Consider the following 57,671-nt stretch of genomic DNA (forward strand, 5'->3'; position numbering starts at 1 on the left):
TAGGGGGACTCATTGCTTTGGGAATTTTTGTGGGGCTTCAATGGGCGGGGTTGTTTTCTTCTCCTTTTGTGAATAATTTTGTTGAAGAGAAAAAAGTTTTACAGATTGCTGAAGCTGCAAAAGACACAAGTGAAGAAACAAGAGAACAATTGGAGCAGATACTTCAAGAGATCGATGCATTAAAAACAGCATTTTCTTCTGAGGAAAATTCTGTTGGAAGGGAAAAAGTTTTACAGATTGCTGAAGCTGCAAAAGACACAAGTGAAGAAACAAGAGAACAATTGGAGCAGATGCTTCAAGAGATTGATGCGTTAAAAACAGCGTTTTCTTCTTTTTCATCACAACAGTTTCAAACGATAAAAAACGATGAACTCTTGCAAAAAGAAAGTAGAAAAGCTTTTGCGAATTTAGAGGAAAAAGTAAAAGCTCTTGAAGAGGTTGTACAAACTTTTGTTGGAGAGTCAAAAGAAATAGAAATGGCTTTGTCTGTCGGGCAGAGCAATGCGAATGATCTTGCTTCGTTAAAAAAACAGTTGGAAGCACTACAGCAAGAAATTATTGTTAAAAATAATGAAAAAAAAGAAATAGATACAGCACTTTTTACAGCGATCAGTTCGTTAAAAAATGCTGTAGAGCGAGGTGGATCGTATAATAATGAATTAAAACTGTTAGAGCAATTATCACCTTCGATTGATGGACTTGATATCTTGCAAAAGACAGCTACTATAGGTCTTCCAAGTTCAGCACAACTCTCTGTTGATTTTGCGCGTGTTGCTGATGCAATTGTTGGTACACAAAATATTGTTACGTCAGATGCTGGTTTTTTTGATCGAATCTTAGCGTGGATAAAAGGGCTTGTTGTGTCGCGACCAATTGGAAATGTTGAAGGGATGACGTTAGGGGCTATTACAGCACGCATGGAAGTTGCCATTCAAGCAGGTGATTACGAAAAGGCTTTAAGCGAATGGCAATCATTACCTCAAAATGCAAAAGATGTTTCAAAGGATTTTGTTCAGCAGCTTGAAAGACATATTGCTGTTCAACAGTTGCTGCAGCAATTGCTGTTTTCTGTGCAACAGGGGTCTTTTAAGGCAACAAAGATGTAAATAGGCTCCAGATGATACGTGTTTTTATTTATATTTTTGTTGTTTGTGTCCTTGGATTAGCTTTTGGGTGGGTTGCTAATCACAATGGTGTTTTTGTCCTCACATTTTTGAATTTCAGGTTTTCTGCTTCATTGCTTACAGTGTTAAGCGTGCTGACTTTGTTTTTTGTAATACTGATGCTTTTGTGGTGGTTATTCTCTTTCTTTTTTTCCATACCGGGTGCTTTTTCCAATTATTTTTATAAACGCCACCGAAAGCGCGGTTATGAAGCTCTCTCAAAGGGGATTCTTGCAACCTTTGCTGGTGATGGTATGGTTGCGCAAAAAATGGAAGCACAGGTTGCTAAATATCTTGCAGGAAAACAAGAGCCATTGGTAAAGCTTTTACAAGCACAAACCTTGTCTTTACAAAATAACTCTGTTCGGGCTATCGGTCTTTTTGAGGAGATGAGAAAGGAAGATTCGACAAAACTGGTTGGACTTTACGGTTTGTTTCGTGAGGCGATGAAGAGTAAAGCTTATGAGGCAGCGCAACAATATGCAGAAGAGGCGCTGACTTTATCGCCAGCACTTGTATGGGCACATCAGGCGGTGCTTGATCGGTTGGGTGCTGAGGGTAAATGGGATCGGGCACTTACTGTTTTTGAAAAAGCCCAAAAAGCTCTCTCGCGTTCTATTCGCGCGACTCCAGAGCGCCAGCATATACAGGTTTTACTGTTAAGTGGGCAGGCTCTTCATCTATTTGATACACATCCAGTACAAGCACGTGAAGCCATTTTGAAAGCTCATAAATTAGCGCCTGATTTTGTTCCAATAACAATTATAGCTGCTGATATTCTCTATAAATTAAATGAAACGCGTAAAGCGGATAAAATGATTATAGCCGCTTGGCAGAAAGAACCTCATCCTGATTTGGGAACCCTTTATCTTGAAAGAGAAGAAGGAGCCATTGGGCGATTGAAAAGAGCCAAAACACTTGCTTCTTATAATAAAGATACATTTGAGTCAGCTTTTCTTATTGCCAAAGCTGCTTTAGATGCTGGTGAAACGACATTAGCAAGAGAGCAGGCACAAAAAGCATTGCAATATCATCCACGGGAAAGTGTTTATTTATTATTGGCAGATATTGAAGAAGCACAGGGGAACAATCAAGGTGATGTGCGTCAATGGCTTTCTTTAGCTCTTCGTGCTGAACGTGATCCAGTATGGATGTGTGAGGGGTCTATTTTTTCTTCTTGGTCAGCCGTTTCTCCAATCAGTGGACGTTTGGGTTGTTTTGAATGGAAGGCACCTCCCCGTGTATCTTCTCTTACATTAGAGGCGGTCAATATTGTGCCAAACAGCCAAGATAAAAAGGACATGGTAGAAAAAGCTGAAGGGATTGAGGATAAGAAGCTTGAAGAATCAACACCTATAGATGATTCTTTTTTGCATAATATGCAGGTGGAAAAACAAGATATAAAAGAACAAGATACAAAAACATTCAGCCAAATTCATTTAAATGTTGATGATCCAGGAGTTAAAACAGAAGAAGAAGGCACGTCTTTATCGAGAAAAAAATTCCGTTTATTTTAAATCGCCTCAATAGGGGTAATTGGAATGTTTTCTCAGAAGAAACAATGAATGTAGAAGAAAAAAATTTATCGTCAATCTTGTCCAATAAAATTATTCTCTTATGCTTTAAAAATGAAGTTTTGCTCGGTTGCAGAGGTGGTTAGTTAAAAATGTTTTTAAATCAGAGATGTCTTGATAAAAAGCAAAAAAATAGCAAACCAAGGATTGCTGTCGTTATTCATCGGCGCTCTCCCTATACTGGTCGTTTAGGAAAATTTTTACAACAAAATGGTTTTGTTCTTGATGTTTATCGTCCTATTTTTGGACAAAAACTCCCTGATACATTAGAGCATTATGCCGGTGTTGTTATTTTAGGGGGACCAATGAGTGTGAATGACAGCGAAGCCTATATTGGTGAGGAAATTGATTGGATTTCGTTATCGTTAAAAGAAAATAAGCCTTTTTTGGGTATTTGTCTTGGAGCACAAATGTTAGCGCGAAATTTAGGGGCACGCGTTGGTACAAGAAGTGATGGGACTGTTGAAGTGGGCTGGTACCCACTTGAAGTGACTCCACAAGGAAAGGAATTGATGAATTGGCCAGAAATGGTCTATCATTTTCATGATGAAGGTATTTATGATTTACCAAAAGAGGCAAAGCTTTTGGCAACAGGGCATACATATCCTACACAAGCTTTCCGTTATGGAAACAATGCATGGGGCTTGCAATTTCATGCTGAATTTACGCGCGCTATGATGCGGCGTTTGTTGGTGCGTTCGGCTCATAAATTGACTGAAAAAGGTGCTCAACCTGCTAGTGCACATTTAAAAGGGCGTTTAATCTATGATCGAGCTTTAAGCCAATGGTTTGAAGGTGCATTACGGCAGATCTTTTGTACATCGTCCGCATTTGTGTGAGGATGTACTTATTTTTAAGTAGGCTCATGACCTTCATGTAAAATAGAGCATCATTTGGTTGCAGAGTTAAAGGCTTGGTTTAAAGAGATATCTCTCAAAGTGTACTCAAGCACATTTTACGGTGCTGACCATGAATAAGTATAATGATAAAGCTCCCATGGAATAATATAAAATCTATAGAGCATTTCAATTTTTACACTTGTGAAGGAGTAAGGTAGCTATCACGTACTTTTTCAGCGCCTAATATTGCGACAAGCTCTTGGTATTTTTCGACAATTCATAAAAATGCATTTTTATTCTTTCTTGTACCGTTTTTACCTCTACGTTAGTTCCGTTTTAACGTGTAAGAAAATGGTTTCTGATTAATTCAATCTGAAATAGGTTTGAAATGAGAGAATCTTACGATATTTTGGACTCTCAATTCAATATGTAAAACAGTAAATTATCATTGTAAATCAATACATTACCATTGTCATTCTTGTTGTTCTGTAAAGGAATGTTGTTTAAGGCTAAAGATAGACAGCGCATGTAAAACTTTACATATAAGGTATTTTTTGTTAGAAGGTGTAAAGGTTTTTTTTAAGAAATTTTGCTTCTTAAGCGTGTGGGATGCTGTATTTTAGGATGGTAATTATGACCTCCATAACGTGATTAGCAGATAAAGCCAGCGAGATTAAGAAGCGGGGTTGTTTGTAAACTTGGTGAATGTTTAAGAAACTTTATCCTTTTAGGGTGGGGTGAAAATCAAAAGATAAAGAAAGTTTTAAAGTTGTCTACGTCCTCTCAAATACCATCATCACAAAAAAGTTTTTCTTTGCGCTATTTATTATGTGGGCTGTTTTGTCTTGCTCTGATCCTTGCTTATAGCGCTTTCTGGTTTTTTTTTCACGTAAAATAGAAAATTATGTTTCTGATATATCCGCAAAAGCATCTTCCGGTAATATGGCGGCGGTGTGTGAGAATGTGCGCAAGAATGGTTATCCTTTGCGTATCGGTGTTGTTTGTGACAAGTTTCAATTTTCTTGGCCTTTATACGGGGTTTCTTTATCGACGGGGCGCTTGACAGCTGGTGCACCAATTTATGCTCCTTATTTGGTCGAATTTAATGTTGATTCTCCTGCATCAATTGTTTTCTCTGGGAAAACTTCCATCGTATCCCATTGGCGTAAGTTGGTGATTGAAACAGAGCCTTATTGGAAAACAAGTCAGACATTGAAGTTGATCGCTGAAGGGCTTGAATTCTCTCCTCTTGAGGATCAAAAATTTCAAGAAGCATTGGAATCAAAAGCGACAGATAAAAAGGCGACACAACAAAATGTTGAAGATTCGGCATTGTTGCAAGATAGTCCTGATGGAGTTTCCCAGCGATTAGATCCCAAAAATGTCTCTCAAAAAATAACGACAGAATTTTTGCGTCTTGATTTTAAACGAGAAAAGAATCATTTCTCAGGAAATATGACTTTTGATGGTTTTGATGTTTCTCCAATTTTTATATCCTCTTCTGTTGAAATTCCGAAAATTGATGGCAATTTGGAATGGATTTTAAATGATGCTTCTCTTCTGTCTGAAAATGAAGGAAAAAATTGGAAACAGCGTCTGTATGGAAAAAGTGGTATTTTAAAGCATGGTAAATTGACTTTTCATACAGGTGGTGGGGTACATATTAGTGGACCTTTTTCTTTTGATGATGAAGGATATTTGTCAGCAACATTTGAACTTGTTTGTATACAGCACGTGAAGTTTCTTGAGGCTTTGCAACATCTGTTTCCTGAAGAAACGGATAATTTTCAAGCGTTACTTTTTATGTTGAGTACATTGCCTAAAAATGCAGATGGCTCTCCCATTCTGTCCTTAACGATTAGTCATGGGTGGGTTAAATTAGGATTTTTAGAACTTGGTCGTCTTGCTCCACTTTAGGTTTGAGAAGATATTAGTAAGAGCGTTTGTATGGAAAGGTGTTGTTTTATAACAAGTGTTCACATGTTTTACACGTTGAATGAGAATCTTGAAAATCGTAAGGTTTTCTCATTTCAATCTTGTTCATATTGAATCAAACAAAACTATTCCTTTGCATGTCTCAAATGGGAAAACCATATAGATGACTGACCAAGAAATGGCTAAAATGCCTCTTATGAACCGTTTCAATAGTTTAAAGGTATTGATACATTAGGGGCTGAAAAAGTGTGTGAGGGCGCTGGCTTACTTCTTCATGAATATAAAAGATAATGGTGTTTAGTGGATTTACGATTATATCATTCACGAGCGCTGGCACAAAATGGACTTGGGTGCTTTGAGAGATATCTTTTTAAAACAAGCTTATAAACATGTAATGTAGCGGATTTTGTTTGGGGCGCTTTGTTTTATGTGAAAGTCGTGATTCTCTTAAAGAAAGTGATAAACAAAAGCGTGAGGCACTCAAAAGTCTTCATTATTTAAAAAATATTGCTCTCGATATTTTTTATTAAATCCGTAAAGCTGAATTAAAAAATGATGGTAAGGATGGGAATAGATTTATACCTCGACTTCGTGTTCTCTCTAAATTAGCTTCTTTACCTGTTTTAGAGATTACGCAAATAGAGATACGCAATTTCTCCGCTCCGGTTTAGTGTATAAAAGCTGATACAGATCGTAAAGAACTAAAATCTTCTAATATTTGTTTAAAACATGCTGCTGCATTAGGATTGAATGTTGGTTTGCAAGCAACAAAAAAGTACGCACTCTCTTAGAAAAAAGTAGACTTTTAAAACAAGGTAAATTGTTTTTTTACATAGGTGCTAGGGTGCGTATTAGTGGACTTTTTTATGAGGAAAAAAGCATATTGCATATATCTTTTTAATCTCTGAAATTAAGTAAAAAGTCTCATTGGAGGAAAATATGAAGTTATAAAGGTGAAAATAATAGACGTTCATTTTTACGGTTATTTTTATACATTTTCCAAAATTATTTACAGCCATGTCTTTTAAATAATAGATGACGCGTACTCTCTTGTTTTCCTGTTCTTTAATGGGATCATGTTTTCTACGTAAAATATATTTGATTACATATTTCTGCATTTGTTAAAAAATATTTCTAGTGCTTCTTATTTTATAATGCTCCGTAAATGGTATAATGATAAGGTTATTAAGCACTACCATCTTTATACCTATGGAGTCACAAGCCAGCATCATCACGCTATTACTATTTGTCAGCTCGTGTGGGGGTTGTGATAAGTTCTTGAGCCATTGAAACGGTTCATAAGAGGCATTTTAGCTTTTTCTTGATCAGTAATCTATATGGTTTTCCCCATGCGCAACATACAAGGGGGGAGAGGTTTTTGATTGTTTTAATATAAACAGATTTGAAATAAGAAAAACTTGGGATACTGCAGCTTTCTTTTAATAGGTAAAATGATAAAGTTATGATTATAAATCAAGGCATTATATTTTAATGATGAAGAATATTTAATAGCAGAATTTGAATTTATTTTTGGTTCAATCTATAGGGATTTTTGATATTCGCTAGCGTTTATTGTCTGCGCAAGCTTAATGATCTTTAAACCTTGTTTTAGGGGATGATCTGTCTAAAAAAATGCGGAAGAGTGCTTCTGTTCTTTCCTTATTGATTATAACTCACTAGCAAATTTTATATATTTTGACTTAATTTTTGTACTAATTCATTTTATTTTTAAATGATTTTTTAGGGGCTATCCAAGGGGCTTGAAAGACTTTCAAAGTCCATCATCCTTTTTGCTATTAAATTTCGATTTTTGCCATTTTTATCATTTTTTGAAATGTATATTTAATAGTAAAAAATAGTAAAAAAAACAATAAGTTCTTACATATTGCTATCTAATTTCACGTGGTATAAAATCTACTATCAAGATACATTGGTATTGGTTATGGATGGATAGAACAGGGATAAAATCTTAGCCGTTTTGTCCTACTTCTAAATCTGAAAGTTGATGTTTTTACGTTGAGAAATCAATTGTTAAAATCTATTCTTGTTGTCGTTTTGAAATTGTTACAAGTAATTCTGTTGTGATAATGAGCGGGATTTTTATTTTGGGTGCCTTATCTTCAAAAGGAATACTCCCGCTCCATCTTTGCTGGTTTGTTCTGGTGGGATGGAACGGAAGTTTTTAACTAGATCGTTTTATATTCACGTTAAGTTTGAAAGCCAGTATTTTGCAGTTGAGAAATCAACCCTGCTGCAAAAGTAAAACGAGAAATATTGAGATCATTTTCAATAAGGGCGCTAATACGGTTTGTGACATCGTGAATATGATCTTCTTCTGTTTTTTTCCAAGTGGTAAAAGGATCCTCTTTTTTTCCATAATTTTTAAGAATTTTAGTGACGATCTGTCGTAAGCTTTCGGAAATACTTTCTTTGGCTTGGCTTAAAGCCATACTGTCATAATAATCTACTACAGGAATGATACGACTTGCTTCGTTAATTCGGTTTATACGAATGATTTGCGCAAGTGAGAAATAGATCCCGGCGGTTTTGATAAGATCACTATTACTTTGTTTTGCAATTAAAGAAATATCACAGATGATTGGAGCGGCTTCCAAGAGAGCCAGTTGTTTTGCTAATGCTTTTGGAGCTCCTTCTTCACTGTAGTGTCGTGTTTTTTCTTCAATCTTTTGCTTAATATCGTTATCGTGAGAATGCATAAGCTCTTTTTCAATAACATTACGGGCTTGTTTTATTGTTTTTACAATTTCTTCTAATGGACGTGAGAGATCCATGTTGTGTAACCCCCAATTTGTTGTTTCACAGAGCATTGGGGTCATTACTGCATAGAGTTTGTTTTGGACAAGACCGGGTATTTTATTATCAAGCTTATCAATTTGATCAGACAGGTGAGGAATTTCAAAACCATCACGGATGGCAATGAAAACACGAATAATATTTTCAGTTTTTTGTTCTGTTGCATCGTGGAGTTGCTTAACAAAAGTGGGACCTCCACGATTGACAATATCGTTGGCAATCAGCGTTGCAATAATATTACGACGCAATTGGTGGTTAATGGCTTCCTTTTCAAAATTTTCTTGAATTTGGGTTGGAAAATAATTCAGTAAGGCTGCGTTGAAATAGGGATCATCAACAATGGGGCTGTGAGCAATTTCTTCTTTGAGCGTTAATTTAGCATAGGCAAAAATAACGGCGAGTTCTGGACGGATAAGACCTTTACCTTGTGTTATTCTTTGCCGTAAAACTTGCTCATCAGGGAGTACTTCAACTCTGCGATCTAAAAGCTTTTTTTGTTCCAAATCATGCATAAAGCGTATTTGATAGGGTAAATCAGCGGTACTTTGGCTTTCTGCTAAAGAAAGAGCAAGGGGTTGTAGATAATTGTTGCGTAAGACGAGCTGTTCGACTTGAGGAGTCATTTTTTTCAAGAGTTTATTGCGTTCTTCGCGGGTGAGTGTTTTAGCACGAAGTGCTGATGCAAGAACAATTTTGAGATTGACTTCAATATCAGAACAATTCACACCAGCAGAATTGTCAATAGCATCCGTATTGCAGCGACCGCCATTTGAGATATATTCAATCCGTCCACGCTGTGTAACACCAAGATTAGCCCCTTCGCCAATAATTTTTGCACGCACTTGTTCTCCGGTAATGCGTATGACATCATTTGCACGATCACCTACTTGGGCATCACTTTCTGTTGTGGCGCGGATGTAAGTCCCAATGCCACCAAACCATAAAAGATCAACAGGGGCTTTGAGAAGAGCAGAGATAATTTCAAAGGGGGTTCCTGTTTGTTTTTCGAAACCAATGGCCTCTGCTGCTTCAGGGGAGAGCGTAATGGTTTTTTCTTTTCGTGAGAAAATACCGCCGCCCTTTGATAATTTGCTTTGGTCGTAATCCTGCCAGCTTGAGCGCGGTAGTTTGAAAAGACGTGCACGCTCTGCATAGCTTTCCTCTATATTCGGATCTGGATCAATAAAGATATCGCGGTGATCAAAAGCAGCAATCAATTTTGTTTGTTTGGAAAGGAGCATTCCATTGCCAAAGACATCACCAGACATGTCGCCAACACCGACACAGGTGAAGGGCGTTGTTTGAATATCCTGATTAAATGATTCTCGGAAATGTCTTTTGACGGCTTCCCATGCACCTTTTGCTGTAATTCCAATTTCTTTGTGGTCATAACCAGCTGAGCCACCAGAGGCAAAAGCATCATCGAGCCAAAAATGGTTTGCTTGGCTGATGGCGTTGGCTGTGTCAGAAAAGGTTGCTGTTCCTTTGTCGGCGGCGACAACAAAATAGGGGTCAGGGTCATCATGACAGATGACATTGTGGGGCGCACTTATTTTGCCGTGAATGAGATTGTCTGTGATGGAGAGCAAAGCTGTTATAAAGTTCGTATAAGCTTGTCGTGCTGCCTCTATGATAACAGCACGATCACTTGTTTGAGGAAGGCGATGGGGATAAAATCCACCTTTTGCCCCTGCAGGAACGATAACTGCATTTTTAACTTGTTGGGCTTTGACTAAGCTAAGCACTTCAGTGCGATAATCAAGTGCGCGGTCAGACCACCGAATTCCGCCACGAGCGATAGGTCCAAAACGCAAATGGACTCCTTCAACTTCTGGTCCATAAACAAAAATTTCTCGATAAGGACGTGGTTCAGGCAAACCTTCAATTTGGCGCGGATTTAATTTGGTAGCTAAAATACGCCGTGGATTGCCATTGCTAAGAGGTGTAAAGGCGTTTGTTCGTAAACTCGCATCAATAAGGTTACAATATCGGCGCAAGATAAGATCATCATCTAAACCAGTTACTTTCCGCAATTTTTCTTCAATGCGCTTTTGAATAATCTGCTGGTTTTTTTCCCGTTCTTTTTCTGTATGGCTTTGATGAAATTTTAAATGAAATAAAGCATAAAGCTCTTTGGTAATGTCAGGATAAGCATTTAAAGTTTGGGCAACACGGTCTTGCGAGTAAGGAATTCCAGCTTGTTGAAGATAGCGCCCGTAATGGCGCAGAATAACAATCTCATGCCAATCAAGCTCAGCCGTTTGAGTGAGCGCGTTAAAGGCATCATTATCAGCATTTTGTGCCCAAATGGCTTCAAAAGTTTCGGCAAGCTTTTGACCGTCTTTTTCAAAATCTAGACAGATTTGGAAAGTACTCTCTAGTTGCATATCATGAAGATATACAGATTGTCCGTTGCCATCTGGTAATTCAAGGGTTTGTTCAGCGATAACACGAAACCCCATATTTTCAAGCAGTGGGACGCGTTTGGAAAGAGCAAGGGCTTCATGGCGGTGAAAAAGCCGAAGAGAAATGTTCTGTTTTTCTTTGTTTTTCGCGTGATAAAAGGTCACAAAAAGGGGGTTATCATCATGAAGACTGAGAATATGTCCGGCGTCTTTAATGGCATCTTCTGTTGAGAATAAATCACGATAGCTGTTGGGAAATTGACTGGCTAGGCGGGTTTGTGCTTCTGTTGTTTTGTGGGTAAGAGCGATGGCCTGAACGCTATCTTCCCAACTTCGTGCGATTGAACGGACATGTTGCTCAAGTGTGGCGCGCTCGTGAACTGGGACAGTTTCGCTTACTTTGCGATGGATAATGTAATAGACACGGATGAGAGTGCTTTCCAAAAATAGCGGATAGGATTCAAAAAAGTCGCCTTTGTAAAGTTCAACAAAATGTTCGCCAACTTTTTCACGGAGGCTGCTGCTGTAATGGTCACGGGGTACATAGACAAGGATAGAAACAAAGCGTCCAAAAGAATCAGTGTGGACGAGCACCCGCAAACGTGGACGTTCGTCTAATTGCAAGATAAGTTTAGCATTTTCTGTTAGTGTATCAACATCAACACGAAACATTTCATCTCTTGGATAGGTTTCTAAAACACTGATAAGAGCTTTTCCTGAATAATCAGCGTGATTATGTCCAAGGCGTTGAATGATGGTTTGGGCTTTTTCTTTTAAAAAAGGAATTTGCAAAATAGAGCGCGTATAAGCTGAAGAGGTAAAAAGCCCTACAATGCGTAATTCTCCACAGAGCTGGTCTTCTTTATCAAATATTTTAAGACCAATATAATCGAGCCAAACAGAACGGTGAATTTTGGAGCGGCTGTTTGCTTTTGTCACAATAAACAGGTCGTCACTTTCCATAAAGGATAAGACTTCCTGGGGTGGTTCTTTCATACTTTCATCGTCAACAATATGAATGGAAGTATCCGCGAGTATACCAAGTTCAACGTTACTTGTTGTGAAAGATTTTATAGGTTTCTGATCTTTGATGAAGTTGTAGGTGCGCATGCCAAGAAAGATGAAATTATCATCTGTGAGCCAGTGAAGAAATTCAATAGCCTTTTCGCCTTCTTGTTTGTAACGTGAGGGAAGGCTGGTTTGATAGGCATGAATATGTTTTTCAACTTCTTCAAGCATAGGTTTCCAGTCTTGTACAGCAGCATTAACTTGCTTAAGAACTAAGGTGAGTTCATTTTCAAGTTTTTGTATCTGCTGTTTGTTTAAAGACTCGATATGAATTTGCATTAGACTGATGCGTCTTCCAGAAGCACTATCAAGAATAGGGTGTGCAATCAAATAAATATGGTTTTTGTGTTGATTGACGAGATTTAAAATAGAATCGAGAAGAAAGGGTTTGTTATCATTGACAAGAGTGATAACAGTTATAGGTCTGTTATTGCGGGTTAAATTTTGTTCAAAGCAGATAGTATTTTCTCCTGCCTTATGGAGATTAAAAGCTTTTACTGCGATGGCTGCGGCTTTTTGAAGCTCTTTATTTTCGTAATAAGCAATATCTTCTTTATCGGTTTGAGCAAAAAGGATTTTTTCTATTTTGTCTGGTGTGTTTTTTGTTTCTATTGTTTTTTGTTGTAACACATTTATTCTCCCTTTTGCTCTTAGAGGTCTTTTCTTGTCTTCATATTATAAGAAGACCATTATAATTTTCTGTACTGTAACACTTTCCTCCTAAAGAAAATAGCTCTTTATTTGAAAAGAATGACTTTGTTTTTGCTCTTTTTTAGTAATAATTTGCATTTTAAAGCAATATTTTGCATCAACAAAAGGAACTTTTTAGTATTTTTGTATGGTAATAGTTTATTTTTTTAAATATACGAAATGAAAGTAAAGAAAAAATTAGAAGTAAAGAGAATATGACTCGTTTACCAGAAAGACTTTTAAGTGGTTACCAAAACTTTATAAATAATCATTTTTTATATAAAACAGCACGTTATCAGCAATTGGCAATTGAGGGACAGAAACCTGAAGTTTTGGTTATTGCTTGTTGTGATTCGCGTGCTGTTCCAGAAGTGATTTTTGATGCTAAACCAGGGGAAATTTTTACCCTGCGCAACGTAGCAAATGTGGTTCCCCCTTTTTCTCCTGATAACCAATATCATGCAACATCAGCGGCTCTTGAATATGCTGTACAATTGCTTGAGGTGAAACATATTGTTGTTTTTGGGCATGCCCATTGTGGAGGCGTTCTTACAGCTCTTAAGGAGACGTGTAAATCTTTATCGTCAAATGATTTTATCGGTCAATGGATTAGTCTTTTAGCGCCAGCCGCAGAAATCGTTTTGAATAATAAGTCGCTGTCTTGGCCAGAAAAACAAATGGCTTTAGAGCAGCTTTCTATTCGACATTCGTTGAGAAATTTAGAGACATTTCCATGGATAAAGTTCCGAAAAGATCAAGGTATTTTAACATTGCATGGGGTTTGGTTTGATATCTCTAGCGGGGAATTATGGAATATGGAACAAGAAACAGGGTGCTTTATGCGTGTTGAAGTTGAAAGTTTTGAAGTGTAATATTTGCTGTTTTTATTTCTTCGTATAAAAAGACATTTTATGATAAAACTTGACAAAGCTGGGGTTTTATTGTTTGAAGGAGCAAGCTTTCAGTGACAAAATTAACTTGGAGCCACCGACTGAGACCCCAATGCAAGGGTATGAAGAGATCTCAGAGGTCAACATTCGACGGCGCGATGCGTTCTCGGATGCTCTTTTGGTTTGTTTGTTATGCAACTTTGTTCGGAAACAATGAGGTAAATAATGTTTGAATCCTTGCAAGAGCGACTTGGTTCTATCCTGTCTCATTTGACGGGGCGCGGCGCTTTGTCAGATCAGGATGTTGCAGAGGCGCTGCGTGAAATTCGGCGCGCTTTATTGGAAGCTGATGTTGCTCTTGATGTTGTGCGTTCTTTTACCGATAGGGTGCGGGAAAAAGCTGTTGGAGCTGAGATTGTTAAATCAATTAAACCCGGCCAAATGGTGGTTAAAATTGTTCATGATGAGTTGGTTCGTATTCTTGGAAATGAAAGCGTTCTGAGTGATTTGAATGCACCAGCGCCCGTTGTTATCATGATGATTGGTTTGCAAGGTTCGGGAAAAACCACCACAACAGCAAAGCTTGCAAAACGTTTTACTGATAAGCACAATAAAAAAGTTCTTATGGCGTCGTTAGATACACGTCGTCCCGCTGCGCAGGAGCAATTGCGCCAATTGGGAGAACAAGCAAAACTTGCAACTTTGCCTATTATTGCGGGACAATTGCCCGTTGATATTGCATCACGTGCTGTGCAAGCTGCTAAATTGGGTGGTTATGATGTGCTTCTTCTTGATACTGCAGGACGTAATCATATTGATGAAGCTCTGATGCTTGAATTGGCTGAAGTTAAAGCATGTTCTCTTCCTCACGAGATTATGTTGGTAGCGGATAGTTTGACGGGGCAAGATGCTGTTCATCTTGCGCGTTCTTTTGATGAGCGTGTAGGGATTACAGGGATTATTTTAACACGGATGGATAGTGATGGGCGTGGGGGTGCAGCTCTTTCCATGCGTGCTGTGACAGGCAAGCCCATTAAAGCCATTGGAACTGGTGAAAAAATAGAGGCTTTGGAAGAGTTTCATCCCAGTCGTATTGCTGATCGTATTCTCGGAATGGGGGATATTGTTTCTTTGGTTGAAAAAGCTGCTGAAACAATGGATCATGAAAAGGCAGCTGCTTTTGCAAAAAAAATGCAGGCCGGAAAATTTGATTTGAATGATCTTGCAGAACAGTTGCAGAAAATGAAAAAACTCGGTGGAATGGGCGGTATTATGGGCATGTTGCCAGGATTGGGTAAGATGAAAGAGCAGATTGCGGCTGCCGGCCTTGATGATCGTTTGTTTAATCGTCAATTGGCTATTATTTCATCCATGACACCCCAAGAGCGTGCGAATCCAGAGCTTTTAAAACATAGCCGCAAACAACGAATTGCGAAGGGATCGGGGACAACGGCAGCTGATATTAATAAACTTTTGAAGATGTATCGCCAAATGGCTGATATGATGAAAGCCATGGGTGGTAAAGGAAAAAGTGGTTTGATGGGAAAAATGTTAGGAGGACTTGGCTCCAAAATGGGTTTTGGAGGGATGGGAGGTGCAGATTCTTCAGCTGTGCCTGATTTATCGGGATTGGATCTAAAGCAACTTTCAACGTTTCAAAAACAGATTGAAAATGGGCATGGAGGGAAGGTCTTGCCCGGACTTCCCGGACGTGATCCTACATTTCCTGGTCTTTCTAATGGCATTGCCGATAGGGGAAAACTTCCTCAGCATTTTAAGAAAAAATAAGATGCAAAGAGGGAAAGGAATATGATGCAGGAAACAGTATTAAACGAATTAGCACATTTACGAGCATCTATTGATAATTTTGATGCAACTTTAATTCATATTTTAGCAGAGCGTTTTCGTTGTACAAGGGCTGTTGGACGCTTAAAAGCCCGTTATGACTTGCCTAAAGTAGATCCTCTGCGTGAGCAACATCAGATCACACGTTTGCGACAATTGGCTCAGGAAAGTCATCTTGATCCTGATTTTGCTGAAAGATTTTTAAAGTTTATTATTAAAGAAGTTGTGCGTCATCATGAAGTTATTGCTGAAGAGCAAAAAACAAAAAAAGTCAATTTAAACGAAAGCCAGAGCTGACAATAGGAGAAAAATATGGCATTGAAAATTCGTTTGTCCCGTGGAGGTTCAAAGAAACGTCCTTATTATCATATCGTTGTTGCGGATGTTCGTAGTCCGCGTGATGGGCGATTTCTTGAACGTGTTGGTGCATGGGATCCAATGTTGCCTAAAGATGGACCGAGGGTGAAACTTAATGAAGAACGTATCCAATATTGGCTTGGGCAAGGGGCTCAACCAACAGATCGCGTTTTACGGTTCTTAGATGCGGCTGGTTTAAAAAAGCGCCCAACTCGCAATAACCCACATAAAGGTGAACCGGGTAAAAAAGCACAAGAGCGTATAGCAGCAGCAAAGCAGGCAGCAGAAGAAGCAGCAGCTGCGGCTGATGCAGAATCTGCTTCAGAATAAGAAGTATGATTGCTTAATTAACGCCTTTAAAAAACTTCTAGAAGAATAAATATTATCCGTTTTTGCTAATCAAAAACGGATCTTCTTTAAAGGGGTGTTTATTTAAAACGGTGTTGGTTTTTTTTTAAGTTCAATTTTGAAAATCAATAGCTTTAAAAGTCGATGGCGCGGCCTTTAATTTCCCAGTCTCCATAGCGTGAAGGGTCTTTGCCGCCGCGTCCACCATTTTCCAACGGTTGTTCTTTTTTTGCTTCGTCTTTTCGCCTTTCTTCAGCTTCTTTAAGGGCGCGTTGCGCTGCGGGAGGAAGAGATTGCTGTTGAACGATAGTTGAATTTTTTGGGCTTGTTTTTTCATCTTTTTTATTCATTTTACACCTATTCCATTGAAGAAGCAGAAAGAAAACACCATCATATAGTATTGGTAGACTTTTATCATGGAGTTTTTTGAGTAATGAACATAATGCGTACAGCCATGCTTTTGGCTTTTTTAACGGCTCTCTTTATGGGGGTTGGTTATCTTGTTGGAGGGGGCAGTGGCATGATCATTGCTCTTTTAATGGCGGGTGGTTTAAACTTTTTTTCTTATTGGAATTCAGATAAAATCGTTTTACGTATGTATGGGGCGCGTGAGGTTGATCAGCATTCCGCACCTGTTTATTATAAAATCGTAAGCGATTTAGCTAAAAAAGCTTCTCTTCCTCAACCAAAGGTTTATGTGCTTGATAGTGCGCAGCCGAATGCTTTTGCAACAGGACGTAATCCTCAAAATGCCGCTGTGGCTGCGAGCCGCGGCTTGTTAGAGCGGTTAAGTGCAGAAGAAATTGCTGGCGTTATGGCGCATGAGCTCGCACATATTGAGCATCGTGATACCTTAACCATGACTCTAACAGCAACGGTTGCTGGGGCAATTTCAATGCTTGGTAATTTTGCTTTCTTTATGGGAGGACAGCGTAGTTCTTCGGAAGATTCTCATGGTGGGGGGGCAATTGGAGGATTGATTGCACTCATCATAGCACCTTTTGCTGCAATGCTCGTACAAATGGCTATTAGTCGTACGCGTGAATATGCTGCGGATCGTAGAGGCGCTGAAATATGTGGTAATCCTTTATGGTTGGCTTCGGCATTGCATAAAATTGCTGATGGGGGACATAGAGTTTACAATGAAGAAGCAGAGCATAATCCAGCAACAGCGCATCTATTTATTATCAATCCTTTGAGCGGTAAGGGAGCGGATAGTCTTTTTTCAACACATCCCGCAACGGCAAATCGTATTGCTGCTCTTTATCGGCAAGCAGAAGAGATGAAAGGGGTACTTGCTGAAAGTGGCGGATGGAATAAAGAAGACGCTATAAATAAAAAAAGCAACGGGATGAATTATGAAGATTTTCGTAGCGGTCAGGCTTATACATTAGGTGAGAAAGAAGTTGATACTTTTCAGCGGGTTACAAAACGTCCTTCTTGGCTTCGCTATGAAAATTCAAAAAGTTCTCGTTCATAGAGTTTTTGAGGAGATTTTTAGGGGAATCTCTTGAGGAGGCAGGGATATAAAGGTGTTATTTTGAAACACAAAAAAGTGGGGCATGTGTCTGAAAAAGATGTTCCAGGATTGGCTGTTCGACAGGTGTGTGTACGTCTTTTAGGGGCGGTTGTTGATAAGTATACGCCTCTTTCTGGTCTGACGGATAATGAACATGGACACCCACAATATTTAAAACTTTCACAACGAGATCGTTTATTGTGTCGGGCTATTTTGACAACGTCATTGCGTCATCGAGGGTCGATTGCGGAGGCTCTCTCACGCTTTTTAGCGCGTCCTTTACCTTCACAAGCACTTTCACTTCAGCATCTTTTGCATATCAGTGTGGCGCAAATTCTTTATCTTGATATTCCTGATCATGCGGCTATTGATTTAGCTGTGCGTGCAGCAAAACTTGATCCTCGTATGCGCCGTTTTTCAGGGGTGGTAAATGCTCTTTTGCGCAATGTTGCGCGTGAGGCGGCGTCTTTACGCCAACAAATTCCGACCATTGAAGGTGTTCCAGTGTGGTTTGGAGAGCTTTTAGTCTCAGCTTATGGAATAGAGAAAGCGCGTCAAATTATAGAAATTCAAAGTGTGGAGCCTCCGCTTGATTTGAGCGTAAAATCTGATTGTATTGGATGGGCTGAGAAGCTTGGCGGTGTGGTGTTGCCCAATGGTTCTGTTCGATTGAATCGTTTGGTGTGTTCTGTTTCTGATTTACCGGGCTATCGTGAGGGGGCGTGGTGGGTTCAGGATTTTGCCGCAGCGTTGCCTGCTTGTTTACTAGGAGAGCTTCGGGGTAAAAATGTTGCTGATCTTTGTGCGAGTCCTGGGGGGAAAACAGCACAATTGGCTTTGCAGGGAGCAGAGGTGACCGCCATTGAGCTTTCTGCTAATCGCGTCAAGCGTTTAAAAGAAAATATGGAACGGCTCCATTTTTCTATTCATACTTGGCAGGGGGATGTAAGAAATTTCCACCCCAAACAGCTTTTTGATGCGGTTCTTCTTGATGCTCCTTGTTCTTCTACAGGAACGATCCGTCGTCATCCAGATATTTTATGGACAAAATCGATGGATGATGTCGTCAAGTTAGCAGCGTTGCAATATGATTTGCTTATCGCCGCCATTGCCTTGGTAAAGGCGGGCGGGCGGATTGTTTTTTCCAATTGTTCATTGGCTCGAGAAGAAGGTGAAGATCTTATTGAGAAAATTTTATCAACACGCAATGATATTGTTTTAGACCCTATTGATTCAGAAGAAATGGGAGCACTGGCGCATTTGCTTGGTGAGGGGATGTTGCGCACGACGCCGGCCGATTTTTGTCATAAAAATTTTGATGCTGAGAAAACTGCATTTTTAGGAATGGATGGTTTTTTTGCCGCGCGCTTGCGAAAAATTGCTTAATTAACGCTTCATTTACAAAAATGGTCGAAATTGTATTTGATTCAGCATAGATGGAGATGGAATTTTGGCGGTTGCGGTAAAAGCTCCTCAGGTAAAAATAGCAGCCTGTATCGATACGCTACAGCATGTTGTGCGGCGTTTATGGATTGGCCCATTGTTTCGTTGGCGGTTTTCAGGGTTTCGTCCTCATAAAATTTTAGCTCATCCCATTGATTTGCATGTGGCTGATCCGATGATGGCGCATGAATTTTATCACGGTCGTTTTGCTTTTGCGGGTCATACTGTTCATTCTGGTGCTGTTTCACCTTTTTCATTGGTTGCGCCAACGCCTGAATGGGAAGCGGCTCTGCATGATTTTCATTGGTTGCGCCATATGCAAGCAGCAGAAAGTGATTTAGCTGCGGCGCATGCGCGCTCTCTTTTAGAAGATTGGCTGAACCACGCTGGAAAAAAGGTAAAAGGGCTTGCTTGGAGCGGTCCTGTTGTCGCACGGCGTTTGATCTCGTGGATTTGTCACTCAAAAATGTTGTTAGAAGGGGCAAGCGAGCGATTTGAAAAACGCTTTTTACGTGCGCTTGGTTTGCAATTTCGTTATTTACGCGCAATAATTTGCGGTATGGAGCACAATGATCAACGGTTACAAGCAGCAACAGCTTTGACGTTCGCATCTCTTGCTTTGCCTGTTTCGCTGGCCGTGAAAAAAAAGGTACAAAACACGCTTATAGAAGAGCTTTCGCTTCAGATTTTGATTGATGGTGGGCATATTTCCCGTAGCCCTATCATTTTGCTTAATTTATTATCGGATTTATTATCTTTACGTTACTTTTTTATGCGGAGCAATGAAACAGCACCCCGTGTTTTGATTGATTCTGTTGAGCGTATGTTGCCAGCTTTGCGATTCTTTATCCATGAGGATCAAACATTGGCGCATTTTAATGGGGTTGGTCCCCTCGTTTCAGAACGGTTATCGACACTTTTGGAGCTTGATGAAACAGGAGGTCATCCTTTTAGTTATGCGCGTTATTCAGGGTTTCAGCGCTTAAGAGCCAATCAAACAACAATTATTGCCGATACGGGAAAATTTCCACCACGCTTTGTAGCACAGCAAGCTTGTGCAGGATGTTTGTCTTTTGAAATGTCTTCACAAGGACACCGTTTTATTATCAATACTGGCATTAACCCTAATGGGCGGGAAGACTATCGACATTTAGGCCGTGTTACTGCTGCCCATTCAACAGCGACGCTTAATGATTGTTCGGTGGGCGTTTTTTACAAAAAAAAGAAAAATGGCGCTTCCCTTTTGTTTGATGGACCCAGGGAAGTTCAAGTGCACCGTATAGAGGATTCTGAGAAAACAGGTTTTATTGCGAGCCATAATGGTTATGTGCGCCCCTTTAATCTTATTCATGAGCGTGGTCTTATTTTGGCGACGAATGGGGATATGATCGAAGGATTTGATCGCTTTTTTATGCCCAATAAAGAGGGAAAGAGACATAAAAGGACGCAAAGTGAACAAGATCATGTTGCTGTTCGGTTTCATCTTCATCCACAAGTTGATGTTAACTATGATGGTGAGCGTGTGTGTTTAGCGGTAAAGAGCGAACACGTAGCGGGCGAGCAAGTATGGTATTTTATTTCGCCTGATGCGGATATTTGTCTTGAAGATTCGATTGATTTTGCGGAATTAGCAGGTCCACAGCGGACACAGCAGATCGTTTTATATTTTCGCCCTGCATTTCAGGAAAAGGTTCGCTGGCGTTTTATTCGTAAAGCCGTTTGATAAAAAATCAAAACATTGTTTTTATCGTCTATTGCGTTTTATTTTCATGTCCTAAAACATCATCGTTTATTGGGGGCATATCCTCTTGAAGGATTGTATAAATTTTTTTACACGGAAGTATTTTTTGTAAGTGTGTGGAATGAATATTTTGAGGCAAAGTTTGCTTATAGAATCTCATGTGCTAGTGCTAAAAAGAGGGGATACTCTAGTGGAAATGGAGGTGTTGAAAGACCATTATTGACAGATCGGTACTGATTTTAAGAATCTATATTCTTTAAAGGTGTTAAGAGAAAATTAAACGATTGCTTATCTTCAAAAAGTTCTGGAGAGTGTTATCGTGATCAATATTCTTGGTTTTGGTCCCATTATGGCCGCTTATAGAGTAATACGCTGGCATCATTACACCCCTAGAGCTGCTTTTAATGTTGCAATAGTCTTCTTGACGTTTGACACGGTTCATTATAGGTATTTTTAGTTTCTTTTTACAATTTCATTCCACGCAGATTCTTTTTGCTTGTCATGTACAAGAGGACAGAGTTTTAGTTGATCCAATATAAATAGATTTGGAATAAGATACTCATACAGTAGAATCCTCCATAAAACACGCAAAATAATGAACATTTTTGATAACTTAAAAGCCGTTCGTCATAGAAACATTGAGAATTTAAGAAACGATATTACAGCAGGACACCCCCAAAAAAACCTTCTGCTTTATGTTATTATACCTTGTGTTATTATACTAAAGTATTATCACACTAAAAACGAAGTTATAATAACAAGCCTTAAAGTTTTCGTTTCTTTATAGTAAAGTACTCTCTCAAATATTCTTCAAACAACTCTTAGAAAGATTTACGCGAATAGCGCCGCGCAACGGAATCAATATCACCTCGACAAATGCCAAGATCATTAAGTTCATATGTTGAAAGACGGCTCAACGCATTAATGGTTCGGCGATAACGGCGCCAATTACTATAAGAACGTAGAATATTCATGTCCTGTACTCAAACTTTGTTACACTCCTTGATTTAAGATAGAGCATATTATTAAAAATAGTTTGTGCTATAATGTCATAGCAGGTATGCATCTACGTATAAGAACAAAACCTCTTTAATATGGGTTTCATGTAAAAGGGAAATGTATTAAATCTATTAATAACGGTGATATCTTATTCCTAAAACAATAGCTAAATATATGCATTTTTTGTGGTGATAACTTCTTTATTACGCGTAGACTCCCTCGATTGAATAACTGCTCCTATTTTAACAGTTATCAACCGATATATGATCTATGAAAAATTTCTTGAAATGTTTGTCTTATATGAAGAGGAGATCATCCCAATTATATTAATGACGGAAATGTCGTATTCCTGTAAAAACCATGGCTAACCCTTGAGCATCCGCAGCAGTGATAACTTCTTCATCTCGCATGGAGCCTCCTGGTTGAATGACTGCCGTTGCACCGGCTTCAGCAGCTGCTAATAAACCATCTGCAAAAGGAAAAAATGCATCGGATGCAACCACTGATCCTTTTGTGAGAGTTTCTGTTAAGCCTGCCCTCCTTGCACTTTCTGCGGCTTTACTTGCAGCAATTTTTGCTGAATCGATACGGCTCATTTGTCCAGCGCCAATACCAACTGTTGCACTATTTTTTGCGTATACAATAGCATTTGATTTAACATGTTTTGCTACACGAAAAGCAAATTGAAGATCACGCATTTCATCTTGAGTTGGTGCTCGCTTTGTCACCACTTGCAATTTAAGATCATCAACCACCACATTATCACGTGATTGCACTAAAATGCCTCCTGCAAGTGTTTTTGCAAGAAGTCCTCCACAATGGGGATTAGGGACGCCACCTGTAATGAGCAAGCGAAGATTTTTTTTCTTGGAAATAATTTCACGTGCCGCCATTGTTGCATCAGGCGCAATAATCACTTCCGTGAAAATTTTAACAATCTCTTCTGCACATTCCTCATCAAGGGTTTGATTTAAAGCGACAATGCCACCAAATGCTGATACATTATCACACATAAGAGCTTTTAAATAAGCTTCTTTCAAATTTTTTCCTTCCGCAACACCACAAGGATTGGCATGCTTAATAAGAGCAACAGCAGCGGTTTTTTGCGGATCAAATTCTGCCACAAGCTCAAAGGCTGCATCTGTGTCATTCAGATTGTTATAAGAGAGTGCTTTACCTTGTAAAAGTTTTGCTGTTGCAACGCCAAAACGTTTTTCATTATTGCGATAGAATGCTGCCTGTTGATGTGGATTTTCACCATAGCGCATAACACTTTCAAGATGACCAGAAAAACTCTGCCATGATGGTGTTTCAATTTTTAAATCCCGTGCAAACCATGCTGCTATTGCCGTGTCATAAGCAGCAGTGTGCGCGTAAGCGCGCATTGCTAATTGATGGCGCATGGATAAGCTTAAACATCCATTATGCTGTTTTAATTCCTCTAGAATCGAATCATAATCATCTATCGCTGTTACAACACCGGTATAAGCATAATTTTTTGCCGCAGCGCGAATCATCGCCGGTCCACCGATATCAATATTTTCAAGAATCGTTTGTGAATCAGCTCCCGATTGGAGTGTCTCTTCAAAAGGATAAAGATTTACCACCAAGAGATCAATTCCATGAATGTTGTTCTTTTCCATAGCTTCCCTATGGTTAGGATCTTCTCTTACCCCTAACAAAGCACCATGAATCAAAGGGTGGAGTGTTTTTACACGCCCATCCATTATTTCAGGAAATCCAGTAACTTCAGCAACATCTTTTACAGGTAAACCAGCAGCTATGAGAGTTTTGGCTGTTCCTCCAGTTGAAATCAATTCAATATTGTAAGTCGTATGAAGGGCTTTTGCAAAGGCAACCACACCCGTTTTATCAGACACAGAAAGAAGAACACGACGAACCTGATGAAGATCAGGTATAGAAAAATTTTTGGCAACAACACCCATAACAGAAGCCTTAAACAATGAAAGAGTTAAAATTCCAGAAAAACAAGTTTATACATTCATAGCACAAGCCTTTAGCAAAATACACTGAAAGGATAAATTATCTTTTTAAAATATACGATGACTCTCTTTGTTCTTATACTGTAAAATGTCGTCATTGGAGGTATTATGATAGGTATAAAGTCTCATTTAACTCAATCTTTTATCTTCATAGCAGGCTTAAAATACAAAACGCATTTGCACATTTTCTGTTGTATTCGCTTTTGTCTGTGAGATAAAGGCAAGAATGTTCCACATACCCGTTTGAGTTATCTTTGAGAGATGGGAAATAATCAGCAAAAATATGAAATTATAACGGTCGAAATGCCTGCTCATTTTTCCTGTCATTTTTAATTTCTATGTTTTTGTAAAAGCATTGATAACAATGTTTTTTTAAGAGTGAAAATGACATATTGTCCTACATTTTTGGGCATTGCTTTTTTAATGAGATCACGTTTTTCATGCAAAATAAAATGCTATTATAGTGTGCATTCACGCGCGTTTATTTTAAAGTAAGCATTTTTCAATGAATCAACTTATGGTTGTCTTGTGAAGAGTGTCGTGTAAATCCTTCGTTAATAGTATAACAAATTCATTAGATCCATGATCTGTAATTAGAAGGTGTGAGGTCGGGATGCTCATTCTTTTTATACTTTAATAATGTTTGGTATTTGAGAGGAAGAAGGAAGTATTGATCTTCTTTGTTATGAAATAAGCCAAACAGTTTAATGAAAACTATATTGGGAATGGATATTTTACTTGTTATTTTTTAACTTTTTGCTGTAGCAGAAAGAAAAAAGCACCTAACATGCCAGCAGCTAAGATAAACCACGTGATTGCGTAAACAAGATGATTGTTCCGAAAATGGATCATCGTAAGACCAGTGACAGGAAGATTTGCTTGTGGAGATGTTTTTCTGGCATCAATAAAATAAGGGGCAACAGTGGATAATCCAAGTTTTTGCGCCATAGCGGGAAGCTCACGCGTATACCATATATTCTTATCAGGATTATTTTTGCGTGGAAAAAATCCATTTTTTTCACTCATGCGTAATAAACCGATAATTGTCGTTTGTTCTGTATTTGTGGTAGAATCTTTCTGAGATGAGGCATGTATATGCGATGGCTCTGAATGTTGAAAATTATTACGCTCATCCATGGGGATAAAGCCACGGTTGATAAAAGTTAGTGTGTTGTCTGCGGTTTGTAAAGGCGTTAAAACCCAGTAGCCTGTAGTATTTTGAGCAGCAGCTGTGACTAAAATATTTTTATTTTTTAAAAATTTTCCTGTGATAACAACAGGTTGATATTCGTTTTTTTCAAAAGTAACCTCTGCCCATTGATCTTTCCTAGGGGCTTTTATGGGGGCTAAGTGGACGCGCTGATTGGCACTGGTGATAAGATTTGTTTTCCAGTTTAACCGTTGTACTTGCCATATGCCTAATGCACTAAAGAGAAGAAAAAAACAAACGCATAAAGTTTCAAATAAAAGGAAAGAAAAACGGCAAGAATTTCCTTGAAGCTTTGTCATGGAGGGGGATTTTTTGCTCATGATATATGCTTTCTTTCAGGATAATAAACTTTTATTCTAACACGGTATACCTTTTAAAAAAGCATTTTGTACGTTTTTTAGCGGAATTTATACGCCTTGATTTTGAAAAAAGATGAAGGATGAGCCAGAAAGAGATGAAAAAGGTTTTATAAAAGACTTGACCTTTTGTTGTCGAGTCCCTATTAGAAGGAAACTTCCCAATAATGCCCGTTCAAGGTCGCATTATGCGCGATTTGCATTCATTGTGTCTTTGGGGTATAGGGATTTGAAAGTTTCTTAGAGTTTAAAGGTGAAGTTTATGTCTCGTGCATGTGAATTGACAGGGAAAACGGTTCTGTATGGTAATAATGTTAGCCATGCGAATAATAAGACTCGGCGTCGTTTTTTACCAAATCTTTGCAATGTGACATTAATTTCAGAAGTGTTGCAGCAAAGTTATCGCTTGCGTATTTCAGCAAATGCATTGCGTTCTGTTGAACATCGTGGTGGTCTTGATGGTTTTTTGGTCAAGGCAGACGATAAAGAATTGTCGCAACGTGCGCGTTTGTTAAAACGCCAAATCATTAAGAAAAAAGCTGAGAAAGAAAGCGAGCAAAAAGCTGAACAAGCAGCGTGATTGTTCGTATCATTATCTTTGGTGGATTGATGCTCTAATCACGGATCTTCGTTCTAGAAGTTCATTTTTTGGCTTTTCTCTTTGATCGCTCTATTATTTTATTGGTTCCATACCCCAGGTTAAAAAAAATGTTTTCAAGCGGTCTTTTATTAGAACAGCAAAAGAGAAGATACGTTGTTTTTTCTATTTTAGCAATGTGTCTTGCGGTTACTGCTTCTAATATTTTGGTTCAGTATCCCGTCTATTGGTTTGGTTTGAATGAGCTTTTGACTTATGGGGCTTTTACCTATCCATTTGCTTTTCTCATCAATGATTTGACCAATCGTTTTTATGGTCCATCTGCTGCGCGGCGTGTGGTTTATGCTGGTTTTTTTGCCGGTGTTTTTGTTTCTTGGATATTGGCAACACCGCGGCTTGCACTTGCTTCTAGTTTGGCATTTTTATTTGGGCAACTCCTTGATATTGTTGTTTTTACGCCTTTGCGACGGAAAACATGGTGGAAAGCACCTTTAGCAGCGGCGTTGGTTGGTTCGGCGTTGGATACAGTGTTGTTTTTTTCTCTTGCTTTTTCGAGCTCTTTTGCCATTCTTGATCAGATGACAGGCTATGCTGATAGCTCACTGGTAGAGAGCACTGTTTTGGGAGGGGTAAGCATACCAGTTTGGCTCTCGCTTGCTTTTGGCGATTTCTCCGTAAAAATTATTATGAGCCTGTTGATGTTGATTCCTTATGGGACAATTCTTAATATTGTGAAACTCCCTCTTTATAAAAGTCACGCAAAGGAGGATTCCTCTTTTGCTTGTAACAAATGATGCCTTTTGTTTTTTGTTTTCCTAAAGGAAAAACGATTATACATTATATTCTGTAATGGCTGCCTTTTAAAGATTTATAAGAGGTATTTTGCTTCTTTTGTCAAATGATATTCATTTGTACATACTTTCTGCTTATGATGTGTATGGAAATGACTTTGACTGATCTAATGTCAGATAAGAGTATCTCATCAGTATTAAAAACGATAATAAAGCTCTTATAAAAGCTAAGAAATATCTTGTTAGGAGTTTTATTTTTTTACAAGTGGTTATTTGAGCTATAAGAAGCCTAATTCTTATAGAGATAAAAGCAATTTGATACATACTTGAGTAGTGTATAAATAGAAAATTAAATACCAATGGATCAAATTTTGGCAGTTTTTTTGGCAGTTTTAAAGTGTGGCGATACTGGTATTTATCATTATTTTAGAAGCAAATGTTTGCGCAGATATGCTAGTGCTTTACAAGCCGTTGTAATGCGCTCTCTGTAAAATTTGGCAAATGCTTCGAGTGTTTATTTCAGATATATTGTGAGTTAGAAAATACGATACTTGGAGCTGATAGTATGAATAAAATGATAAATTAAAGAGATCCAAGAGAGGCTTTATTTGATAATTTTATATTAACTTCTTTGAAAAAACAGAAAAAGCCTATTGAACGACCTATTGTGAAATCACCTCTTCGTTATCCTAGAGGGAAGAGTCGTGCTGTTCCTATGATTATTAATAACTACATAAGGAAACAAAAAACTTTATGTTCTCCTTTTGTAGGAGGCGGTTCAATTGAATGAATCTTAGCAAAAATAGGAACAAAGGTTTATGCTTATGATGCTTTTAAGCTGCTTGTTATTTTTTGGTAGATGCTTTTGCAAGCTGCTTCAGCTTTGGCAGAAAAAGTGAGAGAATATGAAGATATGACTCCTGTAATGTTTTATAATCTCCAAAAAATTTTTGGGAGTATTAAAAATTAATTAGAGATTGCTGCCACTTTTTTTGCTCTTAATCGTTCTTCTTTTTTTGGAACAACACTTTCTGGCGGTATGTCTCCTGGACTTCTTGATTCAATTATCGTTCTATTGAATAGCTTAAAGATTTTAAGATTGAAAATTTTACAGTGGAACACAGAGATTTTACAGAAAATATTCCTAAACACTTTAATGATTTTCTTTATTGAGGTCCTCCATATCTTATTAATCAAAAACTTTACGGTTAAAAAGGAGATAAACATAATTTTTTTGATCATCAGGCTTTTGCTGAGCTTTTAAGAAAGCGTCAGGGGTGGGTTTTATCTTATAATGATTGTGTGGAAGTTAGAGAACTTTATAAAGGACATAAAATACTGAATCCTGAATGGACTTACGGTATGGGAAACAATAAAAAGTCAAATGAACTTGTAATTTTGAGTAAGGATCTTTAGGAAATCGTATAAATTAAGTAGAAAATAGAAAAGCCTTTGAATATGCTTTGGCCGCAGGGTTTAAAAAACAACAAAGGCTCCTATAGAATTTAATTCATCCTTTCAAGTAGCGGAATCTTTTTATAATTTATTTAATGATACTGACAAAAGACTTTTAAATCTTGCTTCTATTGAAGCAGCGGTTTTCTTACAGTTACATGATAAAAATATTAGAAATACGAAAACTATTGTTCTTCAAGAAGATTCTGTTGGGATCAAAGGAGATGTCCGTGATATTATTTTAAAAGTTCCTGAAAATCCTATTGGTATTTCTGCAAAACATAATCATAGCGCTATCAAACATCCTCGCCTTTCCAGTGAAATAGATTTTGGTAAAGAATGGACAGGTTATCCTTGTAGCAGCATTTAGTTTCGTGGAATTAGGCCCATTTTTGATTATTTAATAGAGCTTAGAAATTAAGAAAATGTTTTCTAGAGGCATAGGTGATAAAGAAAGTAGAATTTATCTACCAATCTTAGAATCTTTCTCTAAAGAACTTCAAAGGCTTTGTTTAGATTATCAAGATAAATTTGCTAAACTATTGTTTCAGTATGTTATAGGTTCTTATGATTTTTATAAGATTATGATAAATACGAGATCTAAACAAAAACGGGTGATTATTCAGTCTTTTAATTTGAATGGTACTCTAGGATATGGTCGTAAATGGAGAATTCCAAGCAAAATTTTATCAGTTTCAATAAAGGAAGAAAGTAAAAACAAACTTATTATAATTTTTGAAGATGGATGGGGTATTTCTTTTAGAATGCATCATGCGTCTCGTAAAGTAGAAGCTTCCTTAAAGTTTGATATTCAATTTGTGGGATTATCTTCTCAGGTTGTTAGCCATCAAATTCCGATGGTTTAATGATAAAAATAGTTTTTAAAATGTGCCTGTTGCTGATTTAAGGCGGGGTTATTTCTTATAAAGTTTGAGGTGCTTTATCACTAAAAAGTGCTTCTAGTTGTTTTGTTATGGCACCTGCAAGCTCTTCGGCATTCATAATTGTTACAGCACGTTTATAATAACGGGTGACGTCATGACCAATGCCAATGGCAATGAGCTCGATGGGGGAATGGGTTTGAATTTCTTGAATCACTGCGCGTAAATGTTTTTCTAGATAATTGCTGGCGTTGACTGATAGTGTTGAGTCGTCAACAGGGGCACCATCAGAAATAACCATGAGAATGCGACGTTGTTCACGCCGTGATAAAAGGCGTTGATGTGCCCAAATTAAAGCTTCTCCGTCGATATTTTCTTTGAGTAATCCTTCTTGCATCATCAAACCTAGATTGCGGCGTGCACGACGCCATGGGGTGTCTGCACTTTTATAGATGATATGACACAAATCATTCAGACGTCCAGGATGATGAGGTTTATGTTGCTCAAGCCATTTTTCACGTGATTTTCCCCCTTTCCAAGTTTTGGTGGTAAAACCTAAAATTTCAACTTTAACACCACAACGCTCAAGCGTTTGTGCTAAAATATCAGCACAATTTGCGGCAACGCTAATGGGGCGTCCGCGCATTGAACCAGAATTATCAATGAGGAGTGAAACAACCGTATCTCGAAATTGGGTATTGCTTTCCATTTTAAAAGAAAGAGGCTGCATGGGATCAATAATCAGGCGTGGGAGCCTTGCTGTATCGAGATATCCTTCTTCAAGGTCAAAGTTCCAGTTGCGATTTTGTTGTGCCATAAGGCGCCGCTGGAGACGGTTGGCTAAACGTCCAACAATGTTTTGAAGATGATTAATTTGCTTATCAAGACAACGGCGTAAGTGATCTAATTCATTTTCAGAACAAAAATCAGTTGCTTCCAAGACTTCATCAAATTGACGGGTGAAGATTTTATAATTGCCAAGTTTTTCCATTTGCTCTGAATCGGAAAAAAGACGTTTGGATTTGTCTGGCTTTTCTTGCCAAGGGCCATTTTTTTGTTCTCCGTCAGTTTGATCAATATCGTTTGTTTGTGTCGCTTGTGTTTTTCCTTCGTCTTGATCATCACTTTCTTGTTCAGTACTGGTTTGTTCTTCACTTTGAGTGTGTTTTTTGTTTTTATTTTCTTCTGCTGTTTGATCTTGAGATTCACATTCGTTTTTTAATTTTTTATCATTTTCACTGTTAGAAGCTTCATCTTGTTGCACCGTCATTTGGAGGGTAGCAAGCATTTGGCGAACGATCTGTGCAAAAGCTTGTTGATTGTAAATATGATGCGTGAGTTCATTGAGCTCTGCTGCAGCTTTTTGTTCAAGTTCTTGGCGCCATAATTCTAAGACAGGACCTGCTTCTTTTGGGGCTGCACGCTTTGTTATTTTTTCGCGCAATAAAAGGGCTAACGCCTCTTGGATAGGGGCTTCACTTTGGTTACTAATCTTTTCATAATGGGCTCTTTTGTATTTATCAGCGAGCATGACATCAAGGTTTTGTGCAAGCCCCTCCATGGCTAAAGTACCGATTGCTTCAACACGTGTTTGTTCAAGGGCATCAAAGATAGCCTGTGCTTCTGATTCTAGTGGAGAAAATTGCATGTGAATGCGGTTATCATGCCATGCTTTTCGCAGAGCCATGGAATCACCTAAGCCACGGGTAATGGTGATATCTTTATCCGTAGCGCGTTGTGGTAATTCTGGTAAACGTGCACAATTTTCGCTTAAAGATGGACGGTTATGATTAAAGGAAACTTCGAGGTGAGATGTACCGGCAATGGCACGCATACAAGTGGAAAGAGCTTTCTTAAACGCTCCACTATTAAGCGTATTGAGGGGAGGATTGTTTATTTGATTTTTGCTGTTGTCGTTAGAGGTGATCGTCATAATTGACATATTCCTTTAAGACAAGACACCTTGCATGAGTGATTCGGGAAGCTCTTGTCCAAAGGCGCGTTGATAAAATTCTGCGACACTGGCACGTTCGAGTTCATCACATTTATTGAGAAAGGTTAATCGGAAGGCAAAGCCAATATCTTGAAAAATTGTGGTATTTTCTGCCCAAGTAATGACAGTGCGTGGGCTCATGACTGTTGAAAGATCCCCATTGATAAAAGCTTGGCGGACCATATCAGCAACGTGAACCATTTGTGAAATTGTCTTTTTCCCCTCAGCCGTTTGAAAAGATTTGACCTTTGAACAAACAATATCAACCTCTTTATCATGGGGTAAATAATTAAGTATCGTCATAATAGACCAGCGGTCCATTTGGGCTTGATTAATTTGTTGGGTACCATGATAAAGCCCTGTTGTATCACCAAGCCCAATAGTATTGGCCGTTGCAAAAAGACGAAATGCTGGGTGAGGAGAGATAACGCGGCTTTGATCAAGTAAGCTGAGTTTGCCAGAGCTTTCAAGGACACGTTGGATAACAAACATAACATCAGGACGTCCCGCATCATATTCGTCGAAAACAAGAGCAATATTATTTTGATAAGCCCATGGTAAAATGCCCTCTTTAAATTCAGTGACTTGTAAGCCATCTTTTAAAACAATAGCATCTTTTCCTACAAGATCGATACGACTTACATGACTGTCGAGATTAATGCGAAGACAAGGCCAATTGAGACGCGCTGCAACTTGTTCAATATGCGTTGATTTGCCTGTTCCGTGATAGCCGGAAACCATGACACGACGGTTAAAAGTAAAACCTGCAAGAATCGCTAAAGTTGTTTGCGGATCAAAAAGATAATCGGGATCGATATCAGGAACATGCGGGCTTTTTGTACTAAAAGCAGGAACTTTCATATCTGTTTCAATATGAAACAAGTCGCGAGCACAAAGGGTAATATCGGGTGTATTTTCAAGGTTAAGATTTATCATAATGTTTCAGGCTGGGAAAGAACGCTATTTATTTCATGAGAAGACGATACAAGAGTTAGAGCATTTATGCAATGCTCTAACGAAAGCCTTAGAGATGAAGGAAGATCGTTTTAACGTATTTTATCACATTTTGTGAAGATAAGAATGTTTTATATAAAGAGTGATGATCTCAATAAGAATGGGTTCATATCAGCGCGTTTTTTTAACACAGACCAGATTTTTTAAGTAAATTATAAGCATGTAAAACGTCGCGAAAGCGCTCTTCAGAAGCACGATTACCCCCATTGGAATCAGGATGGTGCTTTTTTACCAGCTCTTTATATTTCATTTTGATATCTTCTGCTGAAGCGTTTGCTTGTAGTCCCAGTGTATCAAAAGCTTTTGCTTCTAAGGGCTTTAATTTTCGTGAGAAATTATTTCTTGAATGCCGTCCCGTAAAAAGCGTAAAAGGATCACGCATACGATTTTGATAAGCTGCTGTTCCAGAGCGAATCTTTGCATAATTGGCAGCAGTTTTTTTCGCTGTCCCATTACTAAGATCTGTAGGCCATGTTGGACGATGCCCTGTAAGTGCGTCCTTTTGGAATTTTGCGATATCTTGATTGCTAAGACCCGAGAAGTAATTAAAATTTTTATTATAGGCACGCACGTGATCAATACAAAAATGTAGATATTGTCCTTCGTGATTTCGACCTGCCGGTGCTTTATGGGTTCCTGTCTTTTCACACCCTTCCCACTGACACTGTTGCACTTCTGGCTCAGATTTCTGTTTTTTATTTGAGCTTATGCGAATTGAATCGAATAATTTAGATGTTATTGCCATATTATTGGTTTATGCAAAATTGATTAATTTTACAAGAATTGACTTTTAAAAAATTTGTTTTCACACTTATTTTAAATATGAAAAAAGTTTATTTTTACACGTTCATTTTGTTAAGGAATGAAAAATGTCTATAGAAACAATAATTAAGAAAAAGCTTCAGGATGCGTTTCATCCGCAAAAACTTGAAGTGATTAATGAGAGTCATCTTCATGAGGGACATCCTCATAATGAACATGCTTTTGATGGTAAAGGAGAAACACATTTTCGCGTAAAAATTTTATCTTCTTCTTTTTCCAAAATGACGCGTGTAGAAATCCATCGAGCGATTTATAAAGTTTTACAAGAAGAGTTAGCAACTTGTGTCCATGCCTTGGCACTTGAGGTTGAAACACTTTAATTTTTTTGATGAGGCGTTTTTAAGAACGAGGATGGGCCTTTTGATAAATTTCCAACAAATGATCTGTATCAACATGGGTATAGGTTTGTGTGGTGGAAAGACTCGCGTGCCCAAGAAGTTCTTGAATTGTTCGCAAATCTCCCCCTCGTGATAAAAGATGGGTGGCAAAAGAATGGCGCAATGTATGGGGAGTGGCCGTTTCTGGTAAACCAAGGTGTGCTCGTAAGTTGCGTACAGTTTTTTGAATGATAGCCGGCTGTAGGGGACCACCTCGCGCACCGCGAAACATGGGTTGGTTATCTTTTAAAGGATAGGGGCAACATTTGAGATAATTTTGTACAGCTTCGTAAACAATTTTGATGAGAGGGACAAGGCGTGTTTTGCTCCCTTTGCCTGTTATGAATAAACTTGTTTTTTCAGGATCAGAAAATTGTTCTGGTGTAAGGCTTAAGGCTTCTGATATTCGCATTCCACAGCCATAGAGAAGCATAAGGACAGCTGCGTTACGCGCGTTAATCCAAGGTTCGTTTTCTAGCTGATTTTCTTGTTTGACAACGTGAAGAGCTGATTGTACCGCTAAAGGTTTTGGGAGCGACTTTGGATGTTTGGGGCTTCGGATAAGCTGAGCTGCGGGAATATTGACGATTCCTTCGCGAGATAGGTATTTGAAAAAAGAACGGATGCCTGCTACCCCACGGCTTAAAGAGCGCGCACTGACATTGTTTGTACGTCGATAAGCAAGATAAGCACGCAAATCACTGACGCGTAAATGAGCAAGATCTGTGAAAGTTGGTGCTTGGCTTAAATGTTGACAGAGAAAAGATAAAAATTGCCGCGTATCACGTTCATAGGCCTGTGCTGTTTGTACGGACATACGACGGGTTTTTACAAGATGCTCTAACCAGTTTTTCCTTGCAGTTAAAACCGCATGGTCGGCTGGAATGAGAGGACTATTTTCATCTTTTCTCTTGTCGTTTTTTATAGGCATTATCTAGTTTAGGGTCTCTTTCTTTGTAGATTTTTTATCGTCGACCAGACCATTTTTCTTTTCAGGTTGTTGTTCATGATTGATAAGTTGCTTTTCACCTTTAAGAGAGAGTATTTTTAAAAGATTATGCGTTGACATCAAATGTGCAAAAATTAATCCTAAAAAGCCATTTTTATGAAGTTTGGCAAGTTGGCTTGCCGATAATTTATTCAATTTTTCTTCGTCAACAACCCAAAAATTTTCCAATTGCGCCGAGAGACCTTGATCATTTTTCACATTGATTGACTTTTGACTGAGAAGATCCATTTCCACAAGAGCGTCAATAAATTCAGAGGTTTTCTCCATCGCGATTTTAAAACTTTCAAGAAAACGAATACGTTCTTCCATAAAAGGAGAAATAGAGCCATCAGAATTAAAAAGTTCTGTTCCTGCAACTTCATTAAACATTCCTGACTGTTGATCAAAGCAAACAGAAAGTTCTTTTTCATTGCTAATTTGTGCTAAAACAAAAGGATAGCGACGAACAAAAGCGGGGACATAAGTATTGGTTTTCCAACTTTTATCAGAGGCGATATAGTCATTTTCATCATTAGATAGACCAACAAGAGCGGCCGATGTATAGTGCCGTTTTTTTTGTTCATCTTCAGCGCACATAAACAAAATAGGATAGTCTAAGGCTGCTTGAAAATATTCAGTACTTGCTAAAGGAACCCAGTGCGTATCTTTGGCAAAAGACATATCACTTGGTGGCGCAAATTTTAGATTTTTATGGGAAACTTTGTTGATTGGCGTGATATCTTTGTAAAATAGCATAATATTTGCCATAAGACTTTCTCCTTTATTAATTTGTTTTTGTTACCAAGAAAGCTCTTTTAGGAAGATTGTCTCATATGGCAACAAGATTGAATAGAAATGATCAAGATTGAGGGTTCATTTTTGAGAGATAACGTTTTTGCATGAAGTATAATAAAGAAAAGCTTAAAAATAAAGTCTATCTTGCCATTATTGGTGTGCCTCACGGTATAAGAGGAGATGTTTTTGTTAAAATTTTAAGTGCCGAGCCACAGCGCTTTAAATCTTACAGGACTCTTTATGATGATATGGGGCGTTCTTATGAAATTGTAACTCTTCGCACACAAAAAAATAACGCGATTGTGCATTTTAAAGGGATCGATAGTCGTAATGATGCTGAATCTTTAAAAGGAATTCGCCTTTATGTGATGCGTGATCAATTGATTGATGATTTGGATGAAGATGAATTTTATCAAGTTGATTTAATAGGTTTGCGTGTTCAAGAATATGGGGGAAAAATCTTAGGAGAAGTATGTGGTTTTTATAATTTCGGGGCTGGTGATTTGCTTGAAATAGGTTTGAATACGGGTAAAAGAGTGCTTATTCCCTTTAGTAAGGTAGCGGTACCAGAAATTTGTATGGATTCTGGTTTTCTTATTGTTGATCCCATGGCTGCTGGCCTGAGCAGTGGGAGAGAAAGTGATCAGTAAGGAAATGGCTTGAATCTATAAAAATAAAGGTGAAAGTGAAAAATAACGGGTGAATTTTGTCAATAAAAAGTGAAAAGTGTGAAAAGATTAAGAGAATATTTTAAGCAGATATTGTAGCATTTTATCTCGAAATATTCCTAAGTTTTAGAGTCTTTTTTGAAAGTGTAAATACGAAAAGGACCGTGTTAAATAGGTTGTAGGTTAAGAAGATTTTAATTAACGCTATAGCGTTATATTAATTTTTTATGCCATTTTTATTTAAAAGAGTTTGTTGAATAAAATGAGGATGAAAAAATAACAATGAAGTTTCAGGCGCGCGTTTTAACTCTTTATCCTGAAATGTTTCCTGGTTTTTTAGGGTATTCTTTAGCAGGGCAAGCTTTAGAGCGCGGAATTTGGTCTCTGGAGACGGTGCAGATCAGAGATTTCGCTTTGGATAAACACCGTAGCGTTGATGATAAACCTGCTGGCGGGGGAGCTGGTATGGTGATGCGGGCAGATGTTTTGGCGGCTGCGCTTGATTGTTGTCCACAGAATTCGCCAAGATTATTGATGAGTCCACGTGGGCGCCCTTTTGATCAAGCTTATGCGCGGCGTTTGGCTGGTGATTCGGGCATAACATTGGTTTGTGGACGTTTTGAAGGCGTTGATGAGCGAGTTATAGAAGCACGTGAACTAGAGGAAGTCTCTATTGGTGATTATATTCTTTCAGGGGGTGAAACCGCCGCATTGGTTATCTTAGATGCTATTATCCGTCTTCTTCCTGGCGTGATGGGAAATGAAGCTTCTGCAAAGTGTGAAAGTTTTGAAAATGGTTTGTTGGAACATCCCCAATATACGCGTCCTTCTCTTTTCGAAGGACGAGCGATTCCGCCTGTGTTGACCTCAGGCCATCATAAAGCGATTGCAGATTGGCGTCAAAGACAAGCCGAATTGTTAACACGTCAACGTCGTCCTGATCTTTATGCGCGTTATGATAAAAATCGTCAGAAAACTTGATTCATAGGATAAGGTGGTGTATTGCATGGCTCTCTTTTTAAAAGAATTTTGAATAAAAGGTTTTCTATAGTTCCAAAAGTAAAATGAAGGAATGGTGCATTCGCTCCTGTGTAAGACATAGCCTAAAGAGTATCTTTGCGTAGTATAAGGCTTTTTGGGTAAGAGTTGAGCGCTCTGACTGTTCAATAAAGAACATGAAGGATAAAAAAATGAATATTATCGCACAGCTTGAAGCTGAACAATGTGCAAAAATTGAAGAAAAGCGCCAACTTCCAGCCTTTAAACCGGGAGATACTGTCCGTGTCATGGTGCGTGTGACGGAGGGTACGCGGACCCGTGTTCAGGCTTATGAAGGGGTGTGTATTGCGCGTTCCGGTGGTGGGTTGAATGAGACCTTTACAGTTCGTAAGATTTCTTATGGTGAAGGGGTCGAACGTGTATTTCCTGTTTATTCTCCTTTGATTGAAGCTGTTGAGCTGGTGCGTCGTGGTAAAGTGCGTCGGGCAAAACTCTATTATCTTCGTGGTTTGAGAGGTAAAGCTGCCCGTATTGCTGAAAAGAGAGATTATCGAAAAAAGGGTGAAAAGGGAGTTGAAAAAGTAGAAACAACCCCTGTAAACGCGGATGTTGAAATGCATGTTGCTGAGTAAAAACTATATCGGTTAAACTCTTAAACTTTATGCAAAAGCGGCTTTTATGCCGCTTCTTTGTGTCTTTTGTGATTCGTTTTGTCATTTAAAAGGGTTGTAAAAGGCGGAGAGGGGAGATGAAAATATTTGACCTATCCAAATTTTGTCTCTTTTTTATTCTTAATAAAATAAATTGAGTGAAGTGCAGGGTATCATTGCACATGTCGTGGATACTCAAACGGAATAAGTATAGTTTAAAAAATGTCTGTTTATATCTGATAAAAAATGTTAGACCTTTGACGTTAAGATAAAAGTGTATTAGATTAAGGCAAGTTTTGCGGATCATGTCCGTGAGGTAATCGGTTTTTTTTATGCGTGACCTTTAATCCGTTATTTGAGACAACCGACCTGTAATATCGGTATCTTGAGATGCCAAACAAGTAAAAACGAGAGAGTATAATGTTTGATCACGTTGTGTGAACTTTCTTGTTCATTGCGGTTGCAAAAACCAGGTCAGGATATTTTATGACAGAGACAACTAGGATAAAAGAGCGCCCTCGTTCCCCTCATATCAGTATTTATCGTTGGACAATTACTATGGCTATGTCCATCGCACACCGTATTACGGGTATGGCCCTTTATGTTGGAACGGTTTTTCTTGCTGTTTGGTTAATTGCTATTGCCTGTGGGGAGGAGGCATTTAGAACAATTAACGAAATTTACAGTTCTTGGTTTGGATTGTGTATTTTGTTTCTTTATACTTTGGCAGGGGTTCATCACATGGTTGGTGGTGTTCGCCACATTGTTTGGGATCTGAAACCTTGCCTTTTGGCAAAAGAAAAGGCAACAGTTACTGCTTGGGCGACAGTGTTTATTTCTCTTATTATTACTTTTATGATTTGGATCATTGGGTATATCGTTGTTTAGCTGGGGGTAAAAAGAGACATGAAAAAAGATTTTCGAACGGAACTTGGAAAAGTACGGGGGCGTGGGAGTGCACATGAAGGAACAGAGCACTTTTGGCGAGAACGTTTGACAGGGTTTATCAATCTACCGCTTTTAATATTTTTTATTGTTCTTATTCTTTCGCTTGTAGGAAAGGATTATAGTATTGTGCGTGCAAGGTTTGCACATCCTATTGTTGCTATTTTGATGGGGTTGATGACTTTTTCAGTCCTCTATCATATGAAACTTGGTATGCAGGTGGTGATTGAAGATTATATTCCACGCGAAGGCTTTCGGTTATTCTTTTTGATATTAAATATTTTATTTTGTTTTTTCATGGGCGGTGTCATTATCTTTTCTCTTTTAAAAATTGCATTAGGGGGTTAAACAAATATGGCGGATACAAGATCATCTTTGGGCGCTAAAGCAGGTAACGCCCCTTATCACACTGTAGATCATCAATTCGATGTTGTTGTTGTTGGGGCAGGTGGTGCAGGATTACGTGCAACATTGGGTATGGCAGAACAAGGATTAAAGACAGCTTGTATCACGAAGGTTTTTCCAACTCGCTCACATACCGTTGCAGCGCAAGGGGGAATTGCCGCATCGCTTTCAAATATGGGACCTGACAATTGGCAGTGGCATTTATATGATACCGTAAAAGGCTCTGATTGGCTGGGTGATACCGATGCAATGGAATATTTGGTGCGTAATGCTCCTGCTGCTGTGTATGAATTAGAGCATTATGGCGTTCCTTTTTCCCGAACGCAAGAAGGGAAAATTTATCAGCGTCCCTTTGGTGGACATACAACACAATTTGGTGAAGGTCCACCTGTTCAACGGACTTGTGCAGCTGCTGATCGTACAGGCCATGCCATTTTACATACGCTTTATGGTCAAAGCTTAAAGCATAATGCGCAATTTTTTATTGAATATTTTGCGCTTGATCTCATCATGACCGATGGGGTTTGTACGGGGGTTGTGGCGTGGAATCTCGATGATGGTACAATACACCGTTTTTCTGCTAAAATGGTTGTTCTTGCAACCGGTGGTTATGGACGTGCTTATTTTTCAGCAACATCAGCGCATACTTGTACGGGTGATGGGGGCGGAATGATTGCACGGGCTGGATTACCCCTTCAGGATATGGAATTTGTGCAATTTCACCCCACAGGTATTTATGGTTCTGGCTGTCTCATTACAGAAGGAGCACGTGGTGAAGGTGGCTATTTGATCAATTCTGAAGGCGAACGCTTCATGGAGCGCTACGCACCTTCCTTTAAGGATTTAGCTTCGCGGGATTTAGTTTCGCGTTGTATCACACTTGAAATTCGTGAAGGACGCGGCGTTGGTCCAAAAAAAGATCATATCCATTTGGTTCTCAATCATATTGATCCCGCTATCTTGCATGAACGTTTACCAGGGATTTCTGAATCCGCTCGAATCTTTGCTGGTGTTGATGTGACAAAAGAACCTATCCCTATCTTGCCTACGGTTCATTATAATATGGGCGGTATTCCTACCAATTACTATGGGGAAGTTCTCAATCCAACAGCTGATTCGCCTGATCGTATTCAACCAGGTTTGATGGCGGTGGGAGAGGCTGGATGTGCTTCTGTTCATGGCGCTAATCGTTTGGGATCAAATTCATTAATTGATCTTGTCGTGTTTGGTCGTGCCGCTGCAATTCGTGCTGGTGAAGTAATTGATCGAGATGCGGAAATTCCACCTCTTAATGAGACCGCTTGTGATGAAATTATTGCGCGTTTTGATCGATTACGTTTTGCTCAAGGAACGATGCCAACAGCTGTCTTGCGTGAAAAAATGCAACGCACAATGCAAGAAGATGCTGCTGTTTTCCGTACGGAAGATTCTTTGCAACAAGGATGTCGACGGATAAGTCAAATTTGGGATGAATTGGCGGATCTCAAGGTCACAGATCGCTCATTGATATGGAATTCTGATTTGGTCGAAACATTAGAGCTTGAAAATCTGATGGCCAATGCAATTACCACTGTTTATTCTGCCGAAGCACGTTTAGAAAGTCGCGGTGCTCATGCGCGTGAAGATTATCCAGAGCGAGACGATAAAAATTGGCGAAAACATACGCTTTCTCATTTGTCTAAAAATGGTAAAGTAACTTTGTCCTATCGGCCTGTCCATGTTGATCCATTAACAGCTGAAGAAGATGGTGGTATCGACTTAAAGCGCATTGCACCTAAAAAGCGTGTTTACTAAGGGGAGAATAAATTATGGTACAAATTAAGCTTCCCAAAAATTCTCAAGTAAAACCAGGAAAGGTTTGGCCTAAACCTGAAGGTGCGACAAAACTAACAGAATTTCATGTTTATCGTTGGTCGCCTGATGATGAGGAAAATCCACATTTGGATACTTATTACGTAGATCGTTCTGCTTGTGGTCCTATGATTCTGGATGGGCTTTTGTTTATTAAAAACCATATTGACCCGACTTTGACACTTCGTCGATCTTGCCGTGAAGGCATCTGTGGTTCCTGTGCCATGAATATTGATGGGTTCAATACGTTAGCTTGTACCAAAGGTATGGATGATGTAAAACACCCCATTAAAGTCTATCCTTTGCCTTCCATGCCGGTGGTGAAAGATTTAGTTCCTGATTTGAAGCGCTTTTATGCACAACATCGTGTGATTGAACCTTGGTTGCAAACTGTTTCACCTGAACCTGCTAAAGAATGGTTACAAAGTCACTCTGATCGGCAAAAAATTGATGGTCTTTATGAGTGTATTTTGTGTGCCTGTTGTCAGACATCATGTCCCAGTTATTGGTGGAACGGTGATCGTTATTTGGGGCCAGCCATCCTGCTCCAAGCGTATCGTTGGATTGCTGATTCACGCGATGAGATGTGTGGTGAGCGTCTTGATAATTTAGAAGATCCTTTTCGCCTTTATCGGTGCCATACGATTATGAATTGTGCACAAACTTGTCCAAAGGGATTAAATCCAGCAAAAGCAATTGCTGAAATTAAAAAACTCATGGTTGAACGCCGCCTTTAAAGAATGGCGACTTTATGAAAATAAAGGTTAAGGCTAGAATGATATAATCTTTGGGGATTTAATCTCTAAAAGCGCATGGATCTCTTATGAGGAGGCTGTGTAATGATAATCGTTTTAAAAGCGAAGTCATCGTCTTAAAATTAAGTCATTTTTTTAGAAGCAATTCTTGCTAATGGCTGAAAAAACTCATGATTAAACATTATCTGTATAAATTGATTGATTCATAAAAAGTAAGACACAGCAAATAGTGTTTTTTTGTGCTTTTTGATATTTAATCTCTAAAAGTTTATGGGTTTTCGTAAAATGGTTAACAACAATTATTATTGTTTTAAAAAGGCATGAGTTTTGTGGGTAAAATAAATACTTAAAATAGCATTTTATGTGAAAACACTATGCTATGTGTTTTTGTTTTCATTAAACTTGTACCAAAATTCTCATTTTAATGCATGATTTGATGGATCGTTTTTTATAAAAGAAGGCTCGCTTATATCAATAGAGCATAAAAAAACAAAGAATAATGTAAACGTTATAACGTATGTAAATCATTCAGATGAAATACAAATAAGTAACGATAGTCTATAATTTTACAATACGTTTATTATAATATCGAAAACACTGCTGATATTCAGTGATTGGCGCTTTGATATTATCATCACATATATTTAAAGGATATATTGTATTTTAGAGGTTCGATTATTAGTCGCATTAAAAAATAAAATTGATAGTTCTCAAAATTAGAGAATGTAAAATCATTTTCTCTTATTGCGATGTCCTATTATTAGGAAAGCTTTAGTTTAAAGCTATCGTAATATCAAACGATCTTGATTTATTAGAGAAGCCAAAAAGGCTTTTAAGAAAATATCAAGTTTATAGTTTTTTCTAAAAGTTTGGAAAAGGATAGTCGAAATTTTAAAAATATGTATTATGCATATAAAACTAAGTGATATTTGTAGATTGGTTTGAAGCTGAAAGAATTCAATCATCAAAGAAAATGTGTTTTATTTTAATGAAATTTGTAGAGGCTCATTTTGTATGTTTTTATCCATAAAAAATATAGAATTTTTTAAGTTTAGCTTCTATTTTTAGGTTACTGAATTTCATTGCTGCTTACATATAAGTTTCAACAAATTTTTTTAAGCTGTCAAAGCGCTTTTTTTATTTTTCGGTATAAGAGATATTTCTAAACAGGAAAGAAAGTTCGCCAAGTATTAACGGTATAATCTGTCATTGCTTGGGTGTTTATGCTGTTATTCTGTAAAACACCATTCATTTAAGATATGACGATAAGGTATTTAAAATGTAAAATCTGCGAGGAAAGGATATGGATTACAGATCGGCGCAGGTTAAAAAGCTTTCTCCTTGGGGTAGTGTTTGGTGAAGCCTGCTAGACAATCCCGTAAACTAGAATGAAATCCATGAGGACAGGCTTTTAATATATAGTATGATAGAGAATTCACATGAAGAGGATTAGGGTCATTTGCAAAAAAGAAATCATTGTGAAAAATCAAGCTTGCTTGTTTCTTATGTTCTTTAAGAGGGGCTGGTCCTCATGCAAAACAGAAAAGAAATACATTTGTGTTCCCAATGTTAATCTTTAGCGTTTGAGATGGTTTATAAAAGATATTTTTAGTGCTTTTTTTATAGTTTTTATCCACGCAGATTTCCTCGCTTGTAACATGTATGCAAGCTGTTTTGGTTAATTCAATATAAATAAGATTTGGAATGAGAAAATCCTGTAATGTTAAGATCTTGTATCTAACTTACAAGACAATGACCCTCTTTATAAATTAATGTGGGGTGTTTTAAGAAGCGTAATTATCGATCTCTTTTTGTCAGAATTTTTGCTCTTTGAAATATTGAGAAAAAGGTAGGAATATTCATGAATAGGATTTACCTATATAGTTTATGGACATTGTTTTTGAGAGTGGGAATATGAAGCCCCATCTGATATGGTTAGCAAAACTTTCTTTAGAGAAATTTGATTGTTTACAAGTTGATGTAGAATAAGAATCCCTTTTGTTTAAGGAAGGAAACCGATAGGCTGCTATACGTTCTATTCTTGAATAGAATGTAATTTATAAATGTTCAATTAGAATGATCGTGTATTTGTATGAGGTTCTCTGTCTCTGAAGATTATTTGGGTAAAAAATATATTTATTGATCACTTAAAATAAGCTTTTATCTTGATGACAATAATTATTAGTGATGATCGGGATCTGTTTCATGAAGTTCTTATTGATAGGCGAATCAAAATTTATTTTTTCTTTTTTTGTTTATGAAGAGTGTAGGAAATATATTGGAGAAGAAAAGAGAAGAGGGATATTCAATAAAAAGCCGTAACTAATTGTTACGGCTTTTTTTATTTGTATGCTCCTATCGAGAGAGAAAGACTCTTTTAAATGATTTTTGATTTAGCAAAAATCGGGTCGTAAAAAACTTCAGAAAGTTTTCTATCTCTAAAGAACAACACGACATCAACTGTTGTGTAAAGAACGAGCTTGATCATTTCTATCTCGAGTTGACGGCCAACTGCTGATCTTTTAATTAAAGTGGCACATCGTTCAAATGTCTGCAAAGCACTGTTGGCATGCGTCGTTGTAATCGATCCAGGATGACCCGTGTTGAGTGAATTGAGATATTCCCATGCCTCATTGCCTCGTAATTCAGCAAGAAAAATTCGATCAGGCGATTGACGCATACAGGCATCTAGACATTCCTCAGCTGAAACACGACCCACATTGTTGCCGTAAATCATATTTACATGATTAGGATGATTGGGTAGAAAAAGCTCATGGACATCTTCAATCGTGATGATACGCTCTTCTACAGGGACTTTTTCAATGAGGGAGCGGGCAAATGTTGTTTTACCAGATCCTGTCTTGCCTGCAATGATGATGTTGCGTTTGTGAAGGACGCATTCTTCTAAAAATTCAAGGATTTTTCCTTCACGTTTACGTTGTAAGAGTTGAACTTCAAATGGTTCTAACCGCGTGAAGTCCTGCTTCGATAACAAGTTATTGGCTTCTTTTGCTGAAGGCTTGTTAAAACTTACATCGGAAAAATCATCAAATGTCCCTTCTTCTTTGAGTTCTTCTAACGTCTTAACGATAAGAGAATGTTTACGAATCACAAAGGAGAGGGTGCCATCAACGACAGCTGGCGTTTGTATAATTGTACCACGTTGTCCACCAGGCAAAAGCACATAATTAATGCTTCTGGGAGCCATACCGTTATAAACGATAATAGCTGTAATAAGCGTTTGCAAAAAAGCTGGTGTTAGCTCTGGCATGCTATGGACCTGCCACCCATTGAAGCTTTTTGTCCATATTTCACAGGGGCGGCAGATCGACAATTCAGTGATCTTCGGATCTTCTAAGAAACGATCAAGCGGTTGCAAAAGCTGAGAAACTGCTTGATCTTTTTGTATTGGGTTAACGTGTGACGAGACTGTAGACATCGCTGAAATCCAAATCACGAGCAACGAAAATATTCACTCGTTCGCCTTGATGTTTATAAAGAGTTGGTGTGATATTGATAGAATTTTGAAGAACATCACTTACTACTAATTCAGCATTATGAGCTCCTTGAGATTGTGCGTTCTCTTTATTCTCTTTGCTACTTTTATTGATTTTACCTCTTACCCATTCTCCTAAATCACCGATGATACTCACCATAATTGCACCACTAAATCGCTCCCAAAAGTGTCTATCAACCCAGCCACCTATACCTGCTTCACCAAGAGGACCTGTACCGGGTGAGTCAAGATTGACAATAACTCCAGAAGGGGTTTCAATACGTAACCATTGTACAAACACACGTGTTTGTCCTTGCTGTAAGCCACTTTGATAAAAACCAACGACTTTAGAACCACGATCAAGCAAAACAACACGACCACTTGTAGAATAAATATCCCGTGTTAAATGACATGTCGTCATTCCTGGTTGTGACGTGATAATTTTTGTTTCCAATGTACAATCTATTTGCGTTCCTTGCGTAATTAAGAGATCACGATTACGAAGTTGCATCGCATGTGATTGACCTAACCGTACAGGTTGCAAATTTAATGCACCACTGTTATCATTAGATTGTGTATTATTTGTCCCCGTAGATCCTTCACTCCCACCACTGTTAAGACTAGAACTGAGCATACGTTTGCGCGCTAATTCTTCAGAATCTTGAAGCATATGTGGAGGAACAGTTGTTTGAAGAAGCTTAGCCAAAGCCGGTGAAATATCTAGGCTTGAATCTTCTGTTTGTGTTGGTTTTTCTTCTTCTACAGGTTTTGGCTCTTCTATAATCCGAGGGGTATAGCTTGGTATAATTTGTTGTACCGTTTGTTGTGGTTTTTCTTCCTCAACTTCCGCGGTATTATGCATTTTAAAAGCTTTCCAAGTCAAAGCAATCGGTACCGCTACTATGACAACAAGCCCTACGATTAACAATGCGCGGGTCCCTGGAATTGTCGGACGGTGCTCTGAACCTAGTTCGGAGCTTCCATAGGCATCTTCAATATGTTTTTGCTCTATATTGTCCAGTTTTCTACCTTTTTCATCTCCTTCCTTATTGTCAAACATTATTTTCCTCCTTTATTGATACGATAAACCACCGAAGATACTGTTCCTGTAGTGTTTGGTATACCATTAGGATCATAGGCTTCATTAAAAACAGCGAGCGCGCGTTTACCAAGCCGTATGAGCCATTTAGGATTAACCTTATGGACGGCGATAATATCATTAGAACTACCGATAACGGTACGTGGTATTAAGCTTTCATTCCCTTCAGCATCTACGACATAAATCGATGGCATATCCATATTAGCCGGAAACTTGAAGTAAGTAATACGCCCATTATCCCAAGCATTGATTGGAGCGATATCCTGATGACCACTCATGGTGTAACTCAGATTATAGCCTTTTACAGTTTGGTGAAAACCACGTTCAATTGCGAGGCGCCGGCTGCTTTCTTCTGATTTTTCATCGGTTGAATCGGGATAATGGAAAGCCAATTCATAGGTTGAGCCCGCACGATCATTTCGAAATTGTAATCGGAATTTATAACTTCGTTTGTCAGTTACAACGATGAGATTGGTATTGGCAAGTTCTGCTTTTGGTTTGATAAAAATATGCCGCCCTTTATGCGCAAAGGCATAAGCTTCCGAATCTCCAAAGGCATGAGTGATATATTGTTCACCTTCTTCAAGAATAATATGTGTTGCTACACCAAGAACTGTTTCAATTTGAACCACATCGGCTTCATTATATGTTATATAGCGAATGCGGTGATCATATTGTGAATTTGATGGACTTTTGAGCGCCTGCACAGGTACCGTATAAAGAGAAGAAAACGAAGATAATAAAACAATGAATGCAAGTTTTTTCATAACAATCAATTCCTTAATCATTCAACAGTAATTCTGGGTCAGAACGGTAACTTGTTACTTGAAAACCAAGAGGGTTAAGCAATCGATCAGATGATTTCATGGGAGCACCAACATAGGTATAACCAATTGTTGCTATCTGGTGCTGTTTTGGTCCAGTAGCAGCACCGCTGCTATCAAGTTCTTGAGTTGTGAAACGTACAGTTGCTTGACCAAGTCCATTAGGCTGGATTGATCGTACCTTAACAGTGATACGAGCTTTGTTGGAAAGCACTTTATCTCGCGCATTCTCTCCATCATAGATTTTATAATATTCTTGTTGAACAGCTGCTGCGCTTAAAAGTGCTGTTGTGTCATAGTTTAGTTGAATGGTATCATAGTCGTAAGATTCGCGGTTAAGCACATATTGGTTGAGCCAATATCTATCTACAACTTCACCATAGCTTTCTTCGTTATCGCGCATGATCGAGATAACATCAACAGCACCTGTTGTGTTATCAACGCGTAGGACTAAAGGTGTAGGCGCTGGTTGGGAAAATCCAATAACGCCACATATCATACCGAATAAGCCAAAAAGACCAACAGCACTCGCTACACGCCATGCCGTTCTGCGCGACCTTATAAATTCATTTATGAGATCCCGTTCTAGACCACGGCTTTCTTCGTAATAACTGCTAAGTTGTTCGGCTTTCACTGGTTTTGCTTGTTTTGTTTTCATCTTTCTCCTCGCTTAATTTCGGCAGGGATTGTTTTATTAATAGGCACACGGTTTCTATCATTAGGTTGTTTAAGCTTTGGCGCTAAAGCACAAGCCGATAAAATATTTGCAATCAGAATCATCAGAATGACATTTTTCATTTTAATATTACTCTTTTTATTGTTAGATTCATCCTAACATTTATTGTCATTATTGCTATTTTGAATATAAAGTAAAGTGCATAATGTGTAATTATTTTACTTTCTTAATTCCATTTTCTAATTGATAAAAATAGCTCAATTTCAGTACAAATATTTTTCACTGTAGGATTAGATATTTTGGTTATTTTGTCCTATAGATATTAAGGGGTATCCGTTACGAGAAGCACAGCCTTTTATATCCTCTAGTTTCTTTGTTTCCATAGATGTCCGAAAGTTATGCCTTTTGCGAGAGAATTGGCAATACTTGATAGTTTAAGTAACAGCATGATAGATATAATGGAGAGAACAAGCGCTCCCCCAAACATGAAGCTTGTATTTTGTTGGTAATCGAGTCTCATATCAGCCAAATAGTTTGCAAAGATATTCATCATCACATTAAAGACAGTGGCTAAGAGTAGAAAGAGGATTATATAATTTATGATTTGGATTAACCACTGCTCAAAAAAGCGATAAGTTGGCTGCCAGAGCAAGGCAATGATGAAGATAGGTCCCCATCCCACGAGAAGTACAATAGCGATTTTTGTCAGGATAACGAGCCCCCCGCCGATTGCGACGACAAGGCTTGTTGCTAGCAAGATGAGGATAGCTAAGAGACCGTAAAGCATCCCATTGGCTTCGAAGAAGATGGTTTCTTGGAAAAGATGACCTGCATAGCGAAATCCATTGCCTGCTGTTTTGTCAAGCAAATTCATTAATTGTGTATCACTGAGTGGATTTGTCATGAGCGCTCCTGATAAATCACGGGGCATTTGAGTTATCAAGTTCGCAATGTCGCTTTGATAAAGCCCTGTTGTAAGAGCGATTGAAGTAATAATACTTATTCGCAGGAAACGACTGACGAATCCGGACAGTGGCATATCTATAGCGCCACGAATGATGAGCCATCCATAGATGAGAAAAGCGATTGTGAGACCGACTGAGACAAAGGGTGTGATTGTGACAATTGCTTTTGAGGAAATATCTGTGACATATGTTTTTGTTACCTGATCAATTTTATTGAAAAGTTGCGTGAACACAGTAAAATTCATGGAATTCCTCTTAGTAAATTTTCATTTCTTATTCTTATAGATTTTTAAAAGCATTTTTCGTTGAATTTTTCAGGATGAAATTAAATTCCATAAATCTTTTCAGTTTATGAGAAAGAACAGAGCATTACGCGTTCTTTTGTTTCTTACGAACACACAAAAATAATATACAAAATGTTATTATAAAAAGTTTTATTGAATTCTTATGCTAGGCATTGCCGTTTTTCTCAGTGAGGAACCTGGCACATATATCCTAGATCTTTGTTTGTTGATAAGATCCCTTTCACTATTGAAGAAATTTCTGATCATTTGTATCTTAATAGATTCATTTCGAATCATGGTTAACATATATCTTAGTTCTGCTTGCAATTTAGTAGCTTCTTTCAAATCCTGCGTTTTGCCTTTAGCATCTAGTAAACTAGCAATTTTTTCAAAACGCTTCTCTGTGTTATCAAGAGCTTGTAAACCTACAGCTCTAGCGATAATTCCTCTGTATCTGATACGTGTATCAATTTCTTTATGCATCTCATTTATTCCTTTAAGACGGTCATATCCCTCTCCGAGATAAGTGGGGTAAACATAGTCGTCATATAAATTCTTCGCAGTGTCAAGAACATCATAAAGGCTATAGGCGATGTATCGAATTTTTGCTTTTGGGTACAACGTTGCCGGAGCTTCAAGCAAATATCTGGGCTCAGATGGAAATACATGTTTAACTCCATTACCCATTATAGAACCATGTATCTTTGATGTTTGCTCGAATTTCGTTTTGCTCAGTTCAAGTTGTTTGTTTAAGAGACCAATAATTTCCCTTTTTTTTAATAGCTCAATAAGTTGTAGATATTCTGCTGATGGAGCTGATTGTGGCGGAGAAGCAGGTTGTTGTGTGACTTTAGCTAGACTGTCGGGGCTTGAGGACTTGTGACTGACGACTGTATTTTCATTTGCTGGAGCTAGATTTGGCATTCCCAAAAGGATAATTATTCCTATTATAATAGAGATCTTTTTCATCTGTCTCCTCGCTTAATTTCGGCAGGGATTGTTTTATTAATAGGCACACGGTTTCTATCATTAGGTTGTTTAAGTTTTGGCGCTAAAGCACAAGCCGATAAAATGTTTGCAATCAGAATCATTAGAATGACATTTTTCATTTTAATATTACTCTTTTTATTGTTAGATTCATCCTAACATTTATTGTCATTATTGCTATTTTGAATATAAAGTAAAGTGCATAATGTGTAATTATTTTACTTTCTTAATTCCATTTTCTAATTGATAAAAATAGCTCAATTTCAGTACAAATATTTTTCACTGTAGGATTAGATATTTTGGTTATTTTGTCCTATAGATATTAAGGGGTATCCGTTACGAGAAGCACAGCCTTTTATATCCTCTAGTTTCTTTGTTTCCATAGATGTCCGAAAGTTATGCCTTTTGCGAGAGAATTGGCAATACTTGATAGTTTAAGTAACAGCATGATAGATATAATGGAGAGAACAAGCGCTCCCCCAAACATGAAGCTTGTATTTTGTTGGTAATCGAGTCTCATATCAGCCAAATAGTTTGCAAAGATATTCATCATCACATTAAAGACAGTGGCTAAGAGTAGAAAGAGGATTATATAATTTATGATTTGGATTAACCACTGCTCAAAAAAGCGATAAGTTGGCTGCCAGAGCAAGGCAATGATGAAGATAGGTCCCCATCCCACGAGAAGTACAATAGCGATTTTTGTCAGGATAACGAGCCCCCCGCCGATTGCGACGACAAGGCTTGTTGCTAGCAAGATGAGGATAGCTAAGAGACCGTAAAGCATCCCATTGGCTTCGAAGAAGATGGTTTCTTGGAAAAGATGACCTGCATAGCGAAATCCATTGCCTGCTGTTTTGTCAAGCAAATTCATTAATTGTGTATCACTGAGTGGATTTGTCATGAGCGCTCCTGATAAATCACGGGGCATTTGAGTTATCAAGTTCGCAATGTCGCTTTGATAAAGCCCTGTTGTAAGAGCGATTGAAGTAATAATACTTATTCGCAGGAAACGACTGACGAATCCGGACAGTGGCATATCTATAGCGCCACGAATGATGAGCCATCCATAGATGAGAAAAGCGATTGTGAGACCGACTGAGACAAAGGGTGTGATTGTGACAATTGCTTTTGAGGAAATATCTGTGACATATGTTTGTGTTATCTGATCAATTTTATTGAAAAGTTGCGTGAACACAGTAAAATTCATGGAATTCCTCTTAGTAAATTTTTAATTCTTATTCTTATATGATTTCTTAAGCATTTTTCGTTGAAACTTTTTTTAGGATGAAATTAAATTTCGGAGCTTTTTTCAGTTTATGAAAGGAAATTAAGAATTATGCATTCTTTTGTTTTTACGAACATATAAAAATGATATACAAAATGTTATTATAAAAAGCTTTATCTAATAAATCTTATGGTAGGCATTTTTGTATTTTTACTGTTCAAAATTTTTATGTTATGTTTGTCTTTCTGCTGTTTGATAAGTGTATGTTCCGCGTTGCGTAAATGTGCAACCATTTGCAGTTTTGCTGTTTCATTTTGTAGCATAGCGAGCATTCCAATTATATGTGTTTGTAACTCGGTAACACTTTTTATATCTTTTGTTGTTTTGATTTCGTTTAATAGTTCTTCAATTTGCTGAAAACGATTGCTTGCTTCTTGAAAAGTCTTTAAACTCACAGCCTTATCCGTGATGGCTGTATATTGACTGCGCTTGGTGATAAAATCGCTAGACTCATGGATAGAAATAGGAATTTCTTCTTCTTTTAAAATATTTTCAAGAAATGAAGATAGAGTAGAGGATTTATTTCTATCATAGAGCTTTTCTGGGTTTTTGAGAAAAAAACTGCTTTGATCTGTTGGTGTATTTTTAAGTTTTTTAGTGTCAAATTTTTGATTTCCCGTTATAGACTCATTTATCTTTTTTACTTCCTCAAGCTGTTTCTTTAAGACTTCAAGAAATTCAGTAGGAGTTACTGTTTTTTGTTGTGGAGGTTTTTTAGACTTTGGTTTTGAAGGTGAATTTCCAAACCAATTAAAATTAGGCCACGTTGTTGGAACTGATGCTCCTAAATCCGCTACTCCAGCACCCACAACCCAAGCCCTTGCCGGATTTGAAACCCCTAAAGTTATTGCTACTGCTATTGAAATGACTAGTTTCTTCATGTTTCCCTCCTGTCATTTTTTGCATGCTGTAAAAAAATGGGCAACCATATTGCTGGATCATCACCCACTTCTTGAATAATTCTTTCGACTAACTCTGCGTTATCCGGCGTACCTGATAACACCAAGAGTTCATCACTAAAGTCATGTTCTACGGTTCTTCCATCGCTTGTTACATGGAATTTACCGAGATTCAGTTCTGCAAGTGCAGATTGATCACCTTGCTTAATGAGAAATTGGCGGCTAAACTCACCAAGTCCTTTAACAAGTTCAAATTCAGCATCTGTTAATTTAAAACCTTTTGTATAATCTTCATAATTTGCTTTGGGATTGGCTAGAAAAATGTAAGTCGCACATTGTTGAATGAGCGTTTTGGCAATATTACTTTCCAAAGCATCACTAGGCTCTTGTGTTGCGTAAACAAAAATACCATTTTGTTTACGGATAGTTTTTTGTTTATTTTTTGCTAAATCTTCAAAGTAAGGATCTTGCAAAGGTTTCCAAAACTCATCAAAGATATACATAAATCTCTGTCCGCTAATCATGCCTTCTGTACGGTAAAGCAGATACATCATTACTGGAGTACGCGTTTCCAAATTATCTAAGAATTCTGTGATATCAAAGCCGTAAATTTGATGTGTTGAAAGATCAAGAGCATCATGAGGATTATCAAATAACCATCCATAATCACCACCTTCGCACCATTTGAGTAAACGAGCATGAACAGATGGGTGTACATCATAATCACTTAAACGCGGATTTGGTAAGAATTGAATCAGAAAAGACAAACGACGCAACGATGGGTCAATATTACTGCTCATAACAGACATAACAGCTTTATTAATTTCTTCCTCATCGTGATGCGTGACTTCGCCACCAGCTTCTGCCAACTTTTTAATAAATTGTTTTAGAAAAATCAGATTATCTTGTGTAGGAGGAAGCTGAAATGGATTAAAACCACTTGATCTTCCTGGCTTGAATGTTAAATATCTTCCCCCCATCGCTCGGATGGCAATTTCCATACCACGATCTTTATCAAAAACAACAGTTGTTGGCTTAAATTTTTGCGCTTGTGCTAACAAAAAGCCGAGTAGTACAGTTTTACCAGATCCAGATTGTCCAATGACTGCGGTATTCCCGAGTAACCGTTTATCTGTTGAATCCTCTTCAAGTTTGGAGGCATGAAAATTAAAATAAAGCGGTGTCTTACTGGTTGTTTTAAGAATTGTAACTGCTGGTCCCCATGGATTTCCAGTGGGCTTTCCTGACATAAAATTGTGAAAAGATGAAAATGATAAAAAGTTTAGTGACGTAATTGGGGCAGGACGGGGTCTCCATTTCCAATTGCCAGGAAGTTGTGCCCAATAGCCAGCTTCTATCGCTAAATCTACGGGTTTGGGTAATAACGCAACGTCTAATAATGCTGCACTTGCTTTGGCCATATGGTCACGAACTTGTTGAATTGTATCACCATAGATGGTCAATGTACAATGATGTTCTCCCATGACAAAATGCCCACTGATAAGCTGGTTTAGTGCTTCATCAATTTGTGCAATTTGGCTTGTTGCCACATCGCGTGCATCAATAAGATTACGCTGATGCCTTTGTAAATAGTCTTTAGCAGCATGCCGAGAGAGCACCGAAAAGCTCTGCGTCAATATGAATTCAAAGTCACTTTCCAACAAAACATTCAGTTGTCCTGGTTTGGTTGTTGCGTCGTATTCTTTAATTTCCAACATTCCAAATCGACGTGTTCCACTGGTTGTGCGCAGCTCACCAAGTGCACCCCATTTTGAGAAAAATGGTCGATTAACTGACATATAGTCAGCAAAACGGTCATAGCAAATTGGCATAGGACGATATTCGCCATTGACAAGCATTCCAAGGAATTCAAGTGCAGAAGAATAAACATGCCCATTTTTTTCATAAGCACCAAGAAGTTCCGCACCATAACGTTTCAAAGACTGTCCTAAAGTACGATTGACGTCATTAAGTTCTTTGATACATGAGTCTTGTCGCATCTTTTTTTGATCAAGCGTTTCGCGTTCATGTTTAGAAAAGAACGACATAATTTTATCCGCTATCGGTTGGAAAACGACAGTCAGATACAGATCATTGACCATTAAATTATAACCGGCAAAGCTTTGCCGATACTTTTCATCAAGCTGATAGCAAAACATTTGATCAAATGCTGAATCAGGATATTCATAAACACGGCGGCGCACGATATGCGTCCAAAATGATAAATTGGCTGATGCAATTCCCCGTAGAGTATTGTTAAGCTCTTTTGTCCATTGAAAAATATCTTCTTCTGAAGCGCTTTGATGCGAACGCCCGTCAATTTTCCAAATTGACAAATATTCTGCATTCTTAGTAGAGATAATCGTATCTGTAATATGATGGGAATAGGGGAGGAATAAGCTTACAGGTGTCTCTGATGCGAGACGTTTGCTGTTTTTAACAGCTGTCATGTTTATCTCCTTTTACTATAATCAGAGGGACTATAACTTGATGCGCCCCAAAAACCTTTGTTGCGATTGCGAAATTTAGTATCAATCCATAACCACCAGATACGAAATGCTTTATCATCGTTTTTAGTAATTTGTGCCATAATGAACCATAACGGTGGTGCTATTATCCACAAAAAGATATTTATTGTCATGGCAATAAAAGCGACTCCCATAAGCATAATGATAAATGGCATCATAGGAACACCCCATATCGTTGGAACACGTGTTGCTCCTTTGAATAGCGGGAATTCTTTTTGTTCTTGTGATTTCATGGGGTGCCCTTGTTATTGGAGGTGAAATAATATGTGACTAATATAGAAGGCTGCACCAGCAATAATGACGCTAAATGCCCATCGTATAAATGTAGCTCTTGCGATGATGCGAAATATATAAATAAGCAAAAGAAATAAAAGAACAATAGCAGCAACGATTGGAACAAGTATACTTAATCCATATTGCACGCCAATAAAAACATCTATGCTCTTTGTTTCCGTTTGAGCATAAGAAAAACGAGTTATTAATGACATCATTGAAGTGATAAAAATAACACTAATCTTGTTGCATAGTTTTCTTTGAAGTGTATTTAATTGTTTCATATCTTTTATCCCCTTTTAATTAAAGTTGCTATAAATAATATTCCTTTTTTTGCAGTATGAGCGAAATCATTGCTGGTATATACCTATAATTAATAGATATTTAAAAACATTACGTATTATATTAATTTATGCATTACCTGAAAATAACAGTGTAGCAAGTTGGGATGCCGAACCAGCGACAACAACGCCAACTGCCCATCGTATGAACGTACTTTTTTCGATATAGCGCCCTGCATAAGCAATTGCTAAACATAAAAGTATAACGCCAGCAGCAATAGGGATCAGTTTCTCTAAATCACCCTTCAAGCCGTCTAAAGCCATCTTTGCATTTTTTAAAGTTTTCGGATCAGTAGCATATGCAGAATTATTCATAAAGAATACAGTTAAAGCTGCAGAGACTGGGATAGTTTTATTACGAATTATTGTTTTAAGAATATTTAATTGTTTCATATTTCACTCTTAGTAAGCTTCTAAATAACATTTCATATTATATATCTTCAGTATAAATGAAACTGCTATTGGTTTATTTATAATTAATGGATAAAACTTGCTTTTTATGAGTTGTCTTTATTACATGATTGCCACAATTAACTTGAATTACCACTAAATAACAGTGTGGCAAGTTGGGATGCCGAACCAGCGACAACAACGCCAACTGCCCATCGTATGAACGTACTTTTTTCGATGTAGCGCCCCGCATAAGCAATTGCTAGACATAAAAGTATAACACCAGCGGCAATAGGGATAAGTACGTTTAAGTCCTTCTTTAAACCCTCTAAAGCTTTATTTGCATTTTTTAAAGTTGTTACTGCGGCATAAGCAGAACTATCCGTAAAAAATACAGTTAAAGATGCAGAGATTGGGATAGTTTTATTACGAATTATTGTTTTAAGAATATTTAATTGTTTCATATTTCACTCTTATTAAGCTTCTAAATAAAATTTTATATTATATATTTTCAGTATAAGTGAAACTGTTATTATTTTATTATAACTAATGGATAAATTTTGCTTTTTATAAATTATCTTTATTACATGATTGCCACAATTAAACTCTATCAAATAACAGTTTAGCAAGTTCAGCTGCTGAACCAGCGACAATAACGCCAACTGCCCATCGTATGAATGTACTTTTTTCGATGTAGCGCCCCGCATAAGCAATTGCTAGACATAAAAGTATAACGCCAGCAGCAAGAGGAATAATAATCTTTAAATCGCCCTGTAATTTTTCTAAAGCATTCTTTGCATTTGTCAAATGAGTCACTTGGGCATATGCAGAGTTATTCATAAAAAATACAGTTAAAGCTGCAGAGACTGGGATAGTTTTATTACGAAATATTGTTTTAAGAATATTTAATTGTTTCATATTTCACTCTTAGTAAGCTTCTAAATAACATTTCATATTGTATATCTTCAGTATAAATGAAACTGTTATTAGTTTATTATAATTAATGGATAAATTTTGCTTTTTATAAATTATCTTTATTACATGATTGCCACAATTAAGGTCTAGAAAATAACAGTGTAGCAAGTTGGGATGCTGAACCAGCGATAACAACGCCAACGGCCCATCGTATGAACGTACTTTTTTCGATGTAGCGTCCTGCATAAGCGATTGCTAGACATAAAAGTATAACGCCAGCAGCAAGAGGGATCAGTTTCTCTAAATCCTCCTTCAAGCCCTTTAAAGCCTTATTTGCATTTACCAAAGTTGTCGGGTCATTAGCAGCAGCAGATACAGAACTATTCATAAAGAATACAGTTAAAGCTGCAGAGATTGGAGTAGTTTTATTACGAACTATTGTTTTAAGAATATTTAATTGTTTCATATTTCACTCTTATTTAAGCTTTTAAATAACATTTCATATTGTATATCTTCAGTATAAATGAAATTTCTATTGGTTTATTTATAATTAATGGATAAATTTTGCTTTTTATAAATTATCTTTATTACATGATTACCACAATTAAGCTGAACTACCACTAAATAATAGTTTAGCAAGTTCAGCTGCTGAACCAGCGATAACAACGCCAACAGCCCATCGTATGAACGTACTTTTTTCGATGTAACGTCCTGCATAAGCGATTGCTAGACATAAAAGTATAACGCCAGCAGCAAGAGGAATAATAATCTTTAAATCGCTACTTAAACCGTCTAAAGCCTTCTTTGCATTTGTCAAAGTTTTCGGGCTTTGATTAGCATATGCAAAATCATTCATAAAGAATACAGTTAAAGCTGCAGAGATTGGAGTAGTTTTATTACGAACTATTGTTTTAAGAATATTTAATTGTTTCATATTTCACTCTTATTAATCTTATAAATAACACTTTATATTATATATCTTCAGTATAAATGAAACTGTTATTGGTTTATTTATAATTAATGGATAAATTTTGCTTTTTATAAGCTGCCTTTATTACACGATTGCCACAATTAAACTCTCTTAAATAATAGATCAGCAAGTTCAGCTGCTGAACCAGCGACAATAACACCAACTGCCCATCTTATGAATGTACCTTTTTCGATGTAACGTCCTGCATAAGCGATTGCTAGACATAAAAGTATAACACCAGCAGCAAGAGGGATAATAATTTTTAAATCGTCCCTTAACCCCTCTAAAGCCGTCTCTGCATTTTTTAAAGTTGCTACTGCGGCATAAGCAGAACTATCCATACAAAACACAGTTAAGGCTGCAGAAAATACAGTAATTTTATTGCGAGCTGTTGTGCGAAGAATATTTGATTGTTTCATGTTCTTTATCCTGATTAAGATTAAAACTCCCACAAATAACCCCTCTTTCATGAAGAAACTTAAAAAGATATTTTGGGTCAGCCCAAGTTCTTAATTTTCCTCTTTGTGTAAGTAATGTATATTTATTAGGT

52 protein-coding genes and 1 pseudogene (2 of these 53 cut by a window edge) are annotated in these 57,671 nt (G+C 37.8%); 23 read left to right on the forward strand and 30 right to left on the reverse strand.

Features of this window, described 5'->3' with window-relative positions; all coding sequences use genetic code 11:
* The 4 genes from FS875_RS02075 to FS875_RS02090 form a co-directional block, all read left to right on the forward strand.
* On the forward strand, positions 1–1,106 hold the 3' portion of the coding sequence (locus tag FS875_RS02075; RefSeq protein ID WP_144752378.1) for a COG4223 family protein. It extends 211 nt beyond the left edge of the window; only the last 1,106 of its 1,317 coding nucleotides appear in the window; its start codon lies beyond the left edge, outside the window; its stop codon occupies positions 1,104–1,106.
* Positions 1,107–1,117: 11 nt separating this feature from the next.
* Positions 1,118–2,680: a heme biosynthesis protein HemY gene (locus FS875_RS02080; RefSeq protein ID WP_144752381.1), complete on the forward strand. Its 1,563-nt coding sequence runs from the start codon at positions 1,118–1,120 to the stop codon at positions 2,678–2,680.
* 149 nt (positions 2,681–2,829) lie between these two features.
* A complete protein-coding gene (locus tag FS875_RS02085; protein ID WP_144752384.1) occupies positions 2,830–3,576 on the forward strand; it encodes a glutamine amidotransferase in 747 nt (248 codons plus the stop codon).
* A gap of 942 nt (positions 3,577–4,518) precedes the next feature.
* Positions 4,519–5,493 carry a DUF2125 domain-containing protein gene (locus tag FS875_RS02090; protein ID WP_207999952.1) on the forward strand — a complete coding sequence of 325 codons (975 nt, stop codon included), beginning with the start codon at positions 4,519–4,521 and terminating at the stop codon, positions 5,491–5,493.
* Between the two features lie 2,225 nt (positions 5,494–7,718).
* Here the strand turns inward: FS875_RS02090 and FS875_RS02100 are convergent.
* Positions 7,719–12,428 carry an NAD-glutamate dehydrogenase gene (locus FS875_RS02100; protein ID WP_144752387.1) on the reverse strand — a complete coding sequence of 1,570 codons (4,710 nt, stop codon included), beginning with the start codon at positions 12,426–12,428 and terminating at the stop codon, positions 7,719–7,721.
* Between the two features lie 275 nt (positions 12,429–12,703).
* Here FS875_RS02100 and FS875_RS02105 point away from each other — a divergent pair, with 275 nt between their 5' ends.
* The 4 genes from FS875_RS02105 (at position 12,704) to rpsP (ending at position 15,910) form a co-directional block, all read left to right on the forward strand.
* The gene (locus tag FS875_RS02105) at positions 12,704–13,360 is read left to right on the forward strand and encodes a carbonic anhydrase (RefSeq protein ID WP_144752390.1); all 657 of its coding nucleotides are present in this window, start codon (positions 12,704–12,706) and stop codon (positions 13,358–13,360) included.
* A gap of 243 nt (positions 13,361–13,603) precedes the next feature.
* Positions 13,604–15,166: a signal recognition particle protein gene (gene ffh / locus FS875_RS02110; RefSeq protein ID WP_144752393.1), complete on the forward strand. Its 1,563-nt coding sequence runs from the start codon at positions 13,604–13,606 to the stop codon at positions 15,164–15,166.
* 24 nt (positions 15,167–15,190) lie between these two features.
* Positions 15,191–15,520, forward strand: a complete 330-nt coding sequence (locus FS875_RS02115; RefSeq protein WP_144752559.1) for a chorismate mutase — start codon at positions 15,191–15,193, stop codon at positions 15,518–15,520.
* A 15-nt stretch (positions 15,521–15,535) separates the two neighbouring features.
* Complete coding sequence (gene rpsP, locus FS875_RS02120; protein ID WP_005774248.1) at positions 15,536–15,910, forward strand: 30S ribosomal protein S16; 375 nt, start codon at positions 15,536–15,538, stop codon at positions 15,908–15,910.
* 152 nt (positions 15,911–16,062) lie between these two features.
* On the opposite strand, the gene FS875_RS02125 is transcribed toward rpsP, so the two are convergent.
* Complete coding sequence (locus tag FS875_RS02125; RefSeq protein ID WP_144752396.1) at positions 16,063–16,278, reverse strand: DUF1674 domain-containing protein; 216 nt, start codon at positions 16,276–16,278, stop codon at positions 16,063–16,065.
* 83 nt (positions 16,279–16,361) lie between these two features.
* Here FS875_RS02125 and htpX point away from each other — a divergent pair, with 83 nt between their 5' ends.
* The 3 genes from htpX to FS875_RS02140 all read left to right on the forward strand — a co-directional run bounded on the left by htpX (position 16,362) and on the right by FS875_RS02140 (position 20,613).
* A complete protein-coding gene (gene htpX, locus FS875_RS02130; protein ID WP_144752399.1) occupies positions 16,362–17,408 on the forward strand; it encodes a zinc metalloprotease HtpX in 1,047 nt (348 codons plus the stop codon).
* A gap of 60 nt (positions 17,409–17,468) precedes the next feature.
* The gene (locus FS875_RS02135) at positions 17,469–18,833 is read left to right on the forward strand and encodes an RsmB/NOP family class I SAM-dependent RNA methyltransferase (RefSeq protein ID WP_144752402.1); all 1,365 of its coding nucleotides are present in this window, start codon (positions 17,469–17,471) and stop codon (positions 18,831–18,833) included.
* Positions 18,834–18,897: 64 nt separating this feature from the next.
* Positions 18,898–20,613 carry a heparinase II/III family protein gene (locus FS875_RS02140; RefSeq protein WP_144752405.1) on the forward strand — a complete coding sequence of 572 codons (1,716 nt, stop codon included), beginning with the start codon at positions 18,898–18,900 and terminating at the stop codon, positions 20,611–20,613.
* Positions 20,614–21,452: 839 nt separating this feature from the next.
* Here FS875_RS02140 and FS875_RS02145 read toward each other — a convergent pair.
* The 3 genes from FS875_RS02145 to FS875_RS02155 all read right to left on the reverse strand — a co-directional run bounded on the left by FS875_RS02145 (position 21,453) and on the right by FS875_RS02155 (position 25,163).
* Positions 21,453–21,605 carry a DUF1127 domain-containing protein gene (locus tag FS875_RS02145; RefSeq protein ID WP_144752407.1) on the reverse strand — a complete coding sequence of 51 codons (153 nt, stop codon included), beginning with the start codon at positions 21,603–21,605 and terminating at the stop codon, positions 21,453–21,455.
* Between the two features lie 351 nt (positions 21,606–21,956).
* Positions 21,957–23,576 carry a bifunctional phosphoribosylaminoimidazolecarboxamide formyltransferase/IMP cyclohydrolase gene (purH, locus tag FS875_RS02150; RefSeq protein ID WP_144752410.1) on the reverse strand — a complete coding sequence of 540 codons (1,620 nt, stop codon included), beginning with the start codon at positions 23,574–23,576 and terminating at the stop codon, positions 21,957–21,959.
* 798 nt (positions 23,577–24,374) lie between these two features.
* Positions 24,375–25,163, reverse strand: a complete 789-nt coding sequence (locus FS875_RS02155; RefSeq protein WP_144752413.1) for an SURF1 family protein — start codon at positions 25,161–25,163, stop codon at positions 24,375–24,377.
* Positions 25,164–25,461: 298 nt separating this feature from the next.
* Here FS875_RS02155 and rpmB point away from each other — a divergent pair, with 298 nt between their 5' ends.
* The 4 genes and pseudogenes from rpmB (at position 25,462) to FS875_RS10785 (ending at position 28,909) form a co-directional block, all read left to right on the forward strand.
* Positions 25,462–25,779 carry a 50S ribosomal protein L28 gene (rpmB, locus tag FS875_RS02160; RefSeq protein ID WP_144752416.1) on the forward strand — a complete coding sequence of 106 codons (318 nt, stop codon included), beginning with the start codon at positions 25,462–25,464 and terminating at the stop codon, positions 25,777–25,779.
* A gap of 128 nt (positions 25,780–25,907) precedes the next feature.
* Positions 25,908–26,591 (forward strand): VUT family protein, encoded by a 684-nt coding sequence (locus tag FS875_RS02165; RefSeq protein ID WP_144752419.1) that lies wholly within the window; start codon positions 25,908–25,910, stop codon positions 26,589–26,591.
* Positions 26,592–28,083: 1,492 nt separating this feature from the next.
* A pseudogene (locus tag FS875_RS10955) lies at positions 28,084–28,413 on the forward strand (HaeIII family restriction endonuclease); the annotation flags it as partial.
* Between the two features lie 55 nt (positions 28,414–28,468).
* Complete coding sequence (locus tag FS875_RS10785; protein WP_144752422.1) at positions 28,469–28,909, forward strand: HaeIII family restriction endonuclease; 441 nt, start codon at positions 28,469–28,471, stop codon at positions 28,907–28,909.
* A gap of 55 nt (positions 28,910–28,964) precedes the next feature.
* On the opposite strand, the gene cobT is transcribed toward FS875_RS10785, so the two are convergent.
* From cobT to FS875_RS02190, 3 genes are all read right to left on the reverse strand, one after another.
* Positions 28,965–30,857, reverse strand: a complete 1,893-nt coding sequence (gene cobT, locus FS875_RS02180; RefSeq protein ID WP_144752425.1) for a cobaltochelatase subunit CobT — start codon at positions 30,855–30,857, stop codon at positions 28,965–28,967.
* Between the two features lie 15 nt (positions 30,858–30,872).
* On the reverse strand, positions 30,873–31,853 hold the full coding sequence (cobS, locus tag FS875_RS02185; protein ID WP_144752428.1) for a cobaltochelatase subunit CobS: 981 nt from the start codon (positions 31,851–31,853) through the stop codon (positions 30,873–30,875).
* Between the two features lie 202 nt (positions 31,854–32,055).
* Positions 32,056–32,676 carry a J domain-containing protein gene (locus FS875_RS02190; RefSeq protein ID WP_144752431.1) on the reverse strand — a complete coding sequence of 207 codons (621 nt, stop codon included), beginning with the start codon at positions 32,674–32,676 and terminating at the stop codon, positions 32,056–32,058.
* A 124-nt stretch (positions 32,677–32,800) separates the two neighbouring features.
* Between FS875_RS02190 and FS875_RS02195 the strand changes: the two genes are divergently transcribed.
* Entirely contained in the window at positions 32,801–33,073 is a 273-nt protein-coding gene (locus FS875_RS02195) for a BolA family protein (RefSeq protein WP_139412532.1), read from the forward strand.
* 19 nt (positions 33,074–33,092) lie between these two features.
* Here the strand turns inward: FS875_RS02195 and FS875_RS02200 are convergent, their stop codons facing one another.
* Together FS875_RS02200 and FS875_RS02205 are read right to left on the reverse strand one after the other, a co-directional pair.
* Positions 33,093–34,061, reverse strand: coding sequence for a tyrosine recombinase XerC (locus tag FS875_RS02200; RefSeq protein WP_144752434.1), 969 nt, complete (start codon positions 34,059–34,061; stop codon positions 33,093–33,095).
* Between the two features lie 3 nt (positions 34,062–34,064).
* The gene (locus FS875_RS02205; protein WP_144752437.1) at positions 34,065–34,886 is read right to left on the reverse strand and encodes a SapC family protein; all 822 of its coding nucleotides are present in this window, start codon (positions 34,884–34,886) and stop codon (positions 34,065–34,067) included.
* Positions 34,887–35,017: 131 nt separating this feature from the next.
* On the opposite strand from FS875_RS02205, the gene rimM reads away from it, so the two are divergent.
* The 7 genes from rimM to FS875_RS02240 all read left to right on the forward strand — a co-directional run bounded on the left by rimM (position 35,018) and on the right by FS875_RS02240 (position 41,168).
* Positions 35,018–35,563: a ribosome maturation factor RimM gene (rimM, locus tag FS875_RS02210; protein ID WP_144752441.1), complete on the forward strand. Its 546-nt coding sequence runs from the start codon at positions 35,018–35,020 to the stop codon at positions 35,561–35,563.
* 300 nt (positions 35,564–35,863) lie between these two features.
* On the forward strand, positions 35,864–36,562 hold the full coding sequence (gene trmD, locus FS875_RS02215) for a tRNA (guanosine(37)-N1)-methyltransferase TrmD (RefSeq protein WP_144752444.1): 699 nt from the start codon (positions 35,864–35,866) through the stop codon (positions 36,560–36,562).
* 209 nt (positions 36,563–36,771) lie between these two features.
* Positions 36,772–37,212 (forward strand): 50S ribosomal protein L19, encoded by a 441-nt coding sequence (rplS, locus tag FS875_RS02220; RefSeq protein ID WP_144752447.1) that lies wholly within the window; start codon positions 36,772–36,774, stop codon positions 37,210–37,212.
* 504 nt (positions 37,213–37,716) lie between these two features.
* Positions 37,717–38,118: a succinate dehydrogenase, cytochrome b556 subunit gene (gene sdhC, locus FS875_RS02225; RefSeq protein ID WP_144752450.1), complete on the forward strand. Its 402-nt coding sequence runs from the start codon at positions 37,717–37,719 to the stop codon at positions 38,116–38,118.
* A gap of 18 nt (positions 38,119–38,136) precedes the next feature.
* Positions 38,137–38,523 carry a succinate dehydrogenase, hydrophobic membrane anchor protein gene (gene sdhD, locus FS875_RS02230; protein ID WP_120121401.1) on the forward strand — a complete coding sequence of 129 codons (387 nt, stop codon included), beginning with the start codon at positions 38,137–38,139 and terminating at the stop codon, positions 38,521–38,523.
* A 6-nt stretch (positions 38,524–38,529) separates the two neighbouring features.
* Positions 38,530–40,374: a succinate dehydrogenase flavoprotein subunit gene (gene sdhA, locus FS875_RS02235; protein ID WP_144752453.1), complete on the forward strand. Its 1,845-nt coding sequence runs from the start codon at positions 38,530–38,532 to the stop codon at positions 40,372–40,374.
* 14 nt (positions 40,375–40,388) lie between these two features.
* Positions 40,389–41,168, forward strand: coding sequence for a succinate dehydrogenase iron-sulfur subunit (locus FS875_RS02240; protein ID WP_120121398.1), 780 nt, complete (start codon positions 40,389–40,391; stop codon positions 41,166–41,168).
* Positions 41,169–43,563: 2,395 nt separating this feature from the next.
* On the opposite strand, the gene virB11 is transcribed toward FS875_RS02240, so the two are convergent.
* The 20 genes from virB11 to korA all read right to left on the reverse strand — a co-directional run.
* Positions 43,564–44,625, reverse strand: a complete 1,062-nt coding sequence (virB11, locus tag FS875_RS02245; RefSeq protein ID WP_144752457.1) for a P-type DNA transfer ATPase VirB11 — start codon at positions 44,623–44,625, stop codon at positions 43,564–43,566.
* Positions 44,600–45,742, reverse strand: a complete 1,143-nt coding sequence (gene virB10, locus FS875_RS02250) for a type IV secretion system protein VirB10 (RefSeq protein WP_144752460.1) — start codon at positions 45,740–45,742, stop codon at positions 44,600–44,602. The genes virB11 and virB10 overlap by 26 nt, the downstream gene beginning before the upstream one ends.
* Positions 45,742–46,548: a P-type conjugative transfer protein VirB9 gene (gene virB9, locus FS875_RS02255; RefSeq protein ID WP_144752462.1), complete on the reverse strand. Its 807-nt coding sequence runs from the start codon at positions 46,546–46,548 to the stop codon at positions 45,742–45,744. Before virB9 ends, virB10 begins: the two co-directional genes overlap by 1 nt.
* Before the next feature lie 13 nt (positions 46,549–46,561).
* A complete protein-coding gene (locus FS875_RS02260) occupies positions 46,562–47,263 on the reverse strand; it encodes a VirB8 family type IV secretion system protein (RefSeq protein ID WP_144752465.1) in 702 nt (233 codons plus the stop codon).
* Complete coding sequence (locus FS875_RS02265; RefSeq protein WP_144752468.1) at positions 47,260–47,403, reverse strand: TrwH protein; 144 nt, start codon at positions 47,401–47,403, stop codon at positions 47,260–47,262. Before FS875_RS02265 ends, FS875_RS02260 begins: the two co-directional genes overlap by 4 nt.
* 242 nt (positions 47,404–47,645) lie before the next feature.
* Positions 47,646–48,491 (reverse strand): TrbL/VirB6 family protein, encoded by an 846-nt coding sequence (locus FS875_RS02270; protein ID WP_144752471.1) that lies wholly within the window; start codon positions 48,489–48,491, stop codon positions 47,646–47,648.
* A gap of 189 nt (positions 48,492–48,680) precedes the next feature.
* Positions 48,681–49,499 carry a TrbJ/VirB5 family protein gene (locus FS875_RS02275; protein WP_144752474.1) on the reverse strand — a complete coding sequence of 273 codons (819 nt, stop codon included), beginning with the start codon at positions 49,497–49,499 and terminating at the stop codon, positions 48,681–48,683.
* The gene (locus FS875_RS02280) at positions 49,496–49,639 is read right to left on the reverse strand and encodes a TrwH protein (protein ID WP_144752476.1); all 144 of its coding nucleotides are present in this window, start codon (positions 49,637–49,639) and stop codon (positions 49,496–49,498) included. The genes FS875_RS02275 and FS875_RS02280 overlap by 4 nt, the downstream gene beginning before the upstream one ends.
* Before the next feature lie 242 nt (positions 49,640–49,881).
* Positions 49,882–50,727, reverse strand: coding sequence for a TrbL/VirB6 family protein (locus FS875_RS02285; RefSeq protein WP_144752479.1), 846 nt, complete (start codon positions 50,725–50,727; stop codon positions 49,882–49,884).
* A gap of 191 nt (positions 50,728–50,918) precedes the next feature.
* Complete coding sequence (locus FS875_RS02290; protein ID WP_144752481.1) at positions 50,919–51,686, reverse strand: TrbJ/VirB5 family protein; 768 nt, start codon at positions 51,684–51,686, stop codon at positions 50,919–50,921.
* On the reverse strand, positions 51,683–54,154 hold the full coding sequence (locus tag FS875_RS02295; protein ID WP_144752484.1) for a VirB4 family type IV secretion/conjugal transfer ATPase: 2,472 nt from the start codon (positions 54,152–54,154) through the stop codon (positions 51,683–51,685). The genes FS875_RS02290 and FS875_RS02295 overlap by 4 nt, the downstream gene beginning before the upstream one ends.
* A 2-nt stretch (positions 54,155–54,156) precedes the next feature.
* Entirely contained in the window at positions 54,157–54,465 is a 309-nt protein-coding gene (locus FS875_RS02300) for a VirB3 family type IV secretion system protein (protein ID WP_144752487.1), read from the reverse strand.
* 12 nt (positions 54,466–54,477) lie between these two features.
* Positions 54,478–54,789, reverse strand: a complete 312-nt coding sequence (locus tag FS875_RS02305) for a conjugal transfer protein (RefSeq protein WP_144752490.1) — start codon at positions 54,787–54,789, stop codon at positions 54,478–54,480.
* 126 nt (positions 54,790–54,915) lie between these two features.
* Positions 54,916–55,239: a VirB2 family type IV secretion system major pilin TrwL gene (gene trwL, locus FS875_RS02310; protein WP_144752494.1), complete on the reverse strand. Its 324-nt coding sequence runs from the start codon at positions 55,237–55,239 to the stop codon at positions 54,916–54,918.
* 137 nt (positions 55,240–55,376) lie between these two features.
* Complete coding sequence (gene trwL / locus FS875_RS02315) at positions 55,377–55,700, reverse strand: VirB2 family type IV secretion system major pilin TrwL (protein WP_144752497.1); 324 nt, start codon at positions 55,698–55,700, stop codon at positions 55,377–55,379.
* 136 nt (positions 55,701–55,836) lie between these two features.
* Complete coding sequence (trwL, locus tag FS875_RS02320) at positions 55,837–56,154, reverse strand: VirB2 family type IV secretion system major pilin TrwL (protein ID WP_144752500.1); 318 nt, start codon at positions 56,152–56,154, stop codon at positions 55,837–55,839.
* Positions 56,155–56,290: 136 nt separating this feature from the next.
* Positions 56,291–56,617: a VirB2 family type IV secretion system major pilin TrwL gene (gene trwL, locus FS875_RS02325; protein ID WP_144752503.1), complete on the reverse strand. Its 327-nt coding sequence runs from the start codon at positions 56,615–56,617 to the stop codon at positions 56,291–56,293.
* Between the two features lie 138 nt (positions 56,618–56,755).
* The gene (gene trwL / locus FS875_RS02330; protein WP_144752506.1) at positions 56,756–57,085 is read right to left on the reverse strand and encodes a VirB2 family type IV secretion system major pilin TrwL; all 330 of its coding nucleotides are present in this window, start codon (positions 57,083–57,085) and stop codon (positions 56,756–56,758) included.
* A gap of 137 nt (positions 57,086–57,222) precedes the next feature.
* The gene (trwL, locus tag FS875_RS02335; protein WP_144752509.1) at positions 57,223–57,540 is read right to left on the reverse strand and encodes a VirB2 family type IV secretion system major pilin TrwL; all 318 of its coding nucleotides are present in this window, start codon (positions 57,538–57,540) and stop codon (positions 57,223–57,225) included.
* Positions 57,500–57,671, reverse strand: partial view of a KorA family transcriptional regulator gene (korA, locus tag FS875_RS02340; RefSeq protein WP_144752512.1) — the 3' portion only. 131 nt of this gene lie beyond the right edge of the window; the window shows 172 of its 303 coding nt (coding positions 132–303); its start codon lies off the right edge, out of view; its stop codon occupies positions 57,500–57,502. The genes trwL (FS875_RS02335) and korA overlap by 41 nt, the downstream gene beginning before the upstream one ends.

This window comes from Bartonella saheliensis, from assembly GCF_902162175.1.

Bases quoted from the DNA above. Each gene is read 5' to 3' on its own strand.
- FS875_RS02285 (WP_144752479.1), bottom strand. From the start codon at position 50,727: ATGAATTTTACTGTGTTCACGCAACTTTTCAATAAAATTGATCAGATA.
- FS875_RS10785 (WP_144752422.1), top strand. From the start codon at position 28,469: ATGTTTTCTAGAGGCATAGGTGATAAAGAAAGTAGAATTTATCTACCA.
- FS875_RS02125 (WP_144752396.1), bottom strand. From the start codon at position 16,278: ATGAATAAAAAAGATGAAAAAACAAGCCCAAAAAATTCAACTATCGTT.
- FS875_RS02165 (WP_144752419.1), top strand. From the start codon at position 25,908: ATGTTTTCAAGCGGTCTTTTATTAGAACAGCAAAAGAGAAGATACGTT.
- sdhD (WP_120121401.1), top strand. From the start codon at position 38,137: ATGAAAAAAGATTTTCGAACGGAACTTGGAAAAGTACGGGGGCGTGGG.
- FS875_RS02080 (WP_144752381.1), top strand. From the start codon at position 1,118: ATGATACGTGTTTTTATTTATATTTTTGTTGTTTGTGTCCTTGGATTA.
- trmD (WP_144752444.1), top strand. From the start codon at position 35,864: ATGAAGTTTCAGGCGCGCGTTTTAACTCTTTATCCTGAAATGTTTCCT.
- virB9 (WP_144752462.1), bottom strand. From the start codon at position 46,548: ATGAAAAAACTTGCATTCATTGTTTTATTATCTTCGTTTTCTTCTCTT.
- cobT (WP_144752425.1), bottom strand. From the start codon at position 30,857: ATGACGATCACCTCTAACGACAACAGCAAAAATCAAATAAACAATCCT.
- FS875_RS02200 (WP_144752434.1), bottom strand. From the start codon at position 34,061: ATGCCTATAAAAAACGACAAGAGAAAAGATGAAAATAGTCCTCTCATT.
- FS875_RS02260 (WP_144752465.1), bottom strand. From the start codon at position 47,263: ATGAAAACAAAACAAGCAAAACCAGTGAAAGCCGAACAACTTAGCAGT.
- virB10 (WP_144752460.1), bottom strand. From the start codon at position 45,742: ATGTTTGACAATAAGGAAGGAGATGAAAAAGGTAGAAAACTGGACAAT.
- rplS (WP_144752447.1), top strand. From the start codon at position 36,772: ATGAATATTATCGCACAGCTTGAAGCTGAACAATGTGCAAAAATTGAA.
- FS875_RS02295 (WP_144752484.1), bottom strand. From the start codon at position 54,154: ATGACAGCTGTTAAAAACAGCAAACGTCTCGCATCAGAGACACCTGTA.
- trwL (WP_144752506.1), bottom strand. From the start codon at position 57,085: ATGAAACAATTAAATATTCTTAAAACAATAGTTCGTAATAAAACTACT.
- FS875_RS02265 (WP_144752468.1), bottom strand. From the start codon at position 47,403: ATGAAAAATGTCATTCTGATGATTCTGATTGCAAATATTTTATCGGCT.
- FS875_RS02085 (WP_144752384.1), top strand. From the start codon at position 2,830: ATGTTTTTAAATCAGAGATGTCTTGATAAAAAGCAAAAAAATAGCAAA.
- FS875_RS02105 (WP_144752390.1), top strand. From the start codon at position 12,704: ATGACTCGTTTACCAGAAAGACTTTTAAGTGGTTACCAAAACTTTATA.
- FS875_RS02270 (WP_144752471.1), bottom strand. From the start codon at position 48,491: ATGAATTTTACTGTGTTCACGCAACTTTTCAATAAAATTGATCAGGTA.
- sdhA (WP_144752453.1), top strand. From the start codon at position 38,530: ATGGCGGATACAAGATCATCTTTGGGCGCTAAAGCAGGTAACGCCCCT.
- FS875_RS02155 (WP_144752413.1), bottom strand. From the start codon at position 25,163: ATGAGCAAAAAATCCCCCTCCATGACAAAGCTTCAAGGAAATTCTTGC.
- FS875_RS02090 (WP_207999952.1), top strand. From the start codon at position 4,519: ATGGCGGCGGTGTGTGAGAATGTGCGCAAGAATGGTTATCCTTTGCGT.
- trwL (WP_144752497.1), bottom strand. From the start codon at position 55,700: ATGAAACAATTAAATATTCTTAAAACAATAATTCGTAATAAAACTATC.
- ffh (WP_144752393.1), top strand. From the start codon at position 13,604: ATGTTTGAATCCTTGCAAGAGCGACTTGGTTCTATCCTGTCTCATTTG.
- FS875_RS02300 (WP_144752487.1), bottom strand. From the start codon at position 54,465: ATGAAATCACAAGAACAAAAAGAATTCCCGCTATTCAAAGGAGCAACA.
- FS875_RS02275 (WP_144752474.1), bottom strand. From the start codon at position 49,499: ATGAAAAAGATCTCTATTATAATAGGAATAATTATCCTTTTGGGAATG.
- rimM (WP_144752441.1), top strand. From the start codon at position 35,018: ATGAAGTATAATAAAGAAAAGCTTAAAAATAAAGTCTATCTTGCCATT.
- FS875_RS02305 (WP_144752490.1), bottom strand. From the start codon at position 54,789: ATGAAACAATTAAATACACTTCAAAGAAAACTATGCAACAAGATTAGT.
- FS875_RS02190 (WP_144752431.1), bottom strand. From the start codon at position 32,676: ATGGCAATAACATCTAAATTATTCGATTCAATTCGCATAAGCTCAAAT.
- trwL (WP_144752500.1), bottom strand. From the start codon at position 56,154: ATGAAACAATTAAATATTCTTAAAACAATATTTCGTAATAAAACTATC.
- trwL (WP_144752503.1), bottom strand. From the start codon at position 56,617: ATGAAACAATTAAATATTCTTAAAACAATAGTTCGTAATAAAACTACT.
- htpX (WP_144752399.1), top strand. From the start codon at position 16,362: ATGAACATAATGCGTACAGCCATGCTTTTGGCTTTTTTAACGGCTCTC.
- trwL (WP_144752509.1), bottom strand. From the start codon at position 57,540: ATGAAACAATCAAATATTCTTCGCACAACAGCTCGCAATAAAATTACT.
- rpmB (WP_144752416.1), top strand. From the start codon at position 25,462: ATGTCTCGTGCATGTGAATTGACAGGGAAAACGGTTCTGTATGGTAAT.
- rpsP (WP_005774248.1), top strand. From the start codon at position 15,536: ATGGCATTGAAAATTCGTTTGTCCCGTGGAGGTTCAAAGAAACGTCCT.
- trwL (WP_144752494.1), bottom strand. From the start codon at position 55,239: ATGAAACAATTAAATATTCTTAAAACAATAATTCGTAATAAAACTATC.
- sdhC (WP_144752450.1), top strand. From the start codon at position 37,717: ATGACAGAGACAACTAGGATAAAAGAGCGCCCTCGTTCCCCTCATATC.
- FS875_RS02240 (WP_120121398.1), top strand. From the start codon at position 40,389: ATGGTACAAATTAAGCTTCCCAAAAATTCTCAAGTAAAACCAGGAAAG.
- FS875_RS02205 (WP_144752437.1), bottom strand. From the start codon at position 34,886: ATGGCAAATATTATGCTATTTTACAAAGATATCACGCCAATCAACAAA.
- FS875_RS02290 (WP_144752481.1), bottom strand. From the start codon at position 51,686: ATGAAGAAACTAGTCATTTCAATAGCAGTAGCAATAACTTTAGGGGTT.
- virB11 (WP_144752457.1), bottom strand. From the start codon at position 44,625: ATGTCTACAGTCTCGTCACACGTTAACCCAATACAAAAAGATCAAGCA.
- purH (WP_144752410.1), bottom strand. From the start codon at position 23,576: ATGGGTGTTGTTGCCAAAAATTTTTCTATACCTGATCTTCATCAGGTT.
- FS875_RS02145 (WP_144752407.1), bottom strand. From the start codon at position 21,605: ATGAATATTCTACGTTCTTATAGTAATTGGCGCCGTTATCGCCGAACC.
- cobS (WP_144752428.1), bottom strand. From the start codon at position 31,853: ATGATAAATCTTAACCTTGAAAATACACCCGATATTACCCTTTGTGCT.
- FS875_RS02115 (WP_144752559.1), top strand. From the start codon at position 15,191: ATGCAGGAAACAGTATTAAACGAATTAGCACATTTACGAGCATCTATT.
- FS875_RS02280 (WP_144752476.1), bottom strand. From the start codon at position 49,639: ATGAAAAATGTCATTCTAATGATTCTGATTGCAAACATTTTATCGGCT.
- FS875_RS02195 (WP_139412532.1), top strand. From the start codon at position 32,801: ATGTCTATAGAAACAATAATTAAGAAAAAGCTTCAGGATGCGTTTCAT.